The 56,954-nt window shown below is 43.4% G+C and carries 64 protein-coding genes (1 of these 64 running past the window's edge); 20 read left to right on the forward strand and 44 right to left on the reverse strand.

The window, feature by feature from the left end; translation table 11 throughout:
- The first annotated feature begins 510 nt into the window (after nt 1-510).
- Nucleotides 511-1,125: an LbetaH domain-containing protein gene (locus RG963_RS04155; RefSeq protein ID WP_310575021.1), complete on the forward strand. Its 615-nt coding sequence runs from the start codon at nt 511-513 to the stop codon at nt 1,123-1,125.
- A 24-nt stretch (nt 1,126-1,149) separates the two neighbouring features.
- Here RG963_RS04155 and RG963_RS04160 read toward each other — a convergent pair whose 3' ends face one another.
- From RG963_RS04160 to rpl3p, 26 genes are all read right to left on the reverse strand, one after another.
- Entirely contained in the window at nt 1,150-1,428 is a 279-nt protein-coding gene (locus RG963_RS04160) for a winged helix-turn-helix transcriptional regulator (protein WP_310575022.1), read from the reverse strand.
- 180 nt (nt 1,429-1,608) lie between these two features.
- Complete coding sequence (locus tag RG963_RS04165) at nt 1,609-2,256, reverse strand: adenylate kinase (protein WP_310575023.1); 648 nt, start codon at nt 2,254-2,256, stop codon at nt 1,609-1,611.
- Between the two features lie 81 nt (nt 2,257-2,337).
- A complete protein-coding gene (gene secY, locus RG963_RS04170; protein WP_310575024.1) occupies nt 2,338-3,816 on the reverse strand; it encodes a preprotein translocase subunit SecY in 1,479 nt (492 codons plus the stop codon).
- 142 nt (nt 3,817-3,958) lie between these two features.
- Nucleotides 3,959-4,381, reverse strand: coding sequence for an uL15m family ribosomal protein (locus tag RG963_RS04175; RefSeq protein ID WP_310575025.1), 423 nt, complete (start codon nt 4,379-4,381; stop codon nt 3,959-3,961).
- Nucleotides 4,382-4,391: 10 nt separating this feature from the next.
- Nucleotides 4,392-4,853, reverse strand: a complete 462-nt coding sequence (locus RG963_RS04180; protein ID WP_310575026.1) for a 50S ribosomal protein L30 — start codon at nt 4,851-4,853, stop codon at nt 4,392-4,394.
- 1 nt (nt 4,854) lies between these two features.
- Nucleotides 4,855-5,484, reverse strand: coding sequence for a 30S ribosomal protein S5 (locus RG963_RS04185; RefSeq protein WP_310575027.1), 630 nt, complete (start codon nt 5,482-5,484; stop codon nt 4,855-4,857).
- 9 nt (nt 5,485-5,493) lie between these two features.
- On the reverse strand, nt 5,494-6,018 hold the full coding sequence (locus tag RG963_RS04190) for a 50S ribosomal protein L18 (protein WP_310575028.1): 525 nt from the start codon (nt 6,016-6,018) through the stop codon (nt 5,494-5,496).
- Nucleotides 6,019-6,034: 16 nt separating this feature from the next.
- Entirely contained in the window at nt 6,035-6,490 is a 456-nt protein-coding gene (locus RG963_RS04195; RefSeq protein WP_310575029.1) for a 50S ribosomal protein L19e, read from the reverse strand.
- Between the two features lie 2 nt (nt 6,491-6,492).
- Nucleotides 6,493-6,933 (reverse strand): 50S ribosomal protein L32e, encoded by a 441-nt coding sequence (locus tag RG963_RS04200; RefSeq protein ID WP_310575087.1) that lies wholly within the window; start codon nt 6,931-6,933, stop codon nt 6,493-6,495.
- A gap of 10 nt (nt 6,934-6,943) precedes the next feature.
- Nucleotides 6,944-7,474, reverse strand: coding sequence for a 50S ribosomal protein L6 (locus RG963_RS04205; protein WP_310575030.1), 531 nt, complete (start codon nt 7,472-7,474; stop codon nt 6,944-6,946).
- Between the two features lie 14 nt (nt 7,475-7,488).
- A complete protein-coding gene (locus RG963_RS04210) occupies nt 7,489-7,881 on the reverse strand; it encodes a 30S ribosomal protein S8 (protein WP_310575031.1) in 393 nt (130 codons plus the stop codon).
- A 10-nt stretch (nt 7,882-7,891) separates the two neighbouring features.
- Nucleotides 7,892-8,044 (reverse strand): 30S ribosomal protein S14, encoded by a 153-nt coding sequence (locus RG963_RS04215; protein WP_310575032.1) that lies wholly within the window; start codon nt 8,042-8,044, stop codon nt 7,892-7,894.
- The gene (locus RG963_RS04220) at nt 8,045-8,542 is read right to left on the reverse strand and encodes a 50S ribosomal protein L5 (protein WP_310575088.1); all 498 of its coding nucleotides are present in this window, start codon (nt 8,540-8,542) and stop codon (nt 8,045-8,047) included. It abuts the gene before it with no gap.
- A gap of 4 nt (nt 8,543-8,546) precedes the next feature.
- Nucleotides 8,547-9,254: a 30S ribosomal protein S4e gene (locus RG963_RS04225; RefSeq protein ID WP_310575033.1), complete on the reverse strand. Its 708-nt coding sequence runs from the start codon at nt 9,252-9,254 to the stop codon at nt 8,547-8,549.
- Between the two features lie 13 nt (nt 9,255-9,267).
- The gene (gene rplX, locus RG963_RS04230) at nt 9,268-9,618 is read right to left on the reverse strand and encodes a 50S ribosomal protein L24 (protein WP_310575034.1); all 351 of its coding nucleotides are present in this window, start codon (nt 9,616-9,618) and stop codon (nt 9,268-9,270) included.
- 10 nt (nt 9,619-9,628) lie between these two features.
- Complete coding sequence (gene rpl14p / locus RG963_RS04235; protein ID WP_310575035.1) at nt 9,629-10,027, reverse strand: 50S ribosomal protein L14; 399 nt, start codon at nt 10,025-10,027, stop codon at nt 9,629-9,631.
- A complete protein-coding gene (locus RG963_RS04240) occupies nt 10,024-10,353 on the reverse strand; it encodes a 30S ribosomal protein S17 (RefSeq protein ID WP_048138486.1) in 330 nt (109 codons plus the stop codon). The genes rpl14p and RG963_RS04240 overlap by 4 nt, the downstream gene beginning before the upstream one ends.
- Before the next feature lie 4 nt (nt 10,354-10,357).
- On the reverse strand, nt 10,358-10,690 hold the full coding sequence (gene rnp1, locus RG963_RS04245; protein WP_310575036.1) for a ribonuclease P protein component 1: 333 nt from the start codon (nt 10,688-10,690) through the stop codon (nt 10,358-10,360).
- Complete coding sequence (gene rpmC / locus RG963_RS04250; RefSeq protein ID WP_310575037.1) at nt 10,680-10,883, reverse strand: 50S ribosomal protein L29; 204 nt, start codon at nt 10,881-10,883, stop codon at nt 10,680-10,682. The genes rnp1 and rpmC overlap by 11 nt, the downstream gene beginning before the upstream one ends.
- Entirely contained in the window at nt 10,883-11,812 is a 930-nt protein-coding gene (locus RG963_RS04255) for a 30S ribosomal protein S3 (protein WP_310575038.1), read from the reverse strand. Before RG963_RS04255 ends, rpmC begins: the two co-directional genes overlap by 1 nt.
- Nucleotides 11,813-12,268, reverse strand: a complete 456-nt coding sequence (locus tag RG963_RS04260; protein WP_310575039.1) for a 50S ribosomal protein L22 — start codon at nt 12,266-12,268, stop codon at nt 11,813-11,815.
- An 11-nt stretch (nt 12,269-12,279) separates the two neighbouring features.
- On the reverse strand, nt 12,280-12,690 hold the full coding sequence (locus tag RG963_RS04265; protein WP_310575040.1) for a 30S ribosomal protein S19: 411 nt from the start codon (nt 12,688-12,690) through the stop codon (nt 12,280-12,282).
- A 15-nt stretch (nt 12,691-12,705) separates the two neighbouring features.
- Nucleotides 12,706-13,422, reverse strand: coding sequence for a 50S ribosomal protein L2 (locus tag RG963_RS04270; RefSeq protein ID WP_310575041.1), 717 nt, complete (start codon nt 13,420-13,422; stop codon nt 12,706-12,708).
- A gap of 10 nt (nt 13,423-13,432) precedes the next feature.
- The gene (locus RG963_RS04275) at nt 13,433-13,681 is read right to left on the reverse strand and encodes a 50S ribosomal protein L23 (RefSeq protein WP_310575042.1); all 249 of its coding nucleotides are present in this window, start codon (nt 13,679-13,681) and stop codon (nt 13,433-13,435) included.
- Nucleotides 13,678-14,439 carry a 50S ribosomal protein L4 gene (rpl4p, locus tag RG963_RS04280; RefSeq protein ID WP_310575043.1) on the reverse strand — a complete coding sequence of 254 codons (762 nt, stop codon included), beginning with the start codon at nt 14,437-14,439 and terminating at the stop codon, nt 13,678-13,680. Before rpl4p ends, RG963_RS04275 begins: the two co-directional genes overlap by 4 nt.
- Before the next feature lie 6 nt (nt 14,440-14,445).
- Nucleotides 14,446-15,459, reverse strand: a complete 1,014-nt coding sequence (rpl3p, locus tag RG963_RS04285; protein WP_310575044.1) for a 50S ribosomal protein L3 — start codon at nt 15,457-15,459, stop codon at nt 14,446-14,448.
- A 1,411-nt stretch (nt 15,460-16,870) separates the two neighbouring features.
- Here rpl3p and RG963_RS04290 point away from each other — a divergent pair.
- From RG963_RS04290 to RG963_RS04305, 4 genes are all read left to right on the forward strand, one after another.
- Complete coding sequence (locus tag RG963_RS04290; protein ID WP_310575045.1) at nt 16,871-17,665, forward strand: hypothetical protein; 795 nt, start codon at nt 16,871-16,873, stop codon at nt 17,663-17,665.
- Nucleotides 17,666-18,364: 699 nt separating this feature from the next.
- The gene (locus RG963_RS04295) at nt 18,365-19,762 is read left to right on the forward strand and encodes a TIGR04279 domain-containing protein (protein ID WP_310575046.1); all 1,398 of its coding nucleotides are present in this window, start codon (nt 18,365-18,367) and stop codon (nt 19,760-19,762) included.
- Between the two features lie 1,725 nt (nt 19,763-21,487).
- Nucleotides 21,488-22,438 carry a DUF1616 domain-containing protein gene (locus RG963_RS04300; RefSeq protein ID WP_310575047.1) on the forward strand — a complete coding sequence of 317 codons (951 nt, stop codon included), beginning with the start codon at nt 21,488-21,490 and terminating at the stop codon, nt 22,436-22,438.
- A gap of 336 nt (nt 22,439-22,774) precedes the next feature.
- Entirely contained in the window at nt 22,775-23,980 is a 1,206-nt protein-coding gene (locus RG963_RS04305) for a CPBP family intramembrane glutamic endopeptidase (protein ID WP_310575048.1), read from the forward strand.
- A 736-nt stretch (nt 23,981-24,716) separates the two neighbouring features.
- Here RG963_RS04305 and RG963_RS04310 read toward each other — a convergent pair.
- From RG963_RS04310 to RG963_RS04325, 4 genes are all read right to left on the reverse strand, one after another.
- Nucleotides 24,717-24,971: a hypothetical protein gene (locus tag RG963_RS04310; protein ID WP_310575049.1), complete on the reverse strand. Its 255-nt coding sequence runs from the start codon at nt 24,969-24,971 to the stop codon at nt 24,717-24,719.
- Between the two features lie 295 nt (nt 24,972-25,266).
- Nucleotides 25,267-25,866 (reverse strand): indolepyruvate oxidoreductase subunit beta, encoded by a 600-nt coding sequence (locus tag RG963_RS04315; RefSeq protein ID WP_310575050.1) that lies wholly within the window; start codon nt 25,864-25,866, stop codon nt 25,267-25,269.
- Nucleotides 25,863-27,665 carry an indolepyruvate ferredoxin oxidoreductase subunit alpha gene (iorA, locus tag RG963_RS04320; RefSeq protein WP_310575051.1) on the reverse strand — a complete coding sequence of 601 codons (1,803 nt, stop codon included), beginning with the start codon at nt 27,663-27,665 and terminating at the stop codon, nt 25,863-25,865. Before iorA ends, RG963_RS04315 begins: the two co-directional genes overlap by 4 nt.
- Before the next feature lie 412 nt (nt 27,666-28,077).
- Nucleotides 28,078-28,884 (reverse strand): ATP-binding protein, encoded by an 807-nt coding sequence (locus RG963_RS04325; RefSeq protein ID WP_310575052.1) that lies wholly within the window; start codon nt 28,882-28,884, stop codon nt 28,078-28,080.
- Here RG963_RS04325 and RG963_RS04330 point away from each other — a divergent pair.
- The 3 genes from RG963_RS04330 (at nt 28,769) to RG963_RS04340 (ending at nt 32,499) form a co-directional block, all read left to right on the forward strand.
- Nucleotides 28,769-29,179, forward strand: a complete 411-nt coding sequence (locus RG963_RS04330) for a hypothetical protein (RefSeq protein WP_310575090.1) — start codon at nt 28,769-28,771, stop codon at nt 29,177-29,179. The two genes, RG963_RS04325 and RG963_RS04330, sit on opposite strands and share 116 nt — an antisense overlap.
- 1,060 nt (nt 29,180-30,239) lie before the next feature.
- On the forward strand, nt 30,240-30,683 hold the full coding sequence (locus tag RG963_RS04335; protein ID WP_310575053.1) for a PadR family transcriptional regulator: 444 nt from the start codon (nt 30,240-30,242) through the stop codon (nt 30,681-30,683).
- A complete protein-coding gene (locus tag RG963_RS04340) occupies nt 30,667-32,499 on the forward strand; it encodes an MFS transporter (RefSeq protein ID WP_310575054.1) in 1,833 nt (610 codons plus the stop codon). The genes RG963_RS04335 and RG963_RS04340 overlap by 17 nt, the downstream gene beginning before the upstream one ends.
- A gap of 835 nt (nt 32,500-33,334) precedes the next feature.
- Here the strand turns inward: RG963_RS04340 and pyrF are convergent.
- A complete protein-coding gene (gene pyrF, locus RG963_RS04345) occupies nt 33,335-34,000 on the reverse strand; it encodes an orotidine-5'-phosphate decarboxylase (RefSeq protein WP_310575055.1) in 666 nt (221 codons plus the stop codon).
- 4 nt (nt 34,001-34,004) lie between these two features.
- Entirely contained in the window at nt 34,005-34,958 is a 954-nt protein-coding gene (locus tag RG963_RS04350; RefSeq protein ID WP_310575056.1) for a deoxyhypusine synthase, read from the reverse strand.
- Nucleotides 34,959-35,397: 439 nt separating this feature from the next.
- Between RG963_RS04350 and RG963_RS04355 the strand changes: the two genes are divergently transcribed.
- Nucleotides 35,398-35,520, forward strand: a complete 123-nt coding sequence (locus tag RG963_RS04355; RefSeq protein ID WP_310575057.1) for a hypothetical protein — start codon at nt 35,398-35,400, stop codon at nt 35,518-35,520.
- 62 nt (nt 35,521-35,582) lie between these two features.
- Here RG963_RS04355 and RG963_RS04360 read toward each other — a convergent pair whose 3' ends face one another.
- Nucleotides 35,583-35,975: a thioredoxin family protein gene (locus RG963_RS04360; protein WP_310575058.1), complete on the reverse strand. Its 393-nt coding sequence runs from the start codon at nt 35,973-35,975 to the stop codon at nt 35,583-35,585.
- A gap of 407 nt (nt 35,976-36,382) precedes the next feature.
- Nucleotides 36,383-36,817, reverse strand: a complete 435-nt coding sequence (locus RG963_RS04365) for a hypothetical protein (RefSeq protein WP_310575059.1) — start codon at nt 36,815-36,817, stop codon at nt 36,383-36,385.
- A 519-nt stretch (nt 36,818-37,336) separates the two neighbouring features.
- On the opposite strand from RG963_RS04365, the gene RG963_RS04370 reads away from it, so the two are divergent.
- The gene (locus tag RG963_RS04370) at nt 37,337-38,086 is read left to right on the forward strand and encodes an RNA ligase partner protein (RefSeq protein ID WP_310575060.1); all 750 of its coding nucleotides are present in this window, start codon (nt 37,337-37,339) and stop codon (nt 38,084-38,086) included.
- A gap of 192 nt (nt 38,087-38,278) precedes the next feature.
- Nucleotides 38,279-39,511, forward strand: a complete 1,233-nt coding sequence (locus RG963_RS04375; protein ID WP_310575061.1) for a methionine adenosyltransferase — start codon at nt 38,279-38,281, stop codon at nt 39,509-39,511.
- Between the two features lie 98 nt (nt 39,512-39,609).
- Here RG963_RS04375 and RG963_RS04380 read toward each other — a convergent pair whose 3' ends face one another.
- Nucleotides 39,610-40,479: a geranylgeranylglycerol-phosphate geranylgeranyltransferase gene (locus tag RG963_RS04380; RefSeq protein WP_310575062.1), complete on the reverse strand. Its 870-nt coding sequence runs from the start codon at nt 40,477-40,479 to the stop codon at nt 39,610-39,612.
- 124 nt (nt 40,480-40,603) lie between these two features.
- Between RG963_RS04380 and RG963_RS04385 the strand changes: the two genes are divergently transcribed.
- Together RG963_RS04385 and RG963_RS04390 are read left to right on the forward strand one after the other, a co-directional pair.
- Nucleotides 40,604-40,843: a hypothetical protein gene (locus RG963_RS04385; protein ID WP_310575063.1), complete on the forward strand. Its 240-nt coding sequence runs from the start codon at nt 40,604-40,606 to the stop codon at nt 40,841-40,843.
- A gap of 354 nt (nt 40,844-41,197) precedes the next feature.
- A complete protein-coding gene (locus tag RG963_RS04390) occupies nt 41,198-42,286 on the forward strand; it encodes a PGF-pre-PGF domain-containing protein (protein ID WP_310575064.1) in 1,089 nt (362 codons plus the stop codon).
- Nucleotides 42,287-42,462: 176 nt separating this feature from the next.
- Here the strand turns inward: RG963_RS04390 and RG963_RS04395 are convergent, their stop codons facing one another.
- Nucleotides 42,463-42,642, reverse strand: a complete 180-nt coding sequence (locus RG963_RS04395) for a hypothetical protein (RefSeq protein WP_310575065.1) — start codon at nt 42,640-42,642, stop codon at nt 42,463-42,465.
- Nucleotides 42,643-42,850: 208 nt separating this feature from the next.
- Nucleotides 42,851-43,675 (reverse strand): carboxylating nicotinate-nucleotide diphosphorylase, encoded by an 825-nt coding sequence (nadC, locus tag RG963_RS04400; RefSeq protein ID WP_310575066.1) that lies wholly within the window; start codon nt 43,673-43,675, stop codon nt 42,851-42,853.
- A 258-nt stretch (nt 43,676-43,933) separates the two neighbouring features.
- Here nadC and RG963_RS04405 point away from each other — a divergent pair, with 258 nt between their 5' ends.
- From RG963_RS04405 to RG963_RS04430, 6 genes are all read left to right on the forward strand, one after another.
- On the forward strand, nt 43,934-44,749 hold the full coding sequence (locus RG963_RS04405) for an aspartate dehydrogenase (protein ID WP_310575067.1): 816 nt from the start codon (nt 43,934-43,936) through the stop codon (nt 44,747-44,749).
- Between the two features lie 478 nt (nt 44,750-45,227).
- Complete coding sequence (gene nadA / locus RG963_RS04410) at nt 45,228-46,142, forward strand: quinolinate synthase NadA (protein WP_310575068.1); 915 nt, start codon at nt 45,228-45,230, stop codon at nt 46,140-46,142.
- 935 nt (nt 46,143-47,077) lie between these two features.
- The gene (locus RG963_RS04415) at nt 47,078-48,292 is read left to right on the forward strand and encodes an iron ABC transporter substrate-binding protein (protein WP_310575069.1); all 1,215 of its coding nucleotides are present in this window, start codon (nt 47,078-47,080) and stop codon (nt 48,290-48,292) included.
- An 18-nt stretch (nt 48,293-48,310) separates the two neighbouring features.
- Nucleotides 48,311-49,381 (forward strand): FecCD family ABC transporter permease, encoded by a 1,071-nt coding sequence (locus RG963_RS04420; protein ID WP_310575070.1) that lies wholly within the window; start codon nt 48,311-48,313, stop codon nt 49,379-49,381.
- Nucleotides 49,378-50,181 (forward strand): ABC transporter ATP-binding protein, encoded by an 804-nt coding sequence (locus RG963_RS04425; RefSeq protein ID WP_310575071.1) that lies wholly within the window; start codon nt 49,378-49,380, stop codon nt 50,179-50,181. Before RG963_RS04420 ends, RG963_RS04425 begins: the two co-directional genes overlap by 4 nt.
- A gap of 112 nt (nt 50,182-50,293) precedes the next feature.
- Nucleotides 50,294-50,425 carry a hypothetical protein gene (locus RG963_RS04430; RefSeq protein ID WP_310575072.1) on the forward strand — a complete coding sequence of 44 codons (132 nt, stop codon included), beginning with the start codon at nt 50,294-50,296 and terminating at the stop codon, nt 50,423-50,425.
- Between the two features lie 61 nt (nt 50,426-50,486).
- On the opposite strand, the gene RG963_RS04435 is transcribed toward RG963_RS04430, so the two are convergent.
- From RG963_RS04435 to RG963_RS04460, 6 genes are all read right to left on the reverse strand, one after another.
- Nucleotides 50,487-51,266 carry a sensor histidine kinase gene (locus tag RG963_RS04435; protein WP_310575089.1) on the reverse strand — a complete coding sequence of 260 codons (780 nt, stop codon included), beginning with the start codon at nt 51,264-51,266 and terminating at the stop codon, nt 50,487-50,489.
- 676 nt (nt 51,267-51,942) lie between these two features.
- Entirely contained in the window at nt 51,943-52,401 is a 459-nt protein-coding gene (locus tag RG963_RS04440; protein WP_310575073.1) for a 30S ribosomal protein S15, read from the reverse strand.
- A 282-nt stretch (nt 52,402-52,683) separates the two neighbouring features.
- Nucleotides 52,684-53,946: a hypothetical protein gene (locus RG963_RS04445; RefSeq protein ID WP_310575074.1), complete on the reverse strand. Its 1,263-nt coding sequence runs from the start codon at nt 53,944-53,946 to the stop codon at nt 52,684-52,686.
- Between the two features lie 319 nt (nt 53,947-54,265).
- Entirely contained in the window at nt 54,266-54,592 is a 327-nt protein-coding gene (locus tag RG963_RS04450; protein ID WP_310575075.1) for a calponin homology domain-containing protein, read from the reverse strand.
- Nucleotides 54,567-55,196: a hypothetical protein gene (locus RG963_RS04455; protein ID WP_310575076.1), complete on the reverse strand. Its 630-nt coding sequence runs from the start codon at nt 55,194-55,196 to the stop codon at nt 54,567-54,569. The genes RG963_RS04450 and RG963_RS04455 overlap by 26 nt, the downstream gene beginning before the upstream one ends.
- Before the next feature lie 45 nt (nt 55,197-55,241).
- Nucleotides 55,242-55,637: a hypothetical protein gene (locus RG963_RS04460; RefSeq protein ID WP_310575077.1), complete on the reverse strand. Its 396-nt coding sequence runs from the start codon at nt 55,635-55,637 to the stop codon at nt 55,242-55,244.
- A gap of 308 nt (nt 55,638-55,945) precedes the next feature.
- Here RG963_RS04460 and RG963_RS04465 point away from each other — a divergent pair, with 308 nt between their 5' ends.
- Nucleotides 55,946-56,098 (forward strand): hypothetical protein, encoded by a 153-nt coding sequence (locus tag RG963_RS04465; protein ID WP_310575078.1) that lies wholly within the window; start codon nt 55,946-55,948, stop codon nt 56,096-56,098.
- 420 nt (nt 56,099-56,518) lie between these two features.
- On the opposite strand, the gene RG963_RS04470 is transcribed toward RG963_RS04465, so the two are convergent.
- On the reverse strand, nt 56,519-56,954 hold the 3' portion of the coding sequence (locus RG963_RS04470) for a thioredoxin family protein (protein ID WP_310575079.1). 44 nt of this gene lie beyond the right edge of the window; only the last 436 of its 480 coding nucleotides appear in the window; its start codon lies beyond the right edge, outside the window; the stop codon is at nt 56,519-56,521.

Below are 56,954 nucleotides of genomic sequence, written 5' to 3' on the forward strand. Positions count from 1 at the left end.
ATTCGACTAAATTGAGGTTGGACCCGTCCCGGAACATATCGAAACCAGCGGTAGACAAAAGTAAGCATCTTATCATCCAGATTTCAGTAAGACTCCTAACTTACTACCCTTTAACCGGGGGACCTTCTTAAATGACATTATGCTCCTGGCCGATTATAAAGGTGCTTATAGCCAATACTAAATTTTCCTGACAAAATCACTCAAGGTTATGTAACCTGGATAACACTGACGCCGACTGAAAAACTGAAATTTTATAAAATAGTCCGCTTGAGCGAGCGAAGCGAGTGAAAACGGACCCCGTGCTCCCGAAGCAGAACTCGGGAAGGACCGCGTACTCCCGAGGCGCAATTCGGGCGAGGCGCAATTCGGGAAGTGTATCAAGGGGATCTTATGATAAAAAATGAGAAAATATATTTAAATATGTTATCATAATTTATCATAAAAATGTATTACGGCCTGAAAAGCCGGAAAAATGAACTTATATCTGCAGGCAACAGAGGAATTTAAAATATGCTTCTTCCAAATCCCAATGGACAGTTCCCTAAAATAAGCAACAAAGCCTGGGTTTTCGAGACTGCACTGATAATCGGAAATGTAACTATAGAGGAGAATGTATTTGTCGGGCCAAACGCTGTGCTCAGGGCAGACGAACCGGGCTCTTCAATAGTTATCCGCAGCGGCTGCAATGTGCAGGATAACGTAGTGGTTCACTCCCTTTCCGACTCGGAAGTAAGGATAGGAAATAACACTTCTCTTGCGCACGGGTGCATTGTGCATGGTCCCTGCAAGATAGGAGAAAGCTGTTTTATCGGATTCGGAACCGTAGTATTTGACTGCAATATAGGAAAAGATACGGTGGTCTTCCACAGGTCTATCGTTCGCGGAGTTGAAATCCTCCCGCATAAAGTGGTGCCTGACGGAGCCGCCATTACCAGCCAGAAAGCCGCAAGCGCCCTTGAAGATATCACGGCAGACCTTGCAGAATTTAAAAAATCCGTTGTCAGAGCAAATATTGACCTGGTGGAAGGATATAAAGACCTGCCGCATGAGGACGAAACCGCGCCTTTAAGTATATTGCAGGAAAGCGATACAGGAAAGGCTCAGGACCTTGAAAGTCCAGAGTAACAAAATTTTTTTAACTTCGTTTAATTAAAGAGATTTCCCATCTAGTTTATCCAGAATTTGCTTTCCTGCCTCTGTCAGAGTGTACTTTTTCCAGGTCGTTTTTTCAGGGGTTAAACAATGGATCAAGCCTTTGCTCTCTAGTTCCTTTAAAGCATGACTGATATTCTGCGTAGATCTGCTTACCTCATGAGCAATATCAGAAGCCCGGACAAAGGCATGCTTTTTCATGGATTCCATAAGAATCAAACGGCGGTCAACACTGATAACCCAGTTAAGCAGTTCATCGATTGAGCTTTCAGTCATATTAATTCAGATTCTCCGTCGTATAGTGCTTGATGACATAAACAGCCACATAATATTTAAATATTAATTGTTTGAATCAAATGAAAAAAAGAAGCCGAGACTTCCTACAAAATAATTGAGCGAAAATAGAAAAAAATCGAATGAAAAGTCATAAAAGAAAAGGAATAAAAAGGGAAGATTTCAGGCAAACTTTGCAAGAACTGCCTTGATATCTTCAAAAACCTCATCTATATCCTTCGTACCATCAAGAGTCATCAGGATACCCTGTTTTGCATAGTAATTGATGAGGGGTTGAGTCTGCTTTTTATAAACGTTGAGGCGGTTCTGAACTGCTTCTTCTTTGTCGTCAGCACGCTGAAAAACCTCACTTCCGCAAATGTCACAGACACCCTCTTTTTTCGGCGGGTTAAGAGTCCTGTGGTAGCTCGCACCGCACTTGCACATAAGGCGGCCGCTTATTCTTTCTACCAGCTCTTCGTCAGACACTTCGAGGTTGAGAACAACATCTATGGGCTTATCTATCTCATCCAGAATGACTGCAAGAGCATCGGCCTGAGGGACAGTCCTTGGATAACCGTCAAGGATGAAACCCTTTTTGCAGTCCTGTTCTTTCAGGCGGTTCTTAATGATCCCTATAAGCACATCATCAGGAACAAGATCTCCTTTGTCCATATAGGACTTGGCTGCAAGTCCCAGTTCGGTTCCTTCTCTGACATTTGCCCGCAGGATATCCCCTGTGGAGATCTGCGGGATTCCGTAGAAATCAACCATTTTTTTGGCCTGGGTGCCTTTCCCGGCACCTGGGGGCCCGAAGAGTATTATATTCATTCAAAGATCCCTGTTGTATCCTTTATTTTAATGTTTCCATTCTGTTAGATTCGATTCCTTTCTTCAGGTCAAAAGGAACCCTTACTGCTCCCCGAAGAAAGAACGGATCATCGGGTGCATCTCCATCATCTGCTCGGATGCGATATCCTCATACAGACGGTACACGATACTTACAGTCAGCAGCAGCCCTGTACCGCCAGCACTTCCGAGAGTACCGAGCAGGCTTGCGACCAGGGTAAGAATTCCTATGAAAGCTCCACCTATTACGGTAACTTTTGGAATATAGCGCTGCATGACTTTTTCAATGCTGCCAATGTTCCGCCTGAAACCCGGAATTTGCATTCCGGAATTGAAAATCTTCTGAGCTGTGGGTTTCGCACCCATGCCTGTAGTTTCTATCCAGAAGAGGGCAAAGACAATTCCGCCTACGATAAGCATAGTGGCATCTGTAAAGACGTGAAGCACGATCTGCCAGATAGCAGGCGCGGTAGCATTATAGCCTGCAAAGGACTCCCGCACCAGAGATGGAATCCAGTCATAGGGGCTGTGTATCGGAGCAAGGTAGTACATGATTCCGTTAAGAGGCGTTGATCCGCTGAACTCTCCAAGGAATGTAATTCCCCGGCTGGAGAGAATGATCCCTATCATCTGGATATTAGCCTGAAGAGCCCTGACAAGAATCATTGGCAGGACTGAGGAGTATATGAGCTTGACAGGGAAGCGGCCCCTTGCCCCTCTCACTGCACTGTGGGCAAGAGGGATTTCAATCCTCGTACTCTCCACGTATACCACAAGCAGGAAGATGACAACCGTACTTATCAGTGCCAGAATTCCTCCTCTGACCAGTAAAAACATCAGGCCCTCACCTGAGAAGAGGTAATCTGCCCCGACATTCTGGGCGATGTAAATCCACTTTGGAATCAGCCCGATCGGAAGCCCTCCTTCGTCAGGCACCCAGTTAAAGATCCCTGTAACGATCTGCTGCGAGATCCCCGCAACAATGAAAAGCCCGACTCCTGACCCGATACCCCATTTGGAAACTACTTCATCCATGAAAAGGACCAGTGCGCCTCCAATAAAGATCTGGATCAGGAGCAGGAAGGTGATTACTCCCAGGCCTACACCAAGAGCAGAAGCAAGTCCTGGATCCGGCTGGATATACCCACCAAGGAGCTGCGGCAAAGCCTCCAGTAAGATCATGACAAACACAAGGAACTTCTGAGCCCCCTGGAAGAATGCCTGATCTTTAGGATCCGACAGGTCCATTTTGATAATATCTGCCCCAACAAGAAGCTGCAAGACGATCGAAGCCGTGACAATTGGCCCGATACCTAGAAGAACCAGAGATCCCGATGCGCCCGCAAAGAAGGCACGGTAAGATTCAAAAAGGTCAACAGAGTCCTTGGACATCCCGAAGAGCGGTACATTCGCCAGAGCAAAGTACAGCACCAAAATTCCCAGAGTCCACCAGAGTTTATCCTTAAAGTGGACGTGTTTTTCCGGACTTGCTACTGCAGGTAACTTGTTAAAAAACGGTTCTAACGTATCCCTGAGAGTCATCGATTACACCATTCAAAATATAATATATTCACACTATATAAAATATTAGATTATGTTTTACCATAAGATATTGGTATATAGCACATCTAATATGAAAAAGTTACCAAAAGAATGAAAATAAGTAATGCCAGAATGGCACTACTTATTCGGCATCGATGCAACTTCCGCCGGCTGCCTCAATTTTTTCACGGGCAGATACGGAGAATTCTTCAGAAGTAACTACCAGGTTCTTCGTAACACGTCCACTTCCGAGTACCTTCTCGATTCCGATATTCTCCAGGTTAACATGGTATACTCCATCCCTGACTTCTGCAAGCCCTTCTTCAACAAGGTAAGGAGCAAGTTCGTCAAGTTCTCCCACATTTACTATGGAAACATCTCTAGAGACTGCGGCAGGGCGTTTGAAACCATGCTTCCCGTAGCTGTATCCTCTCAACATCGCTCTTACGAAGTGGTGTTTACAGCCACCGGCTTTTCCGCGACCTCCGCGGTTTCCGGCTCCACGCCTATTTTTATGGGTCCCGCCTCCGCAGGTCCTGGACCCTCTGAACTTCTTTGTATCCATTCCAACCACCTTATCTCATCTTATGCAGGAGCACGTTGATATCTTCATCGTGGTTTCCGAGCACGCCACCCTGCTGTACCGTCCTTTTAATCCCTGCATGTCCTTTTCTTGGAGGGTGAAGCCTGAAAACAGGCTTCAATTTGGGGACGTCCTTAAGGGAAGCTTTTTCTTCAATTACGGCTTCAGCAAGAGCCTCTATTGAATCATAGGCTGTGTTTTCCCGGATATATTCTTCTGTCAGGAGGGAGCCACCTTCGAGTCTTCCACGGTTTTCGAGGATTTCCGCAAGCGTCTTTGCGTCGACTTTCCCGTATGCAACGTAGTCCTTTACCTTCTGAACCATACCTTTGAAATGAGGATTCTCGGGTACAAGCACGCAATGATTGACCTTGTGCAGGCGGAGCATCTTCATGGTATCTTCAATGGTATACCGGACATTAACCTGGCCTCTCACTCTCACAATTGCATACATTTCAGGCTTCCTCCTTAGAGTAGTATATTGGCAGCCTCATGACGTTGACCTTGTTAAGGGCAACAAATGTTGCTTTTGCGAAGTTGAGGGTAGTCCTGGTAGTCCCTGAAGTCTTGGTCCATACGTCTTTGATCCCGGCTTTTTCAAGCACCTTGGTTGCAGTGCTTCCTGCTGCAATTCCAAGCCCTCTAGGAGCCGGAATAAGAGTAACACTTACACTGCCTGCCTTCCCGGTAACTTCATAAGGTACGGTGTGAGGCAGACCGCAGGCGCATTCCCAGGATCCGCAGCCTCTGCGGATGTAGCTGATATCGAGCTTTGCAGCATCAATTGCCTTGCGGATTGCAGGCCCTACCTGCACGTCCTTTGCCTGCCCGAGTCCTACATAGCCATTTCTGTTCCCTACGATGACGGTTGCTCTAAATTTGACACGGCGTCCGGAGTCAGTCATCCTCTGGACCATGTTAATATCGAGCACCTCATCTTCCAGGTCAGGAAGCAGCATATCAATTATCTGGGGTTCCCTTATAGGCAGGCCTGACCTGATTGCTTCTTCCATAGAAGCAACCTGTCCTTCAACGACTAATTTTCCAAGCCTGGTTTTCGGAACCCAATCTTGATCGAATGCCATTTAATCACCTTAACTAAACTCAGCAAAGATTTTCTCTTTGGTTGCTTCAAACTGCTCTGGCAGGTCTGAGCTCTCTTCTCTGTATTCAGCGATGTGCTCTCCCCGAATCCTCTCTTCCGAAGGGAAAACTTCAGGGCTGCAGGGAATTTCGAAACCTGAATCTACAACCCCTTTAAGGGCAGCATAGACTCTGGAACCTGCAGAGGAAGACTGGAGACCTATGTCCAGAATGCCTCCTTCATATCCCTTCTGCAAACTCTTCAGCCCAAACAAGAGCCCTGTAAGGTATGCAGCCGTTGTATTTCCGGTAGCCCCGGTGTAACCGAACTTTGCAAGCTCACTCGAAACGGCTGAGGAATAAGTAATATCCCCGTCGGGGGTTGGAGCTATTAACTGGATCTGAACGTTTCTTGCACTTTTCCTGACAACCACACGGTCCTGCCTTGAGAGCAGTAACTTGAGGCGTAGGTGATAATTAGTGCGTCCTTCTCTTCTTCTTCTAAAAGGAACCTTATATCTTGGTCCTGTTGCCATATCTAGCTCCTCCAGGTTATTCTTTTTTTAACAGTTTTTCGGACCCAAGGTGGGAATTGAGGTGGGAAACGCTTCTGTATTCGCCGCCTTTTGCCTTTCTGTAAAGCCTGCAGTACACGGACTTTTCAAGCGTCCCTTCTGCACGCAGTTCCTTGAGTCTTCTTCTAAGAGCCCGGATCTTTTTGATCCACTGTTCTTTCTTAGGAGTACGGGCTCCTTTCTTACCTTTTCTGGAACCATGACCCTTGCAGTGCCCATACTTACGCTTGGCAGCAAGAGCTCTGGCTCTGCCTCTGCTGACTCCCTTGATCGGCTTGGCTTTAATAGTGCCTTTCTCAATGAGTCCGCGAATATCTTCCCTGGTAATTGCGGAAGCGATTTCCTCGGAGGCTTCGGGGTTAAGCCATACCCTGTCAAGCCCGCATTCAAGAATCTTGGAAGCTAACCTTCTCTGATTGGCCAGGTCTGACATCCTTATTCACCTCTTCCAGGGTTCAGCACTTTAATCCCGAGTTCTTCAGCTTTTGCGAGAATAATGGCTTTCTTTCTTGCGCCCACTGTCGCTGCTATTCTGATAGCCTCATAAGAGGGATCAACAAGCTCAAGTTCAGTAATGCTAGAAATCAGCACATCCGAATAACCGGATGGGTGAAGGCCTTTTACTGCAACAGGGCTTCCGTATCCTACCTGGGCAAGAGCGCCCTTTGAGACATACTTTCGGCGCTGTTTGCCCTGAGAACCCCTCGGACGCCTCCAGTTAGTGTCGAGTCTCTTGAACTTGTGACTGCACGTTCTCTTGAACTGGGGTTTCTTTCCCTTCTGGACCTTTCTCACATTGAATAAGCGCCTGGATTCAGGATCCATGTCAAGGGTGGAAACTGAAGTACTTTCTACCTCATTGAATTCTTCTGCCATCATAACCACCTTAGGCCTTCTGCACGATGTAGATTCCATCCTGGAAAGTCCTCGGATCGAATCTCTTGATCTTGGTCTTCTGTTCAATGTTTGCGGCAGTCTGCCCGACATCTTCCTTGTTGATTCCGGAAATCGATACGTCGTTCCCAGTAACCTTAACCTTTGTCTCGCCAAGGATTTTTGCAACTCTTGGCTTCTTTTCTCCAAGGAAGTTCCCGATTATGAGGGTTTTGCCATCAACTTTTACCTGCATAGGGAAGTGAGCGTACACAATAGTCATTTTGTACTCAAAGCCTTCACTCACGCCTGTAACCAGGTTTTTGATGTGAGAGGTAAAAGTCCCTACCATGGCTTTCTGCTCTTTCCTGGAGGATTCTGCATCCACCAGTATTTCTTCTTCCCTGACTTCGATTTTGATTCCAGGGTACCAGAACTTTCTTTCAACAGTTCCCTTCGGACCCCTGGCTGTAAAAACATCCTGAGAGAGAGAGACGGAAACTCCTTCAGGAATCTTTATTGTTCTTGCAATCTCCTTAACCATTTCCTGTTCCCTCCTCAGTATACATAAGCAAGAAGCTGCCCACCAATCTTCTTCTCACGGGCTTCGTACTGAGAGATAACCCCGCTTGAAGTTGTTACGATAAGGGCGCCAAAGTTCTTTGCTGGCAGAAACTGCTTTTCCCAGCGTTCAAAGCTGTCAGTTCCTACTGAATACCGCGGCTTGATTGCACCGCATTTGTTAATTCTTCCCACAAGGGTAACACTGAAAATTCCGGCTTTTCCATCATCTATAAGCTCGAAATCTCCAATGTAACCAAGATCTTGCATAACCTTCAACACATTGCCAATGTTCTTTGAAGCAGGCCTGATAATACAGGAACTCTTCCCAATGACTTCTGCATTTTTAATTGTGGAAAGGGCGTTTGCAAGAGGATCAAGTAATACCATTTTAACCACCTTACGAATACTTTTCAAAACCCATCTCGTGGGCAATTTCCCTGAAACAGTGCCTGCAAAGGAAGATATCGTATTTGCGAACAAGGCCCTGCCTTCTCCCACACCGCTTGCATACGTTTACTCCTCTTCCGGACTTATCTATAGTCTCTGTCATTTACATGACCTCCACGCCATAGCTTTCGTTAAGGAAAGAAATCGCATCCTCGACTGTGACCCTGTGGCCAGTCGGGACCTTTCTTGTTGCGATTCTCCTCTTGCAGATTCTTTCTCCAGGGCGCTTGATCACAACTGTTACGTCCATTCCGAAAACCCCGATATTAGGATCATATCTCATACCAGGGAAGTCGGTGTGTTCTTCAATTCCGAAAGAGACGTTTCCAAGGGAATCGAACTGGGATCTGGCCAGGGCTTTTTCAACGATACCCAATGCGGTTTCAAGGAACGCCTGGGCTCTCTGGCCTCTGAGAGTTACCTTGCAGCCTATGGGTTCGCTCTTCTTGATCGCAAAAGCCGGGAGAGTTCTTTTGGCAAAGCACCTTACAACTCCCTGCCCGGTGATGGTCTTGAGGATTTCTTCAGCATTTACAAGGTGCTGACCACTTTCTCCAACACCCATGTGAACAATTACCTTCTCAACGACAGGAGTGCGCATAGAATTACTCACTAAGCTCACCACCCAGCCGAATCTCAGGTTTGTCCTCTCCAATCACAATAACGTAATCTTCAATTGTTTCGAAATCCTTTTCCCCGGAAATCGCAACCATATTGTGCCTGGAACTCTTAACTTCCCTGATCTCCGTGATCTTTCCAATTTCTCCTGAGTGCGGGCCGCCTACTATCATTGCCAGGTTGCCGACCTTGAACTGAAGGTGTTTTACGACCTGTTTATCAGGAATTGAGAGAATCAGAGAGTCCTTTGTCCCGTACTCGTGAGAACCAAGAATATTGGTTCCGTCGTTCAGGTTAAGCTGCACTTTTCCTCCCTTGAGGACAACCTTGTTGTTGATTCTACACAGCTTGTTCACCTGCATTTCATTCAATTTGTGGAGTGTCAGACGCCCCTTATCATCCTGGAGCATCCTGTATGCTTCGTTTACGAGCGGGAGTGTAATTACATCAAAGAGCCCCACCGGGAATCTCAGGTCTTTTCTGGGAATTCCATCCACAAGAACCTTACCTTCCGAGAGGATCCTTTTACCTTCCCTGCTGTTATTCACAAGCTTGAGAATGTCTCGGATTATGATTCCGAGAGGAAGACTGCGTGCCTGGCTGTGAGTTCCCGGGCGGGTGGTGGAGACCCACTTATAACCTTTTCTCCCGACCTTCCAGCTTTTTGGGATTGATAATCTTTTCTGGTGTGTCACAAAATCACCTGCCTCACTTCTTAATGCTTGATGCTCTGCGCCCGTCTTTTAGTTCCAGTTTTGTGATCATAACGTTGGAGGGATAGATGGGTCTTGGGACTTCGGTGCCGTCCACTTTGGTGGAAATTACTCCGTCCACGGAAATTGTGCTGTCCCGAAGAGAAACGGCCTGGACCTTTCCTTCAGTGCCCTTAAAATCTCCACGCATAACCTTCACGGTGTCTCCCGCGATGACTGCAGCGCTTCTTGTACCATACTCCTTGGAGAGTACTTCACTGAGCCTTGCACCCATGAATTTTTGTCTGATGTGCAGAGGCGCATTATATCTTGCTTTTCTCTGCTTTCTTGGCTGTTTTGATACCATAATCGCCACCTCAGACAATAATAGATGCCGTGGTCCCGATTTTGGGGAACCTCTCAGCTACTTCTCTTGCCACAGGACCTTTTATGTCCGTGCCTTTTGGAATTCCGTCTTCGTCGGTGATTACCATCGCATTGTCCTCAAAGGACACATGCAGCCCATCAGGACGGCGGAATTCCTGTTTCTGGCGAACCACCACTGCGAGGAGAACCTGTTTCCTCATTTCGGGTGTGCCTTTCTTTACTGAGACGACGCACATGTCGCCAATTCCTGCGCAGGGCATTCTGTTTTTGACTCCCCTGTACTTCTTGACAGAGATAATCTCAACGACCTTGGCCCCTGTGTTGTCTACACACTGAATCTTGGCGCCTGCGTTCAGAGCCCTTGGGATGCTGGAGCGTATGCCTTTCATTTGGGCACCTCCGCCTTGACTACCACATAGGACTTGGTCTTGCTTATACGCCTGCATTCTGCGATCGTGACAATATCACCGACTTTTGCGGAAATGCAAGGCGGGTTGTGTGCGTGAACCTTCGAGCGTCTCTTCTCGTATCTCTGGTATTTCGGCACCATTTTCATGTATTGCCTTTCAATAACTACCGTATTGTCCATCTTGCTGCTGACCACGGTACCCACAAGGATTTGACCTCTTACAGGAAGTGTTCCGTGGAAGGGACAGTATAAATCGTCACATTCTTCTGATGGCGCCGGTATATTCAATCCAATGTCTCTTGCCATGAGTTTAGCCCCATTTACGTAATTTTTTGATGTTCTTGATCCGATTCTCGGGTTGTGAGAGCAGCAGGTTTCCCTGAATTTTAACGAGCATATCGGATCTGCGGCCTTTTTCTGAGAGCTCAGCAGGGATCCGGAAGAGAATTTCCGAATCCGCCTTTGGAATCTTCAGTTCCCGCGACTTCGAGTTTTCTACGATTAACATATTTTTTGTTTCGTTTATCACTCGTCCACGGGTCCCTGTCAATGATGGATTAGTGGAACGAATCACCTTAATTTCTAGCCCTATCAATTCATGATAGATAAGGGTAGAAGGTATTATTTCCACTTTAGATTTCATTTAGCTCATGCTGAATTGTCTTTATCCGGGCAATGGTTCTCCTGATCTCGCCGATCCGACCCGGATTGTCAGGAGCCCCGCCTGCAGAGGTAAGAGCACGTTCCCTGATCAGCTCATTTTTCAGGGTATCGAGCTCGTCAGCCCTTTCCTCAAGTGACATGGTCCGGATTTCACTGGTTCTAAGGATTGCCATTATTCCTTAGCCTCCTTGTGAACCCGTGCCATCGGATGCCAGTAGTCGTAGCTCTCATGCTTGTGCTGCCAGACACCATTGACCTGTCTTCGGACTTCTTCCGAGCCCTCGACATAGATAAGTTCGGCTTCTTCAAAGTCTTCGGATGCCTCAGGCTGGGCTTCTTCCTCAGCTTCCTTAGGTTCCTCGACGACTTCGACTACCTCTACAACTTTCTCGGGTGCTACTGCAGGAGCTTTGGGTTTTGCCGCGCGTTCCTTTTTAGGGGCTTCAGCAGATTTCTCAACCGACTTTTCGGCAGGCTTTTCAGCGGGCTGCTCATCGACAATCTCGCTTGCTTCCTTCATCCTGAAGGAGTCAGGCAGGACAACGTCCGGCTGAATAATCCTGACTTTACACCCAAGGGTTCCGAGCTTTTTGATTGCTACTGCAAACCCTTCGTCTACGACCTCTTGTACAGGATGTCCGGAATGCTTTACGTGTCCATCAATGAATTTTTCAACTCTTGACCTGGAACCTGTAAGCTTGCCAGAGATTATGACTTCACAGCCGAGTGCGCCGGCACTCATGACTGCACGAATGGTGTTGTGTCCAGCCTTTCTGAAGTACCATCCTCTTTCAATTGAAGATGCAAGCCTGGACGCCATCATCTGGGCGTTAAGTTCAGGTCTCTTAACTTCCTGGGCGTCAATCTGCGGGTTTTCGAGGTTGTATTTGGTTGCAACGTCCCGGGTAAGCTTTCTGATGACCTTCCCGGCTTTCCCGATTACCATTCCCGGCTTTTCGGAATAGATAACAATCTGGGTGCCCATTGGGGTCCTGTTAAGTTCCATGCCGCCGTATCCAGCTCTGTTCAGCTGTTCTGCGAAATACTCGTCCATGGAGGCCTTGACATACCCATCATTGACGAACTTTCTCTCTATTGCCATTTAGCGCACCTCGGAAAGAATCATCTCGATATTTACAGTTTCCGTGTCTTTGGGAGTAGCCCGTCCTCTGGCTCTCGGCATAAACCCGTGAATTACCCTTCCGCGCTGAATAGCAACATGGGTAATATACATGTTTGCGGGTTCAAGGCCTTTATACTCGGCATTGCTTTCTGCGTTTTTCAGGACTTTGAGGATCTCCTTTGATGCATTGACAGGGTATCTGCCTGCAGCCATTGGACCTTTCCTGTGCCCTGTGCCTTCGTGGTGTCTCTTGAAGGGTACTGCCTTTTTAAGGGCAATTACGTCTTCCAGATACGACCTTGCTTCAGCAGCTTTCATGCCTTTGATTTTGCAACAGATCTCACGGGACTTTTTAGGGGAAATGTGAAGTTCAGAACCCATCGCCTTAGAGGTAATCTCAGGGTCTCCATTAACTGAATAATCAATTCTTGCCATTCCCATTCACCTCATTTCAGCGGCACGAACCTGCTTGAACGGGTTGCTCCCACGCCGGCACTGCCGTGTGAAACCTTTGATCTTGTGGGTGCAAATTCTCCGAAGCGGTGTCCGACCATTTCAGGCTGGAGTTCCACACTTATAAATTCTTTTCCGTTGTGGATTTCAATAGTCTGCCCGATCATTTCTGGAAGGATGATAAGATCTCTGTGGTGAGTCCTAACTTTCTTTCCTTCCTTGAACTCGTGCAGAACTTTTTTCTGCCCGTCTGTGAACCCGCGTTTGATGCTCCTGCGCTCTCTTGAAGGCAGAAGTTCTGCAAACTCTTCAATACTCAGTTCCTGAAGTTCTGAGACGGTTTTCCCGCGGTAGGTGAACTCACCCTTTCTCTTCGGTAACCTTGATGATGATTTTTTTACCATAACGAATACCCCTCATCAGCGCTTCATTCCGGTCCTTCTTGCTGCAATCAGTCCGACCTTTCTTCCGGGCGGGGCGTTTCTGCTAACAGTTGTGGGCTTTCCCGGGTGTTTCCAGGCACCTCCACCGAACGGATGGTCACGTGGGTTCATGGCAACACCTGAAACTCTGGGATACTTTGCAGCTCTTGTTTTCAGCTTGTGATACTTTTTCCCGGCTTTGAGCCATGGTCTGTCTACTCTGCCGCCCCCTGCAACAATACCTACAACTGCCCTGCACATTGGGTTAAGCCATTTGATAGAACCTGAAGGCATTGCTATTGCAGTCCTGGTTGGCTCATGAGTTACAACAGTTGCATATACCCCAGAGGAACGGACGAATTTACCGCCGTCATTTGGCTTTGATTCTATATTGCAGACAAAGAAACCTTCGGGCACGTTTCCGATAGGAACTATATTTCCTGGCTTAACCTCAGCATCGTCTCCGCACTCTATTATGTTTCCGACTGCAACACCCTCGGAAGCCAACAGGAAAAGTTCTTCCCCGTTTTCAAATGCAACTTTTGCAATTGGGGCTGAGCGGGCAGGGTCGTGCTCGATGTCTATAACTTTCCCTTGAAGGGAAGTATTTTCATCAACACGGGGATGCCTCAGATCTGCCTTGTACTTGTGAGAAGGAGCTCTGTAGGTCGGAGTACCTCTACCCCTATTTTGTGATATGATTCTTTTACCCATACATCACACCTCACATCAGTCCTATTCGGGTTGCAATCTCGTGTGCCGATTCAGGCTCTTCGAATGCCAGGATTGCTTTTTTCGTGCCCTTCATAGTTGTCATGGTCCGCACGGACTTTACTTTGAACCCGTACAGTTTTTCAACATCCTCTACGATCTGCTTTTTGTTTGACCTGGTATCCACGATAAACTGGAGCTTGTTTTCGTCAAGCAACATCATCGCTTTTTCAGTAACAAAAGGATATTTGATGGAATTCATTGGAATGCACCCTCCAGCTTCTCAATTGCAGATTCTGTCCAGATAGTAAGGCGCCCTGCATGAGTACCCGGTGCGAGCAGCTCGGCATTCAGTGAATTCACTGTTACGACGTCTACCCCGGACAGGTTTCTTGCAGCTTTCAGGATAGGAGCATTTTCCCCTGCGACAATCAGGATGCTCTTTTTGTGCTTGTATTTCCTGCCTCTGAGCTTACCGCGGCCGGCTCTGATGTGCCTTCCGTATTTTGCCCTGAGAACGTCTTCGTAGACTCCGACAGCCTGCAGGAAGTCTATTACCTGCTTTATTTTATTCAGGTCTTCAAGAGCGTTTTCTGTAACAATCGGAAGCTCGGCTTCAAAGATATGGCCTCTCAGGCTTACGAGAGTCGGGTCCCGGGTTGCTGCTATTGCAGAGCGAATTGCATAGCGACGTTCCTTAGTGTTGACTTTCTCGCTTCTGTCAGCTTCGGGTTTTGGCGGGTGGGCTCTTCTTCCGCCTCTTGCGTGCGGGACTCTTGCAGCTCTGCTGCTATTTATAAGCCTTGGAATCTGGGCAACACCCCTTCCGGATCCCCAGGATCGTGCAGAAGTATCCATTCCTGCGTAGAGACGGGGACCGTAGGGCTGAAGCCTGTTTGCCTGTGCCGCAAGCACTGCCTTTTTTATCAGGTCAGGGCGGTAATCCACATCAAACACGTCAGGAAGCTCAATTTCCCTGACAACCTTCCCTGTAAGGTCTATTGTTTTTGCTGTAGCCATTTAACTTCACCCCTGCTTGGATTCCCTGCTTATGTGAAGGATATTCGGTTCGCCAAGGTCAGCTTTCTTTGCCCTGATAGGGTCTCTGAGTCTGATAAGCCTCTTGGAAGGTCCGGGAACACTGCCTTTGATCAGCACATACTCCCCACGGACAAGGCCGTAGTTCAGGAAACCGCCGTCAGGAGTGATTTCTGCCCCGTCGGATCCGATCTTAAGGATGCGCTTGTTGAACTCGGTCCTCTGGTGATATCCCATCTGACCCATCTGGGGAACTCTCCAGGAAACATGAGCAGGATGCCAGGGACCAAGAGTACCGATCTGCCTGAGGCTGCCCTGCCTGGAGTGCTTGCCTTTCATCAGCTGGATACCCCAGCGCTTGACAGGACCCTGGGTACCTTTTCCGATGGTAATTGCGGCTGTGTCAACAAGTATTCCGGTCTTGAAAACGTCAGTAACTCTTACAAGGGTACCAAGAATCGACTTTGCGTACTCGAATTTGGTGTTGAGGTCCCTGGCGCTAATTCCGGATTCCATGATATCGGGCGTCTTTTTAGGGACACCGGTAAGACTCTTTGGCAGGGTATAGGTAACTGCCCTGATATCACTTACTTTGCCTTCGTCGATCAGTTTCCCAATCGTTTCAAGGGTTTCGGCCAGGTTCTCAGCTGCCGGTACATGGATCCTGCGTTTGAGTTCAGGATCGAGATCTGCTGCCCATACCTCTGCGATTGCCTTTTCCCCGGTGCTGTCTTCTGTGTAAGCCCGGATTGCTGCAACCCTTATTGCAGGAGTTTCGATGACAGTCACCGGCACGGAAATTTCCATACCCTGGGTAAGGCTGTACTTTATGTCATCAACCATGATCACGTGGGTCATCCCCACTTTGTACCCTGCAAAACTCTGTAACCTTGGTTCACCTGTAGCTTCCGGCCAGGCCCTGAACCGTGGAATGTGGCTCTTTGCCCTTTTGCGCGGACTGAATGCGAGGGAACCTCGTTTTGGTCGGTGTATGCTTGCCATATTTCTACTCCGTAAATTTCAATTGAAATACCAGCCCCTCCGGTCGGCACAACTTGAGTGGCAAAAGAAAAACGCACTGGATTCCCCGAACGCTACCAGGTGGGGGAGGGATGACTTTCAGACCTGCCTGGCAAGAATTGCCTCGAGCAGACCAGAGCTTTATGCTCCCGGTACCCTAATTCCTTCAGGCATCTGCAAATATCCGATCCTCTTCCTAGCTTGTCTAGCAGGAGCATACGCTTAAAGGACCGATTTCACGATCCTGGCAGACCCAAATCCAGGCATCCGGCCCTGATTTGAAACATTCAGTAATCTGATTTGAAACTTCAGTATTCAGTAACCTGATTTGAACTCAGTAACCTGATTGAAACTTCAGTATTCAGTGACTGCAACCGCGGCTCATCGAAAACCTGAACAGTTTCGTGCGATTTTAGGCGCCGTAACGGCGCCAAAAGCGGGCGTTTCAAAGCATTGGCCCTTTGACACTCATGTTGATCCGACTTTTCTCACTGGTTTATCTTCAATGCAGGAAATTCTACCGAATCAACGGCAGAAACCCCATCTTTCCTGGGAACTTCCAGGAAGTTAGCATTAAGCATCACATTGATATGATTAGATAATTTCAAGCAATAAAGTGCATGAAATCTCCATCTCGGATGTACTTTGCCTTTAAATAGCACATCTAATATATAAAGCCTTTGTAGGAAAAAAGGGGAATTTTGAAAGAAGAATCAGTCACAGGTGAGAAAAAAGTAGATAAATCACAAGTTTAGAGTTCAGAATTATTGGATCTAAGAATTGAAACATGGAATCCAGCCATAAAAATGCCAACCACAATTAATAACCAAATCGGGATTTAAAAGTCTGATTAGAAGATACAAGAATGGTATATTATACATAGCCATTTACAGAAAGAAACTTGAAAATATAGTTGCTGTAAAATTGAAAAATAAAAGCAGAATTGCAAGATTAAAAGAACTGCTAAGAAGTTGACTTCATATTAGGATTTGAAAGGTTTTCTTTTTAAAGATACAACACTGGACTGGACCTACTAACTTTTATCAACAACTTTATTCGTCTTTTGAGTGAAAGTGATATGTAATATCATAAGAAGTGAACTACCTCTCTAAAGACTTGAGGGTGAACGCTTCTTCCTGGAAATAACCTCTCCTAAAAAATTACTGGCATAATAGCCGGGATTTCGTGAAATGTTTTGCATTATAAATCCAGGAATATCAAAAAGCAAAACACATAAGTCATGATGATATATCTGCACATTATCCAGAAATTATGTAACCAGTAGAATGGTAGATAAAAACGCTGAAAAAGGAGATTAAAAAAATTGCTTTCTGATGGAGTTGCTCTCTTGAGATTCATTTTTACTTTTGTCCAGATGTTGAAGAATAGAAAAATGCTGAAATTTTTTTTCTGGCTTCCCGTGTTTCTGTGTCTGATCGCCTTTCCCGTAACTGCCGCAACTAATAATTGGGAACTTATCCCTGAAAACCCTGTCGTTGGGGATATTATAGAGATAAAGGGAACCGATTTTACGGGAGAGACAGCGGAAGTGCAGGTGACGTTTGAAAAAGATATCCCTGTCTCGGACGGCAGGTACGAATATTTGCTTGAAGGCGTAACAATCCCGGACTTTAACAACCGCTTTACTGTGAAGGCTACAGGAGCTGATGACCTGAACTTGAGGGTAAAGATGCTACTGTGGGTAACCAAAACTGGAGAGGCAAAGGACGGGGCCACCACCGTTTCTCAATCAAATGTCCCTCCAGGAACATACAAGATCAAGATCGACGGAAAAGCAAGTACCTCAAGCGTCAAAATTAAGATTACGGGGCTCCAGCAGGTCGAGGTGAATTCCGATGGGAGCTTTAGCTATGAATATGATAGTCAATCCATACCTGCAGGCAATTTTGAGGTAAAGGTTGGAGGCGTTGAAAAACAGATCAAACTGCAGCCTGGAGAAAGCCTGCCTTCGGAAATAGTGCCCTCTTCAGAGCAAAAAACTGATCCCGAAAAAGAGGAAACGAAAACAAACGAAACGAAAACAAATGAAACGAAAATAAATGGAACAGAAACTGGAGAAGTGAAAAAAGAAGATTTGCAGGGTTGGAAAGCCTCATATATGCCGATAGCAGGAATCCTGGCAGGAATTGTAGTGTTCCGGTTCTATTTGAGGACAAGGAAATATTAAAAGAAAAAAAGGTTTTTATAAGGCAAAAAAGTCTTTAAAAATATAAAGTTCTTAGAGCGTGTCTTAAAATTCAAACCATTTACACAATTGGATAATAAGCAACGTTAATTTCAAATTCAGATCATAAATTATTCCGAAATTCAGATACACATTGACTTTAAAGATAGTACTTTATCCCAAAGACTTACGCGCTTGATGTATAAAATCAATCACAAGAAACATCATCGTTAAAATTACATATTAGACATATAACAGGTTAATGCCCCCGTTATTCGGTTCGAATGCTTAAGTCTTATCCCAATTGTAGACTCAAATTTAATTTTAAGACAGGCTCGAAGAAATCCTGCAAAATATATTTAATAGGAAACAGATGTTTTAAATAAATACATGAATGTTGGATGGTATTAAATAGAATACTAATTGTATAATTCCTGCTTTATTTGAGAATAAGAAAACATTAAAAAGTACCAGTGGTTTTAGGGTAAAAGAGTCTTTAAAATCTAAAGATCCTTTAGAGATCCTGCAAAATATCTTTAATAGAACACATACTTTAAATAAATATATGAATGTTGAATGGTATTAAATAAAATACTAAATTAAAAGATATTAACAGCTAAAACCCTAAATAAGCAAAAATGTCAAACCGAAGCAGAAAAGCCTGGATAAAGCAGGAATGACAGTAATTAAGGGGTGTAGTAATTGAAGAAAATAACAGGAATGAATGGAATATATAGTAGAAAGTGGAGAGTAACCTGGACGGTTTTGATCCTTGTCTTTTCACTTATTTCAGTATCAGCAGCTTATTCGGTAAAAGATCCCTGGGTTGCATCCATTGAAAAAAATGGCGATAACGTTCTTTTCGCAGACCACAGTGAAAGCCTGACTGAAGGCGGCTGGATTCTTCTTAGCGGAGGAAAAGAAATCCAGCTCCCACAGCCATTTACTTTCACGTATTGCGGAACAGATAACCTGAAAAGCAAAGGAATAAACCTTGAACTAAAATCAGGGACACAGGAGAACAATACTGAGCTCACATTTACATACCCGTATTCCACTCATCCATTTTATACTGTAAATCAGAATGTGAAAATGGATTATAAAGGACCTGCGGTTTTCGGGCAGCAGAAAGTGAACGTTTACCTGATCAAGGGACTCGGCATATCTTCCTTTGGTAAGGCAGTTAAGGAAATCACGGATGAAAAAAACCTGAGTTTAAATTACACCGTGACATCTACAACTCTGGACAAAAACGGTGACCTGTCTGCTCCCTTGCAATTTAAATCTCTTCCTGCAGGCCATTATGGAATCGTAATAACACTTGCAGAAAACGAAAGTACGAAACCTGTCGGACTGGAGAAGAAAGTCCTTTCGGCAACCGGTTTTGAAGTACTGGAATACGATCTGAAAACAAAAGTTGCAAACACTCTGGAAGAAGGCAAAGACCTTGAAGTCAACCTGGATCTGAAAAAGAACACCGAGCCGGAAAACTCCAAATACGGTGCCGTGCTGATAAGTAAAGACGCCTACAGGGCACTGATAGAAGTCAACTCAAATGGCACGAGAGACGGGACTGAAATCTGCTTAAATGGGATTGACATTATCGAAGATTTCGGCATCAATTCCACAAACTTTGAGTCCAAACTCGACAAAGATGAGCTGACAAAGGAAATACAGACCGTTATTGGAGAATGTAATGGTACGATAACTATAGGAGAGAAGGGCCAGAGCACTCTTTCCCTGACAACCTTTGACCTGCCCGCAGGCGACTACTTCCTCTTTACAGGCGCCTATGAAAAAGGCAAAGGCATTACGGGTGTAGACCAGACAGAGCTGAGCATATGTGCTGTAGCAGACAGTTCACAGCCAATTGACTCTGACTCCAGCCTTTCGAATACCCTCCCAGTAGAAGACAAAGCTTCCACTCTTGAGGAAAGCTCCAACCTCAAAACTGCCAATGCAGCTGGAATCGTGGATGCTGGGTCTATTGCAGGAAAAGTAGCAGACATCGTGAAAAACCCTCCTAAAGCTACCTCGTTCTTAGTAGGATTTGCAGGGACGCTCGCAGCTGGGATGGTACTAATGAGAATTAAAAAATAAAACCCGAACAGAAAATCGAGAAATTTAAGATTTGAGGGCTGATTTTTTTACAATTACAGCCTTCAATTTCAAATTTATAATATTTTTGTATATAGATGCTAGGCTTCCTAGTGTATAGGAAATTTAGTTATGAGTCATCATAAGTAAGAAAGGGACTACGGATGAGATCTTTTTTAAATATTAATGCCCTATAATTAAGTTGCCAGGATACTAGTTTGGACGTAAATATTTACGCTTAACTTCTCATACTTTATAATAATGGAAAATCCGGCCAGCCAGAAAAAATGTAATTTTGTAAATAAATTATTTCCTTCAATTAGTCTTTTGGAGCTAGCGGACCCCGTGCTGTTGCGATTACATCTTAACTCCCAGAAAACCTCCGATTTCCTGTGATCCCGAAGTGGAACTCGGACGGCGCAACTAGGGCGGAACGACTCAGGTGAGACCCAATTCTGGAAAGAAAAGATACATCCGTGTTTTCTTTATTCCTTGTTCTTCGGCATCTTCCTGGTTTAGCTTTTATTTTGGGATTAGAAAGGGTAATCAGTCAGAAAATTGAGGCAAATAAATAAGTAATTCATTGATATGAAAATTTTATATTCCGTTACAGATATAGCTTTAAGATTATTTTCACATTATTTTTTTGTCCGCAGGATCATTCTACCTATTAAAATGCCTTCATTAAAAACCAGAAGTACCATTGTTATATTTTAAGGAACTATAACTTCAGCACGTTTTTTCCTTTCTTAGTTATGCACTGGTAGCCTTTACCCGTTCTAAGCTCGTTACCCATCTGTGTGATTTCCTTTCAAAAGCCATCGTACAAAAATTATTAGAGAAAGTTTTAAGGATGTAACCTCAAATTTTAAGAAATTCTGCTGATAAGTATAAGGATAGGCATAAATATAAAATAAATAAAAGTTTAGAATATAAATCTGTTAAATGTGAGTTTAGATTCGAGATGCAAATGCTAACATTTAAAATCGAAAGAACGCATTGACATAGTGCGGCATGTCACCATTCGGGCTCTTTAGAGGTTTAAGAAGAATTTTCTCCTAGAGGAAATATATGAAGATAATTATATAAATTTAGTGGATTCACATTATGATATAATGATGGAACTATAGGAAACAATTATATAAAGTTAGTGAATTTATATTGAGGCATGATAAAAAAATAATAATAATAATAATAATAATAATAATAATAATAATAATAATAATAATAATAATAATAATAATAATATCCAGGCTAGCTTTTGGTAAAACAAATATATAATTGTGTAATTGAACTGTGATTTTGAAAAAGCTATCCTGAAGATATAATAAAAAGCAAATCCAAAAAAGACATCATGCGGCTAAATAGTTTTCAAATCCGCTCCCGCATGCAGCTGTACATTCCCAAGAAAGTTCCAAAACGTCCTGCGTTTTCAGACTGCATCTATCCATATATTATACTACTTGCCGCATTTCTGGCAGGAAAAAAGAAAGTAAAGAACAGAATCTGGGAAAAAAGTCGTTCAACCTTCACCTGATTCAACTCAGAAAGAAATTATAAAATAGGAAATCAGGAAAAGAAGAGAAACTTATTTAATTTTGCAAAACAGTTTATATAAAGGAAAATCGAGCGAAAGGATAAAATGCATTAGAAAAAAGTACTTACTTCCCTTAAAGAGAGATATAGTCTTTGATTACAACCAGCTTTGATATAACCCGGATGACCTGTATGACTGGAAGAAAAGTTTCCTCAGATCTCTTGATTGTTATGGGGCTCGTGCTCCTTACAGATATCTTTGTGCTCACACCCGGACTAAGTGAAACTGTACTCCGGAACATACTTGGACTTCCCCTTGTGCTTTTTCTGCCGGGGTATGCTCTGATTGCAGCTCTATTTCCTGCAAAATCCGACCTTGACGGGATCGAAAGGACTGCTCTTTCCTTCGGGCTGAGTATTGCAGTCGTGCCCCTAATTGGACTTGGTCTTAACTATACTCCATGGGGGATCAGGCTCCTGCCAATTCTTATAAGCCTATCAGTTTTCACCTTTATGATGTGCGGGCTTGCATATCTCAGACGAGTAAAGCTCCCTGAAAATGAGGCTTTCAATGTTTCCTTCAAGGCAGCTGTATTTTCGCTCAAAGCTGAAGTTATGGAAAAATCGGAGTCAAAGCTGGATAAAGTACTTACTGTTTTCCTGATTCTGTCCATTCTCTTGTCTGTCGCAACCCTTGTGTATGTAGTAGTAACCCCAAAAGAAGGAGAACATTTCACCGAGTTTTATCTTCTCGGACAGGAAGGAAAGGCAGACAATTACCCCACAAATTATACGCTCGGGGATAATGGAACTGTAATTGTAGGAGTTGTGAACCACGAATACAGGCCAGTAAATTACACAATGCAGGTAAAGCTTGAAAACAGATCCCTGCCGGAAAATATGCAGCAGATAAAGCTTAATCATAATGAGACATGGGAAAACCCAATTACGCTCAATCCTCCAGTTGAGGGAAAGAACATGAAGCTTGAGTTCCTGCTTTTCAACGATACAGACAGCAGTGTACCCTACAGGGACCTCCATCTCTGGATAAATGTAAATGCAACAACAGAAACTAAAGGTTCAGAAGTCCAGACTGCGGAAGAAAAAACTGCACAGAATCAGACAGTTAAATCCACAGCTTGAAAACCTTTACATGCAAATTTAAGCTAAATACTCTGTAACCTTAGAATAAGCGAAACTCGGCAACGTAAACATGAAGACAAGAGAATAAAAACTTAATTAATTCCAGTTTTAAAACTTAATTCATTCCAGTTTTCCAAAGATTAACAAAACTTAACGCTTATCATCAAAAGCAGTTAACTACCAACAAAGCCTTATATAAAATTTACAATAAAGGCTTGTAAAGTATCAGGTCTGCGCAAAATTTCTAATGATCTATTGTAAGAATCGGTAAAAAACTTGTAATAAGAGGTACACAGTAGATCTGAACTTGTCCCGATTAAAAAAGGAGTAATTTCCGTGAAAAATTTAATTAATTTTCATAAAAGGCGAAAAGAACCGAATCTTCTGATAAGCGTCTTAGTTCTGATTCTGACTTTGCTGGTAATTTTTCCTGGAGTTGCATCCAGTAGTAATTTAGAGTCATCTTCTTCTCCACAGATAGGGCATGTTCAAGAGCAGATATCTACCAAAGCCCTGGAGGAATCCGGAGATTCCAGAGTTACTTCAGTCTCGTATGGAAATCTAGGACTTTTCCAAAAAATAGGACAATATATAGATATTGTATATACGCTTGAAGGAATTGTAGTAGCAATCCTGATCCTTATTTTGTATCGACGCATGACTATGGAAGAGCTAAAAAAATTCACAAAAAATCCTCTGAAAGGCCTCTATTCACGTCAAACCTGGGAAATAAGCAAAACTGAGGAAACTGACCAGGAAAAATCCGAGATGAGGAGAATCAGGCTTTTTACTGCAGTTCCAATTCTATTCATAGCCTTTGCTGAACTTCTTCTCTTTTCAGGCAGGAATGGGGCAGCTGTCTGGATTCACATTATAACTTTGATTGCACTTTCTCTTTCCAATTTATACATAAAAGATCCTAAAATACACAACATCTACCAGTCCCTGATGCTTCTCCCAGTCCTGAGGCTTGTAAACCTTTCAATGCCTGTCTTTTATGATAAAACCCTTTATACCTTCATTTTTGTCTACGGCCCCCTGGCGATCCCGGTGGCAGTTATAATAATGAATCAACGGAAGGTTTTAGAGCAGATTGGAATTTCCCGAAAGAATATTGGAGTCTATATGATTCTTTCGATTCCTCTGGGCTTTCTGGTTGGACTCGGAGAATACCTGACCATCCGCCCACAGTCCCTGATCCCTGACCTCACTTTTGAAAGTCTGCTTATACTCTCCATTATTATGATTTTTTTTGTGGGTCTTGTTGAGGAGCTTATTTTCAGGTCAATCATCCAGACCAGGCTCGAGCAAGCGCTCAGTGCCATTGAATCCATCTTAATTACAAGTTTCCTGTTCGGACTCATGCACTCAGGGTACGGCACCTTCTATGAAATTCTCTATACAGGCTTTGTAGGATTATTCATGGGTTTTGCCTTCTACAAAACAAGGAGCCTTCCCTTTGTTGCTGTACTGCACGGCTTAGTCAATGTTTTCCTTTTCGGGATCCTGCCCTATTATCTAAGCGGCTGGGCAGGATTCTGATTATTTATCAAAAATCATTTTGCAATATTAACTCTTAAATATTTTAAGGTTGCATTTTCTTGGCGCTATCCAAGTTTCTTTTAGTTATCACAGCTAATATATTATTTGTTTTATCTCAACATGTAGGTACAAAATCAGATACAGTACATGTTGACTGAAGTTTTCTTTATATAATTAAGCCATATTCGACAGATCGACATTAAGATATGGATATTTTCATGAGAGCGTTTTTCAGACATAATATAAATAATTAGTATATTTGAAAATGATTAACTTATGGCCCAAATCTCACTACTTACATAAGTAGCGAACCATTTTTGCAATAATGTTTAGTATAAGAGGTGATCAGTTTCCCTCAACACAGTCTCAGTAAAAATGCTCGGACAAAAATAAGTTACTTGCCGAATGTAGGATTAAGAGTCTAATGCTATTGATTTTTAGCTCAGTCGCATAAGTCATTCGCGTTTCATAATTTTTCAATTCCTTTTGATTCATAGCGCTCTCTGCCTGCCCAGAAGTCTGGGAAATAATAAACCTTAAGCGACTTACAGATGGGCTTGAGAATTAAAGAAAATTATGCAAAAAAGTTAAAAACCGCCATATAAAGAGTTGAATAAATAATTTAGAAAGAAGAACTGGACAGAAAATCTCAAGACAAATATCAAAAAATAAAGATATGATAATAGCTGATCTCTATAAAAATAGAAATTTATAGAAGAGATCCGGAAGCCCGGAATCAGATAATCATAGTAACTTTGAAGTAGAGAATCGCTACAAAACTGAAAAGCAAAGGCAGGATTGCCGCGTTAAATGAGCTACTTAGGTTTTTGCTCCACTTTCCAGACGCTGAAAGAATCACCTTTAAAGAAAGGAGAGCTATTAATCCAACAACAACTGCAGCCCCATATTGAGGAAGACCGGGGACTGTAATCATAGAAACTGCGCTCGAGGACGCGCTCGAAGAAACAATGGAGATACTGCTTAGCAACATAGAGACACCTTCTGAACTATAACCTACAAACAAATATTGTATAACCAGTGGAATAATAAATAACCATTGGAATGACAATACACCATTGAAGTAATAATACAATGTAGTATAAAAAATTATTCATTTAATAATGTGAAGAGACTTCTAACTCTAGACGAATTAAACAGTCTATCGATGATGATCAACTACGACAAACAGATATAAGAGGAATAGATGTGCAATCAACACAACTATTCAAATAGCACAACTTTCACAGGAAGTTATTTCTTCACCGCAAATTAGCAGGAAAAGAAATTTAACATTCCTCTACCTTTTTCCTTCCCATTTCAAAAGCCCTGAGGTTTACTTCAACTGTTTTTTGCGGCACAAGGGCTTTAACGCTTTCAAGCAGGGTTTCTTTTGGAATCGGCAGATAACCTGAAACTGCCCCCACCATCACTACATTCATTGCAAGCCTGCTCCCGGCTTCAAACGCCAGTTCATCGGCGTTGAATGCTTTGACTATGTATTTTTCAGAAAGGACGTCAAGTATATCCGAAACCTCAGGGTATTTTGCAAGGCCTGAAGTGACAGTAACAGAGAGTACGGTCTGAGTATTTACTATGACAACTCCCCCATCTTTCAGGAAATCCAGGTACCGGACTGCCTCCATGGGCTCAAAGGCAAGCATAAGGTCTGCACCTTTTTTCGGGATCATGGACCCGAAATCTTCCCCTATGCGGATGTGGTTTACAACCGAACCTCCACGCTGGGCCATTCCGTGGGTTTCCGCAGCCCTGATAGGCAACCCTGCAGCAACTGCGGCTTTTCCGATAATATCCGAAGCAAGGATTGCACCTTGCCCCCCGACTCCTGTGATAAGGAGGTCGAATTTCTTTTGCTCAACCAGACTCATTTCTTCACCTCCAGGATGGCTTCAAACTTACAGATCTGGGCGCAGACCCCGCACCCACTGCAAAGAGCAGTGACTACAGCGCGTTTGCTTTCCTCATCAAACTCAATTGCAGGGCATCCGAACTTTACACATTGCTTGCAGCCTTCGCATTTTTCAGGGTCAACGACATATGTCATCCGACATATGCCCGCTCTTTTTCCGGAGATCACACAGGGCTGCCTGGCAATAACCACGGCTGTGCCTTCAAAATTTTTTGCTGCCCTGAAAGCTTCCTGGGTTTCTTCAAGCTTGTAAGGGTCAACAACAGATACGGATTCTGCTCCCATGGCTTTGCAGAGTTCGGCAAGCGAGACCTGTACATTTGGCTCTCCTGTCACTGTAAAACCGACACCAGGGTTTGGTTGGTGCCCTGTCATGGCCGTAATGCGGTTGTCTAAAATCGTAACTGTGATATTTGCTTTATTGAAAATTGCGTTAAGAAACGAGTTCATGCCTGTGTGGAAAAAAGTTGAGTCCCCTATAGAACAGCAGATAGGGCGCTTTTCCCCGGCATGGTAAAGTCCTGAGGCAATACTGATGCTTGAGCCCATACAGAGCGTTGTCTCAACAGTCCCGCTCTGGATTCCCAGAGTATAACAGCCGATGTCGCTGGGATAAATAGCATCCTTTCCAAAGACCTTTTTCATGGAATAGAAGGTTGCCCTGTGAGAGCAACCTGCACAAAGGGCAGGCGGACGAGGGGCGAGCTCAAGAGTCGTGCCTGAAGGTTCAGGTTCTATGCTAAGGCCAAGGACTTTCCTGAGAGCCTCAAGGAAGGCATTTACGTCCAGTTCCCCTTCCCTGGAGACAAAACCGCCTGTTTTCCCTAGAATAGAGACGTTAAGACCTGCTTCCTGCGCAATCATCCTTACCTGTTCTTCCACAACAGGCTCAAGTTCCTCGAACACAAGGACAGTATCCACAGTTTTAAGCAACTCAAGAATCAACTTTCTCGGAACCGGATAAGCTCCGATCTTCAGGAAAGAAGCTTCAATCTCAAGTTCTGCAAGAGCTTCTTTTGCATATACCGAGGCAATACCTGCGCCTATTACCCCCAGTTTTGCGCCGGGTTTCACTTCCAGGGAATTCCAGGGAGATTCGGTAAGGGCATCTTCAATGGGTTGCTGGATAGAGAGGAGGTGGGTATGGCGTGTACGGGCATTTTTGGGCAGCATGACCCAGCGGTCGAGAAGTTTTTCAAAATAGGGAGCCGGTTTTTCTACGGGTATCTCCCCGAGTTCGATATCCGATTTCCCGTGCGAGATCCGAGTTGTAGGCCGAAAGACCACAGGAATTTCGAATTTTTCGGAAAACTCGAAGGCATAGGGAAGCATATCCTTGGCTTCCTGAGGGGTTGAGGGATCAAAACAGGGTACAAGGGCAAACTGGGCATAACGCCGTGTATCCTGCTCATTCTGAGAGGAATGGCACGAAGGATCGTCGGCTACGATTGCAATCAGCCCGCCTTTTGTCCCTGCATAGGCAAGAGTCATAAAAGGATCGGCTGCAACATTCAGCCCGACGTGCTTCATAGTCACTACAGAGCGGACCCCTGCCCAGGCGGCCCCGACTACAACCTCCATTGCGACCTTTTCGTTAACAGACCATTCAATATGGTAGTCCCGGTCTTCCCGGCATGCAAGCGTATCTATAATCTCCGAGGAAGGGGTTCCGGGATAGCCTGCAATAACCTGCACGCCTCCTTCGAGAAGCCCGCGGGCAATTGCCACGTTTCCAAGCATGTACTCACGCATTGTCATAATTATTGTCTCCAGAATTTAAACAGGGAAAATGGATCTATTATATAGTTTATTCGGATACTTGATTCCCTAAATTGTCAGAATATTTTATTCAGTACAATTCATTAAATTTATTGTTCCGTGAATAGTTATCGGAAAACAGGCAACAGTAACATAAAGGTAATGTTACCTTGATGAAGTTCCATATAATAACGTCTGCCGTTAGGCAAACTAAGTAAAACTTTGCATTATCCAAAGAACATGATTAATAATATACTTTCGGATTATGGGAGTCGGCGAAACATCTCAGATACAGTTCCTCTTTACAATTTCGACTCTGGCTCTCTAAGATTTACATATTCCGGACCAGTCATGAGTATCCCCGATTAAAATCACCTGAAAAAAGCCCGCTGAGAAAAATAAAAAGAGTGGATTAATACCTGACATGTTCCAGAAACTCTGCAAGCTTTGCAATTTCTTCCAGCTCAATGTCAAGTTCTTCGCCTTTAAGGGAAGCTTTAAAAAGTTCTCTTTTTGCCGGGATTTCAGCCACTACGTTTGCGCAGTTCACAGAATTCAGCATTTCTTCCCTGATATCAGGCTCAACTCTGTTAAGCACAAAATAGACGCTGCATCCGCACTGGCTGCCAAACTCATCAAACTTTTTCGAAAGCTTGAGGGACTCGTAGGAAGGGTCGACAACTACGAGAATCAGGTCAAAGTCCTTATCAACCCCGCGCCCGAAGTGCTCGGTGCCAGCTTCCGTATCCACAATTACCACATCATTTTTTCCAAGGTCGAGGTTTTCAAGAAACTCCCTGGTCAGGACACCCATTGGACAAGCACAACCCTCCCCAAAATCATGAATTTTACCAACAGCCATCAGCCGGATTCCTTCTTTTTCTTCCACAAACTCCGCCGGGAGGTCGGAAAAACCCCACCTGTTCTTAAAAAACCGGGACTGCTGCTGCGCTGGCTTCCCTGTTGAATTCTCATTGGCTGCAAGCCCCCAGAACTGAGTAGTCTTGGGAGATTTCTGCTTTTCTTTAAATCCCTTCTTCCCCCCAAAATACTCCATAAGATCCTGGGGAGCTACCATCCCCAGCTGGCTGTGCAGTCCATAATTGGACTCGTCAATATCAAGTACAAGCACGTTTTTCGTTTTTGCCATCTGCTTTGCCAGGAGAGCAGAAATCGTACTTTTTCCGCTTCCTCCTTTTCCACACACTGCTATTCTCATATTCAGTTCACCTACTCCAGTAATTAATTCTGCTGAATTAAAAACGCTTCCTTTAAACATTCGCCCAAAAGAAAGGAGAAGAAGGAAAAAGAAGGAAAAAGAAAGGAGAAAAAGAGAGAAAGAGGAAAAAGAAAGGGAGAAGAAAAGAGAAGAAAGGGAGAAGAAAAGAGAAGAAAGGGAGAAGAAAAGAGAAGAAAGGGAGAAGAAAAGAGAAGAAAGGGAGAAGAAAAGAGAAGAAAAGAGAAGAAAGGAAACAAAGGAGAAAGGAAACGAAGGAGTGAATATCAGATATTGAGAAAAAAGTTCCGTTTTTAAATGGAGATTAACATGTGATCGTGGGAGGGTAAACGATCCGATAAAAAATCATCTCTGTTTTTGGTATATGGGATGTAACTGGGGTGAGCGATTTCCCCATAAATAATTATGAACCTTTAGTATATAATTGCGCATGTTTTGATTCTTTTTGCAGTAATTCTGGTATCAGGTCGAGTATTTGAGCTCTAATTATAAACATAGAACCTATCCTAAAACTTCATCTAATCTCATAATTGCTGCTAACATTACAACTCCAATGTATGATATTTCTTTGATTTCATATCTTGGAAATACTTTCTTAAATGACTCTATCCAGCTAAAAAACCTCTCTACTGTACTTTTCTTTTTGTATTCTTCCTGATCTACCTCTATTAGTCTTCCTCTCTTCTTATTCTCCTGATTTCTCTTGTTTACTGGTATATTGGACTTTATTCCTCTTTTTCAGTTATATATTCTAATCTTAGCTGTATCATACATAGCTACAGAGAACGTCTTTCCACGTACAACCTGTCATAACGACGTACAAAATGCCGTTCATTAACTTTCGTATCTGCACGTGACCTTCCTGTATGTGGTTTTTGAGGAGGAAGATAAGGTTTTATAAATCCCATAGAACGTCACTGATTTCATAGAATACATAAAAAGAAAGGTATAATTTCAATATAATATTAGTTTCAGGATAGGGCTCATCAATAAACATAAGATCCGTGATTCTGATAAACCCACAGCTTTGACATGACTATCGTCCATCCCTCAACTGAGCCATACCGGGCTTTCGCCGCCGACAATTGACGAAGGCCGGTATCTATGTTTTACCCGAGTCTGCGGCTCCGCACGATTAGGCCCCACGTAAATCCAATTGTCTTTGTGATATTATAACCGGGCAAGTACGGCGTACTGACAAGTAAGAGTTATTGAAGGATACGCACCTAATGGTACGGCTTTTTACTACCGAGTTACTCAATTTTTTTGGAACCGATCGGTATAAATACTATGTCATCTACCGATATATCGATTGTCGATAAGTAGGGATACAAACCATGGAAGAAAAAATGTGTACAGAGATCAGGCGGTCTTTTCTCAAGTATATCGTGCTGAAAATTATTAAGGATAAGCCTACTCATGGCTATGACATCATCAAGAGAGTCGAGCTCCTCTCAAACGGGCGCTGGACTCCGAGTGCAGGTTCAATCTACCCAATCCTGGAGGGACTTGAGTCAAAAGGCTTTATTCAGAGCGAGGGGATCGAACGCAGGAAGGTATACACGATCACCCCCAAGGGAGTGGCTGGGCTAGATCGCATGACGCAGGAGAAACTGGAACTCCTGAATGAAATGTCTCGGATCATCAACAGTGTGACTGAAGATAATGATAATAGTGATACCGACGGGACGGGCGACAATATCCAGAGCGTTGTGCAGCAGTCTGAGGAGACGCATGACTGCGGTCCTAGGACTCTAAAAACAGATGAAGATAGAAGGTAATAAATTGAGTAAAAATAGCAATTTGATAGATAAAGTATCCACTGGAGGATCTGGGGACAATATTTCGTACAAGTGGATTGCATTGTTCAATGTGACCCTGTCATCGCTGATGGGCACGATAAACGGCAGCATTATCCTGGTCTCGCTGCCTGCGATATTCAACGGCATCCATATTAACCCGATGGCTCCGAATGCATTCCAGTACCTGTTGTGGATCCTGATGGGCTATGGTCTGGTAACGGCGACATTGCTTCTCAGTATTGGTCGGCTGGCTGACATTTATGGCCGGGTAAAGCTCTTCAGGCTAGGCTTTCTGATCTTTACCATCGGTTCAATCCTGCTCTACCTGACGCCTAGCACAGGCAATACTGGCGCGCTGGAGCTAATTATTTTCAGGCTCATACAGGCTGTTGGCGGAGCATTCACCATGGCGAACGGTGCAGCCATTATCACAGACGCATTCCCGGTCAGCGAGAGGGGCAAGGCACTAGGCATAAACATGGTCGCCATCATGTCGGGCCAATTCATCGGCTTGCTACTGGGTGGCATACTGGTTACGTACAACTGGCGCTATGTTTTCCTGGTCAATATTCCATTCGCCGTTCTCGGAACAGTATGGTCTTACTGGAAGATGAAGGAGGTTTCGTTCCAGGCGTCCAAGACAAGTATCGATGTTGTGGGCAACCTGGTCTTTGTCGGCGGGCTGACCTCGCTTCTGGTCGGCGTCACATATGGCTTGATGCCTTATGAACACAATGGCATCACCGATGCGATGGGCTGGAGCAGCCCCTGGGTGATAGCTGCAATCGTTGTCGGACTACTGCTGCTAATTAGTTTCCCATTTGTAGAGAGTAAGGTGAAGAACCCCGTATTCCGACTGGAGTTTTTCAGGATCCGGGCTTTTGCCTACGCGAATATCGCCAATTTCACTGCAGCTATTGCGCGAGGTGGTGTCATGTTTATGCTCATTCTACTGCTGCAGGGTATCTGGCTACCTCTCCACGGTTACCGCTTCGAGGACACGCCTTTATGGGCAGGTATCTACATGCTGCCCATGACCCTGGGCTTTGTAGTCATGGGGCCAATCTCCGGGATACTCTCGGATAAGTATGGGCCCCGATGGATTGCCACTGCTGGAATGGCTATCGTGACACTGGTCTTCATCGGGCTCGCGTTGCTTCCGTATAACTTTGACTACTGGGAGTTAGGAATACTGATCTTCTTCATGGGCATCGGCAATGGGATGTTCAGCTCTCCTAATAGCTCATCGATAATGAATTCCGTGCCACCTGAGGATCGGGGCGTCGCGTCGGGCATGATGTTCACACTGTCGAACTCGGCCAATACGTTGAGCATGGCCGTATTCTTCACTATCGTGATAGTGGGTATTCAGGAAACTTTTCCGGGCGCGATCCAAAGCTCGTTCGCCAGCTTTGGGTCTTTACAGATTACCTCTGCTGTGCAACAACTTGCGGATCATCTGGCCGCCATGTCACCAACCAACGCACTGTTCTCCGCCTTCCTGGGCTACAACCCTATGGATTCAATCCTCGGTGCAATAGACCCCAGCATCGTAAACTCGATACCGCAACAGATCGTGACCACGTTGAAGAGCAATTACTGGTTCCCGAAGACACTGCAGCAGGCATTCATGCCAGCGCTGCGGATTTCTTTCATAATCGGGGCTGTATTCTCAGGCATAGCTGCGGCGCTATCGGCGATGAGGGGAGAACGGTACGTGCACGAAACTAACTGCCCGGCCAACGATGTGAGCATAAGTGGTTTTCCGGGAGAAAAAGAGAGTACCCGGGACTGATAGTGACTAACCGGCGTCTGGAAAAGAGCGACTGTGGCAGCTTCAAATTGAAGAATATATTGAGGCTCGAATTGATGGTTGCATGAATGTCAAATCTCTCAAGGAACCGTATTTAGTCAATTACCCCTGAGCTAAAGACTCAGGGGCTTTCTAACAAGCTATAATTGACCAGATCCGTTTTAGAGCAAAAATAGAAACTAAAAAACTACTTAAACGTTTTAAAAAACGCTTTAATGAAGAAAACATCTATGAATACCGGAGACAGAGAGTGGACGAATAACCGATTGAATTAGTCAACTTCTCACGCTAAAGCATCGACGCTTGCGTTTCTAGGTCTGAGTTTTCCAAGCAGAACACAATAGGCAGGTTGACTACTGCCCTAAACATTATATTTTTTAAAGCGTTGAAATCAGCATTTTCAGTATGACCACCTTCAAGGCAGGAAAAAGAGGCTTTTGTTGGCAGTGTCACGAATTTGCTGTAAATTTGAAGTCAAGTTTTTGTGTACTATGGGGAAAATTGATCTTCTGATATGGAATAATCTACCCAATAACTTCTGGAGATTTGTGGTTTTACAGAAAAACCAGCCACTACCCCTGTGTTTCTCTGTTTTTCCTATCAGTATAACCACAAGCAGATTATAGTTAAACTAAACCTGCCCTGTCTGTATAAGTGTAGTTTTCTAACGCATAAAAGTATGAAGTACTCAATTTTAGTGCCTCAGAACTCATAGGGCTCATCATGAAATCAGCCAAATTTTTCATCACAGGCACTCGATTAATGTTCAGACAATATGCACGGTTAATATAAGAAATATGTTTCAGAAAAATATTATTCAGTTTTCGCCCCTGAGCTCGGCCTCGATCTCAGCAGCAATCTCGCAGGCAGCTTCTTTTGGAGATTCTGCCTTATAGATGCTTCTTCCCACAATCACCCAGTCTGCGCCTGCAGCAATCACATCTGAAGCTTTTCCTCCCTGGGCGCCCACTCCGGGCGAGATGATAGTAAGTTTGTCTCCGATAAGTTTTCTAATCCTCTTTACTCTTTCCGGTCTGGTCGCCGGGGCAACAAGGCCGAAAGCTCCTGCTTCAGCAGCCATCTTTGCAATCGCTTCTGCGACAGGCTGCATGAATTCGGCTCCGCCGGGGTGGCTCATTTCACTTACAACGAACACGTCTTTCCTGTACTCGGAAGCAACTTCAATGCAAGCATCAAGGCTGTCCCTTCCCGTGAAGCCCTGGACAATGACCGCATCGGCTCCTGCTTCAAAGACCTGCTCGCAGATAAGGCGATTGGTATTGGGAATATCGGCAACCTTGAAATCGGCTATGATAGGGGCAAATTCAGCAAGCTCCCTGATAATCCTGAGCCCTGTAGCGAGTATAAGAGGGTAGCCTACCTTTATAGCATCCACAAATTCCCGGACATCTTCTGCAATCCTAATCGCTTCTTTCCTGTCGGTTACGTCCAGAGCAAGAATCACACAGGTATTCCTTTCCATTAAATCACCTCTTTGAAAGACGCGTCCGCACAGCCGCAACCATCAGCGGAAGAGTAATAGTAGCATCTGCGTAGACAGTCACTGATTTTGCGTTTTCCCCAACCTTTCCCCAGGACTGGGCTTCATCAAGGGTTGCGCCGCTCAGGCCCCCTGTCTCAGGGCGATCCATGGTTAACTGGATTGCATAGTCAAAGGCCTTCGGAGTTACAAGCATGGACTGCAAAATATAGTTTTTGGGAACTCCACCCCCAAGCAGCAGGGCACCTGCACTTTCAGCCTCAAAGCAGATTTCCATGAACTCGTGCATATCAGCAAAGGCGTCTACATGCAAAGGATTTCCTTCTTTGTAAAGCCAGGCCTGAAGCCCTATTACCGAATCCTGCAGAGCAGGGCAATACACTGGCACACCCATTTCTGCTGCAGTTTTCAGGATCGAGGAGTCATCACTGAGGTTTTTCCCGATTTCTGTAAGGACCTGCCGGATAGAAAGCTTTTCCTGGGGAAGCCCGGAATAAACTCCCTGTAAAAATTCTTCAAGGTCTGTGAAGTGCTGGTCAGGAAGATAAACATCGTAAATCCTGTCAATACATTCATGTCTTAGCTGGATATCGTTTGCACAGTCCGTACCCTTATAATGGTGAAGGCCCAGAGCTTCAACAGTGTCGTGTACCATATTGGCTCCGGTTGTGACAAGGACATCGATATGACCGTCGCGAATCAAATCCGCAACAATGTTTCTCATGCCTGCCGGAGTCATTGCCCCTGCAAGCCCGAAAAATTTCGTAGTTTTCTCGGAAGCCAGCATCTCATAATAGATGTCCACAGCCTCAGCCAACCTACCTGCTCCAAAGGCACAGCCGCCGTATTCCCTTACAAGCTCATCTGCGGTCATATTCGCAACTATCTTTGCACCTTTGACTGGAGTTGAAAGTTTTTTGTTTGGAGTATTAAAATCCATTCCATTTCCCTCATGAAAAGGTATGATAGGACCATATCTTTGAAAACTATCAATTTTAGGTTATTTTTGAATCGATACTGGATTACCTGAAACACATAGTATATGATAAACGTTCTCTTTATACATCCCTGACGAAATGTGTATATGCAATAAGCGGGAGCATCAGGCTAGAATACAACCATGTAATATTAATACCCCACAAGATTAAGATATGAAGAATATGTTTGTTGAATAATTAGATAACGAACTGATTAAATACGAAAATATGGGGATTTCGTTTGATAATAGAAAGGTCCTTTTAGATTTCAACCTGAGCGTAAAGAAAAAGCAAAAAGTCCTCCTGCGAGGGAAATCCGGAGTCGAAAAATTACTCTTTTAAAAATACTGCTCGGCTTTATAAAACCTGCGGAAGGCACCCTCTATTTCCGTAACCGGGTAATTGATTCCAAAACATGACCTGAGATTCAGGACATCCTTTGATGAGTATGGTGACCTGAGATTCAGGACATCCTTTGATGAGTATGGACTCGTAAATAAGGAGCTGTACGGGAAAAATGCCTGAAAAAATTATGACTATGAAAGTGTAAAAGGTTGAGAATGCACCCTATTTCAGTTGGGGGTACTTCATGCGTACCCTGTGATATTCTGCCCTATTGGAGTGCTTTTTCGTATGCAGTCTTCTCCGTAATCGACTAGATTCTCAACTGCAGTTTTCAATATAGAAGGATAGAGCTGACCAACCTGTTCCCATACAGGCCTTCCGTGACAGAAAAACTTGAACGTAGGCGTGCCCTGGACTCCGTACCTTCCTACAGTCAATGGACTGGTGTCAATATTCATTCGGGCAAAAACTGCCGAGTTTTTGAATTCCTGTGCATAACTCATAAAATAAGGTTCCATCGCCTTGCAATAAGGGCAGGTCGAGCTGTAAAACATTACAATAACCGGTTTTAAAGAGTCCTCTACCAGCTGTTCCCAGGTCATATCCTCAATTTCAACTACATTGTTTTCATTCAATCAATTACCCCCGAATTATGGAATGAGTTAATAGGATCAAGTTAATAGGGTCAAGTTAGTAGAATTTTAAGCTTGGATAAATCAGTAATTCTGTTTATAAGATTAATATTTTGTGCTTTCATAAGACCAATATTTCTGCTTCATGAAATTAAAGTTCACTCATCTGCATAAATCCCTTGAAAAATGTTAGTGAAAAATTGCTTTTTAGAACGAAAAACTCTAGATAAATAAAGAAGAAAAGAGAATCGAGAAAAATTAGAAAAAAGCTGGTGAATAGAACTGGAAAAATCAGTTCTATCTTTCTCAGGTTATATCGAATCGTCTCGGACACTTGAGCCCGGTTTTTTGCCCATAGACCAAAAAGTTCAGGGTAGGAGAGAGAATAAAGTTTCACAGACAGGTTTTCTTCAGACTCTTTCATCTTTATCTTCAGGGGTCATCATCTCGCAAAAACATGTGCTGCAGATGTATTTATCGTCAAGGCATGTTTCTTTAAAGTCAAGTTTGGGGCCGCCCGGTTTTGTGGTTGCTTCCCTGAGTACATAGAACTTTTCGTTAAATTCGACTGGCTGCCCGCATCTTGAACATACGAAGGGTGGATTTTCAACCGAATCAATCGCACACTCAATGCATATAAGATCGGACTTATCTCCGTGAACATCTTTGAACTTTATTGGTTTCATATCCAGGCTGGTATCCACGACCAGCACGTCTTCCAGCAGTTTCCGACCACAAATATTACAATACTCTTTCATTGTGTCGCCTCCTGTGTTAAGAGGATTTCTCACCAAACCCTGTACTGAGCCTACAAAAGGTTTCAATGTCTCCGTGTTTGCACTCAATCTAATTCCCCATTTTCAGCTTGTTATCCATAATCGTACCGAACCGGGCTATATTAAGGTGTCCAATCCGGCCCAGTCTTTCATACCATTGAGCTGTGTTTCTCACTCTGCTGACATTTGACCTGCCAGCATTTCAGTCTTGAGAAGATAGGTCCAGAGCTGGAAAGGCAAACAATGAATATAATACACTTTTATACATTTTAATTTTTTTAAAAATGTTGTCTCCGAAATACTTTCCGCATTTGAATCGAAACAACATTAGAAAACACTTCATAAAAATACGTTTTAAACCGCTTTCTAGCCTCTGGTTTTAACTTCCCTATATAAAATATAGGGCCTAAAACTATATACAGTTATTGATTTTGATCAAAATTGGGTGAATGATAACACGAATAATGATGATAAAAATAGAAAAAGAATAAAAAGTTAGTAAACAAAGAGAATAAAACAAAGAATTTTATTGATCAAGGATTAATATATAAGACGGGTAAATGAGATTATTCAAAAGGGTTTGAAAAAATGCTTAAGCAGAGATTTGTGCTGGATACTACAGCATTAACGGATCTGCAGACACGTGAGGTCATGGGCTATGCTTCCCTCTGCGAAGGAATGAAAGCAATTCTTGACCTGATAGCTGATGCTCGTCTGCAGTTCGGGATAAGTTGTTACGTACCCTATCCGTCAGTATATAAAGAGATGCATGAATTTGCAAGTCGCAATGGCTGTGACAGGGAAGTTATGGCTAAAATAGATACCTGGCTTGTGAAAAAATCTCCTGACCGCTACAGAGTAAATGTAACTTCGCAGATCTTCCATGAATATGTAGCTTATATGCGGGAGAGGATTAACCGGGGGATGGGGGTTGCAGAGGATGCGATATGGGAAGCAGCCACTGAATGCCTTTTTATGGAAAATCCGCAAAACAAGAAAAAAGAGTACAAGGAAGAGGTTGAAAGAGAAGTAATCGGAGGGATCATTGGCAAATTCAGGAACAAATATCGAGCTGCCCTGAGGTATGGAATTCTTGACAGCGCTCCTGATATTGATGTCCTGATTCTTGCCAAGGAGCTTGATGCGGCAGTTATTGCAAGTGATTATGGGATTGAAAAATGGGCAGAACAGCTTGGAGTCCGCTTTGTGCCTGCAAATACTTTCCCTATGATGATTAAAGAGTATCTGAAGCATCTTCCGGAAAGTGAAAAAGAGCCCGAGCCTGGAAATGGGAACAAAAAGAAAAAAGGACCTTCGGAAGAACTGGAATTCATTTAACAGGTTCAATTTCGAAGCCAGAAGCGTAATAGAAGGCTTGAAATTAAATCCGGGGATTGTCTTCAACGGCCTGTTTCACTGAGATATAGCACATGCAATGCCTATCACAGCGTACATGCAAAACCTATCACACCTTAAGGGCATCATGCCTTTGAGGGGATTATGCTTTTAAGGGAATTTGGGGGTAAGAGTTTGAGAAATATAGTTATAGAAGAGTTGAAAGCATCTGAAGTTTACCGCCAGAAGGTTGAGGTTGTTGAAAGAAAAGGGCTGGGGCATCCGGACTACATCTGCGATGCGATTATGGAACAGATTTCAGTAAACCTGAGCCAGAAATACCTTGAAACTTTCGGGACCATACTGCACCATAATATAGACAAAGGTATGCTCGTTGCAGGCGAAGTGGAAGGAAAATTCGGAGGAGGCAGAATAGTAAGCCCTATGAGACTGATCATCGGGGACAGAGCTACCTTTGAAGCACAGGGTATTGAAATCGATGTTCCTGGTCTTGCAATCAGTACGGCACAGGAATGGCTCTTAGACAATCTCCGTTTTGTAGACCCTGAAAATCTATTTTACCAGGTAGAGCTAAAAAAAGGCTCTGCCGAATTGACTGATATTTTTTCGAGAGGTGGAGAAATACTCGGTGCAAACGATACCTCTGCAGCGGTTGGATATGCACCTCTCAGCCCGACTGAAAAGCTTGTTTTTGAATGCGAACGGCACCTGAATTCAAGGAAGTTCAAAAAAGAATATCCCGAATCCGGAGAAGACATAAAAGTTATGGGGCTCCGGCATAAGGAGGATATGCATTTGACAGTGGCAATGCCGCTTGTGGACATGTTTGTCGAATCTGAAGGAGACTATTTTAAAAAGAAGATAGAACTGCATGAGCAGATAGAAGAATTCGCCGCCGGGTTTGCAGAAAAAGAAAGAGCAGAATTTGAAGGCTGTATGTGTTTAAAGCCCACTGCTTCCCTGAATACGCTGGATGTTCCAGGGAGGGAACTGCAGGGAATTTATACTACTGTAACCGGTACATCCGCAGAAGATGCAGATTGCGGACAGGTAGGGCGCGGAAACCGTGTAAACGGAATAATTCCCTTAAACCGCCCTGTTAGCAGTGAAGCTGCGGCAGGAAAAAATCCTGTAAGCCACATCGGAAAGATCTATAATCTTCTTTCCCACAGAATTGCAGCTCGGATCTACCGGCAGGTGCCTGATGTCTCAGAAGTGTATGTCTGGCTTTTGAGTGAAATCGGGACTCCGATTGACCAGCCCCAGATTGCAACTGCCCAGCTCATACTGAAAAAAGGGTCTTTAAGCGAAGCAGAAAAAGAAGCAACTGAGATAATAGAAAAAGAGCTTGAGAACATACATGCCTTCTCAATGGAACTGGCTGCAGGAAAAATTTCTATCTGCTGAAAGTGTTTTGAAAGGTCCTCTATCAAAAAGCCTGAACCGGACGGAATTGCCCGGATGAGAATTATGAAGGAAGGATTAGAGATTTAGCAAGGAAGAGTTTACACTCCCGCAATGAAAGCTAGAAGAGCAAAAAACATTGCGATTTTGAACATTTTTGAAGATTTCGCAGGATTGTTGCGAGCAAGGATATGATAAATAGCTGCAAGGAAACCCAGGTCTGCCAGAAGGACAAGATAGAGATAACGCAGGCCGAGTACTGACATACGGTAAGGAAGAGGACTCAAAAACACAGCACAAAATCCTATAAGTACTGCAAGATAGCTTGCTTTTTTCGCTCCGATCCTGAGAGGCAGAGTATCTGCCCCTTCTATTTTATCCCCTTCCATGTCCTCGATGTCCTTGACGATTTCCCTGGCCGTAATCGCAAGGGCTGCAAGCAAGAAAAGTACGAAAAGAGCTTCAAGCCCTCCATATCCGAAAACAGAAGCTCCGAACAAAAAACTGGAACCTGTAAGGTAGCCTATGCTCAGGTTTCCTAAAAGAGGGGTACCTTTGAGAGTTTTTGCATAGAAGATAAGTAGCAGAGAGTTAAAAAGAGCAATAGACCCGCAAATCGGATTAATTGAAAAAGCAAGAAGAGTCCCAAGGACAAACAGTAAATAAGAAAAATAAAGTGCTTCCTTTAACTTAACCCTTCCGGAAGGGATAGGTCTCTCAGGGCGATTGATGGAGTCTATCCTGATATCAAAATAGTCATTAATGGCATTTCCCGCACCTGAAATCAGGAATACGGCCAGAAATACCAGGCCTGAATCAAAGAAAGGAAAATTATCAGGGCTGTAAGTACTCAGGGCATCGGATGCCAGGATGTTAAAAGCTATCAGTGTTCCAATTACGGCTGCGAAACCCGCCATAAGGCAGTTTCCGTATCTCATCAGTTCCAGGTATGTGCGTACGCCTGCAGACATCAGAAGAAAGCAGCGTTATAAAGTATTAAAATTATCGGATTAGTTATTACAGATGACTTGCACTACCTTTTATGTAACACACTTATCAAAAAGATAGTATTGGAGTAAGACAAAGTATTATATTTTGCCGTTCTATCTTTTGATACCTGGTAGGGCTGGCCAGTTTCAGCAGACAGCCAGACATAGCCAATGTGATCCCTTGATACCTGACCGCGGGACGCATGATCACCGCCGCGGAACCCAAATCAAATTGAATGCGACTACACCACCCCTAAAGGATGGGGGCTGCTGCCGGGCCGCACGCTCGGTTTTTCAGAAAATCATTGAGTCTCCTCTGCCCGATTTCCTTAATCTACACGATTGAAACTCTGCTTTCGGTTTCCTCTGCGATTACTTAATATAGTGTTTGATTGTGTAAGTTGTCACATTTCCAACTGACTGATAGAAATAGAGAAAAAAACAAAAATCGAAGAGAGTTTACCTCATCCCCGACTGAAGTAGGGGTATTCATGACTTCCGCATTCCCGAAGTAATAAGAGAATTCGGAACTACTATATGTGAGATAAAATATTAATGTCTTGGACCAACAATTTATGGAAAATCTACTCAAATAAAATCCTAAATTTTATTTTCGGTGACTTATATGATTAGTTATTAAATAACTTACTGATGTACCAGAGAGTCCTGTTTACGGACACACAGGCGGAGGCCGATAAAAATGAAAGCTGGTTTTTTTAGTTCTTTAATTTATATATTATTGATGATGCTAATAATCCCTGGAATGACTCCCGGCATGGCATCTGCTCTAGATGGAAATCTCGGAAATGATGGAAATTCAACTATTGGGAATTCAACTATTGAAAATCCAGACATCGGAAATTCAACTATTGAAAATCCAGACATCGGAAATTCAGATATAGTAAATTCAGATACAGGAAATTCAAGTAGCGAAAACTCAAGTAAAGGAAACTCAAGTAACGGAAATGTAAGTAACGGAAATGTAAGTAATGCAAATGTAAGTAATGCAAATGTAAGTAATGCAAATTCTAGTACAGAGGATTCAAGTACCGAAGAAAGCGGAGGAGGCGGAAGCTCCAGTTCCTCCAGCAGTAGTTCAGGAAGCGGTGTTGTTTCCAGAGAGCCAGCTACAAATATTTATGCCAAGGAGCTTGTCACCAGGAGTATTATGGGTGGTTATCCTGTCAGATTCGATTTCGTAGAAAATGTCACCATTACATATATCGAATTTGATCCAATAATGACATTTAAGAAAACGACAACGATTGCAGAAGTACTCAAGAATAGATCTGTTTTAGTCCCAAAATCCTCTCCTGGCAAAATATATAAATATGTGAATATCTGGGTAGGAAATAAAGGAGCAGGACTTCCTACTTCTCTAAAAAATGGATTTGTAGGGTTTAAAGTTGAAAAAGTATGGATTGAAGATAAGAATATCAATGAATCCCTGGTGACCCTTCAATTGTACGATAAAGGTTGGCAGCCTCTTCACACGGAAAAAGTTAGAGAAGACGAAAATTACGTTTATTTTAAAGCGGAAACGCCTGGTTACTCTTCCTTTGCAATAACGGAATATTCCGGACAGGAAGAAAAAGAGGAAATTAGGGGAGCAGAAAAAATACAGGAAATGCTGCTGGGAGACGAAGGAAAGGCAACTTTGAACGGAAGTGCAGGAAAAGGGAACAGTAGAATAAAGAATCCAATGGGAGTAGCTAGAATACTTATTGCAATTTCTCTGCCGCTGTTTATGATTGTTGTAGGATATTTTATGTTGAAGAAAAAAATCTGAGAAAGATTTGAAACTAGGTGAGACTTTGTTCCTCGCCTACTCCTCACTATTTTTCCCATAATTGGGATTCATATGGTTTTCAAAAATCAACTTTTAGAGCCGGCGATTCAGAAGAGGAAAGCCAGAAATTCAATATTCAGGATTTAATCCTTCAATCTGGGAAAAAATTTGTCCATTTAGGCTCCTTCTTCTACCCTGCTTATTTCCTTCTCCTGATGAATTGCCTGGACGGCTACGCTGTAGAGATTTTCCATTTCACGGGCTGACTCCAGAGTGAGTACGGACAGGACCTGAGGATACTTGCCAATGCGCATGATTATTCCCTTAAAGACATTCTCTACGGCCCTTGATAGCATTTATATTTCAGTTGAGATGTCATCTATGTTCAGGTATTTGTGGTCACCTTTGATAATGACCATTGCTCTACTAGCCTCTTTGTAGACATTTGTGGAAAAAAGAAGACCTATCGGAGAAAAGATATTCTGGATTGCGGTTTTAATAGATATTTCCTTGTCAGCTCTGAAAAAGCCTACTAAACTTTTTAGCTTTCTTAATTCATGATTTTCAATTGGTTATTTCCAGGCTGATGTCTATCCATCTGGATTTATGGATAAGGGAACCCATAGATATGATATCCACCCCTGTTTTTGCATAACCTTCAAGGTTTGCCTGAGAAATTCCTCCGGACGCTTCCACAATAACCAAATCTCTAAGCCCTTTTTCTTTAAGTATCTCCAGAGTTTCCCGGACTGCATCGGGCTTCATGTTATCTAGCATGATAATATCAGCTCCGAGTTTCGCAGCCATTACAGCGTCGTCTGCAGACTCGACCTCAACTTCTATTTTTCGGGTGAAGCCTGTTTTTTTCGCTGCCTCAATTGCGGCTTCGATTCCCATAAGTTTGATGTGGTTGTCTTTAATCATCACTGAGTCCGAAAGGTTGAACCTATGGGGATCTCCTCCGCCTGCAGCTACAGCCAGCTTTTCGAATTTCCTTATGCCTGGAGTGGTTTTTCGGGTGCATGCCACCCTCGTAGTTTCCGAATTCTGCCTTACTATATCCATGCAGGCCCGGGTAAGGGTCGCAATCCCGCTCAGGTGCCCGAGGAAATTCAGAGTAAGCCTTTCTGCCCTGAGAATGGAAACTGCCCCACCTTTTAGCCTGAAAATTACATCTCCTTCTTTGAGGCGGTCCCCATCTTTAAGGTTGGTTTCGGCCTGAATCCCAAGATAACAGAAGATTGATCCGGCTTCTTTAATCCCGGCAATGATACAGTTCTCTTTTGCGAAAATAACGGCTTCTGAAGGTTTGTCAGGCACAATAGTGCACGAAACATCATCGTACCCCAGATCCTCTTCTATAAAGCTTTCAATTTCTTTGATAAGCATGATTTTTACCCCGGTATGTTATGTTTCCCGAATTTATAAGATGTACGGTGTTTTTTACTTTCAGGTTTTGTATATTTATAAATGGATTATGAATGGATAGAGAGCAGGATACATTTTTTTGGAAAGAGCATAAATCCAACAGAAGATTTAAAGAGAGGGAACAGAATACAGTATCCCGGCCCTCAGGCTTATGAAGCCTGGTGCTAAGTAATGATATAAATAATGATCAAATTATTGACTATTTCTCAGGAGACTGGAATGCTGAAAATAGGAATTATTGGTTGCGGATTTATTGGCGGACAGATTTGCAGGGCTATTGACGACGGGACTATTAATGCTGAGCTATATGCTCTCTCGGACTCTTCTGAGAGCAAGGTCCTTGAACTTGCAGCTTCCCTGAAAAAGTGCAGTCCTGCCTGTATGAAGATCGAAGAATTGTTGCGTAGCGTGGATCTTGTTATAGAAAGTGCCTCTCAAAACGCTGTAAGGTTCATAGTACCGCAGGCCCTTGAAGAGGGGCGCGATGTGATGGTTCTCAGTGTAGGTGCTCTTGCGGACGAAGAGCTCAGAGAAAGGCTCTTTAGACTTGCAAAGCAAAATAACTGCAAGCTCTATTTCCCTTCAGGCGCAGTTGTTGGCATCGATGGAATAAATTCCGCGTCAGCAGCGGAAATCTCATCAGTTACCCTTACTACCAGAAAACCGCCTTCAGGGCTCATAGGGGCTCCACATGTTACAGCACTGGGAATCGAACTCGACAAGATCGAAAAAGAAACCCTGCTTTTCGAAGGTCCTGCCTCAGACGCAGTAAAAGCATTTCCTGCAAATGTAAACGTGGCAGCCACAATAAGCCTTGCAGGCATAGGCTTTGAGCGGACAAAAGTGAGAGTCATTGCCGACCCTGCCCTGTCCAGAAACGTACATGAGATTACTGTTGAAGGAAAATTCGGCAAATTTTTCACAAGGGTAGAAAATCTTCCCTCTCCGGAAAACCCTAAAACCAGTTACCTTGCAGCCCTTTCTGCAATTTCTACCCTCAATAAGATCCTGAGCCCTGTCCAGCTTGGAACCTAAAGTGGCAGGAAGACTGTGCGGCTAGCCTGCCGCCTTATTTTTTTCATTATAGATAAGACTTCAATGTTGTGACTAACTCATTTCATCTTCTATAACCACGGAAAGCATGTCAGACATGGAAAAGCTGTAACTTTGCAAATTTGTCCTCTCAAGTGCGGTAAGAAGGACCTCGTGCTGTTGCGATTACATCGCATCCCAGAAAATCTTCGATTTCCTCTGATCCCGAAGAGGAACGCGGGAGGCTCACAAATAATATATAGTGCGGGAGAGTTAAGCAGGTACGTTCTCAGGCGCAGATGGCATGTGTGCAAAAAGAGCGTTCTGGATGAGATTACCTTTGTTGCACTCTTTTTACGTTCAACGTGCCTTTGTGTTAAATTGTATTGAAATTCCTTTACGTTAGTCAGCTGAGCTAATCGCATTATCTTGATCTTATAATTTATATCCCGATCTTATTTCAAAAACTTACGGTGGTCCCATGAAGCAAGCAGAGCTTATAGAAAGGGTCAAAGAACTCAAGCTAAAACGGAATGCAGTTATTCTTGCTCATTATTATTCCCGTCCTGAAGTTCAGGACATTGCAGATTTTGTAGGAGACTCTCTCGGCCTAAGTCAGGAAGCTGTCCGTCAGAGTGCTGATGTTATTGTGTTTTGCGGTGTCCACTTTATGGGGGAAAGTGCTGCAATTCTCTGTCCTGACAAGACTGTCCTCCTGCCGGAAATCGATGCCACCTGTCCTATGGCTGACATGGTGAGTGTAGAAGGTCTTAAGAGAGAAAAAGAAAACCACCCTGATGCCTTGGTTGTCTGCTATGTGAACAGCTCGGCGGCTATCAAGGCCGAGTCTTATATCTGCTGTACATCCGCCAATGCTGTGGAGGTAGTAAATTCCCTGGAAGCAGACGAGATAATCTTTGTGCCCGACAAAAACCTGGCTGCTTATGTTGCAGCTCGGACTGACAAAAAAGTTATTCCCTGGGAAGGGCACTGCCCCACACATCACCAGATCCTGAGAGAAGATGTCCTGAAAATAAAGGAAAAGCACCCAAAAGCCAAATTTATTGCGCATCCCGAGTGCCGTCCCGAGGTTCTCGAACTCGCAGACTACATAGCAAGCACTCGAGGAATGATAACGTACGCAAAAAACTCCCCTGCAAACGAGTTCATTATAGGTACGGAATGCGGACTCATCCATGGGCTCCTTAAGGCAGCTCCTGAAAAAACATATTACTGTATATCAGAGTTTGCCTGTTGCCCGAGCATGAAAATGGTCAATCTTGAGAAAGTCCTGATTTCTCTTGATAAAATGCAGCATATAGTGACTGTTCCCCAAGATGTGAGAGCCAGGGCAAAAAAGGCGCTTGACCGAATGCTTGCAGTAAAAATCCGCTAAACACCCGAATGCTTTACACCTTGCTGCTTGCTGCGATTCGTTTCTCGAGTTGCACCAGCAGAGTTTAGGCTCCCGAATTGCGCCTCGCCCGAATTGCGCCTCGGGAGTACGCGGTCTATTTCACTCGCTTTGCTCGCTCAAGTAGACTATTCTCTTTAGAATATACTCCATTGATCATCAGTTAACGAATTTTATGCACAACTTCGTACCATGTATAGCGATTTTCCAACATAATGCTTTAACTATAGGATCCTCAAAAATGATCCGTTTTTTAAGGGTTATTGAATCTTATTTACCAGATTAAATGTGGTTTTAGTGCTTCCTCAATAGAAATACATGTTTTTAATAGTTTAGTTGTTATTAAAAGGAAATTAATCTGCTCATTTTTCAAATTAAAAGCTTATTAACCCTTATATTTAACATTGAATTTTTATGGAGGAAAATTGAATAAGATACCATGATTACAAATAAATAGGATTTGTCAAAAAATAAAGCTCATATCTCACTCAGTTATCACTTTTAATGCTTAATCTAGTTTATTTCTATAAAAATCGATTTTTGGGATGTACTTTTGTTGGGGAAAACTCTGAATATATGCCTATTACCTAAAATAAGCATTATAGATCCTTAGTTTACACATTTGTTTGGGAGGATCCTATTTAACTGATACTTTACCGGAGTAATTTTTGTGGGGGCCACTTTTTTGCAGGCATCAACTAATCAAAAAACAGCCGCAGGCATGTGGGATGTTCCGGTGGTTCAAAGAATAATGATTCCAGGTGTATACTGTTAATTTAGCTAATTTATTCTTAATTTGATTAAAAATCACAACTGCTCACACCATTTTCAGAAAACTGTTGAGATTTTAACAATAAACAGAAAATTTAGTTAACTTTATGTAAGACTTTTGCTCTATCAAATCAGAGGAAAGTAATATGAAAATAGATTATAGTAATAAAATAAATCAAAGTATTTTAATAGGAGTACTCATTGCTGCGCTGATAATAACCTCAGGCTGCAGTGACAAATCCACATCTGTTGAGGATTCGGCAGTTTCAGCCCCCGCCGAAGAGTCTTCAGAAATTGCAAATACCCATGCGACAGTAGAGCCGGCTGGGATCACGATTACAGATGGGTTCGGCAGAAATGTCACCATACCTGAAAATACCGAAAGAGTTGTCTGCTCAGGGGCAGGATGCTTGCGCTATCTTGTATACCTGCAGGCTCAAGACCGCGTAGTCGGAGTTGACAGTCTGGAAAAGAAAGAAGAAGATGTTGAAGGCCGCCCCTATGCCCTTGCAAACCCGCAACTTAAGAACTATCCCCTTATAGGAGAGTTCAGAGGCAAGGACGATCCCGAAAAGATAATTGCCATCGACCCCCAGGTTGTCCTGAAAACAGGCATAACTGGTCAGTCATCAGCAACCAATACCGCTGAGGCCGACATGCTTCAGAATAAAACCGACATACCGGTCGTCATGTTCCCTTATGGGTCTTTGACAAATGAAAAAGACAGAGCCGAAATGAATAGCTCCCTCAGGATAATGGGTGAAGTAACAGGTAAACAGGAAAGGGCAGAAGAAGTAATCGCTTATATCGACGTTACAATGCAAGATCTCGAAAACAGGACAGCAGACATTCCTGAATCCGAAAGAAAGACTGTTTATATTGGAGGGGTTAGCAGTGCAGGAGCTCATGGAATAATCTCAACAGAACCGGCTTATCCGCCATTCCTCTGGGTAAATGCAAATAATGTTGCAGCCGGAATGGGCACGGACCATGCGGATATTGCTAAAGAGGCACTTGTAGATTGGAACCCCGAGTACATATTTATCGATATAGGAACCCTCCAACTAGGCAATGAAGGAGCCATAGGAGAACTCAAGAATGACACCTCACTCACAGGGCTGTCAGCTGTAAAGAATAACAAGGTCTATGGAGTGATCCCCTACAACTTCTACAGCACCAACTATGAGTCAGTGCTCGCAAACGCTTATTTTGTAGGAAAAGTGCTTTATCCGGAGCGGTTTGAAGATGTCGACCCTGCAACCAAAGCCGACGAGATCTATACCTTTTTCCTTGGAAAACCGGTATTTTCTGACCTGAACGGACAGTATAAAGACCTGGGATTCAAGCAGATTCCACAATAAGACGGAGGGTATAAACAAGTGCATTTTGCCGATGGAGCAGTTCCCGAAGATTACCTCGTGTACGTGAGGAGAAAGTACGTCTGGATAATGGGGGGGCTTCTACTCCTTTTTATTATGCTAATCTACTCGATCTCTGTAGGAGCGGTAACAATACCTCCTGAGGAGGTATTGAAAACAATGTTGGGGCAGAGTGTCTCTACAAAATGGGATTCAATTATATGGAACATCCGCCTACCTCAAGCCCTGGCTGCGATAGTTGCAGGAGCCGGACTTTCAGTAGCAGGAGTAGTGATGCAGTCGATCCTGCGCAATCCACTTGGATCCCCGTTTACCCTTGGAATTTCAAATGCAGGCGCTTTCGGGGCTGCCTTCTCGGTTGTTATCCTAGGGAGTGGAAAGATGCAGTCCACGGTTGCAAACGCTGTCATAATCAACAATCCTTACCTAACAACGATGGTAGCGTTTGTTTTTTGCCTCCTGGCTACCGGAGTAATCCTGCTCATCTCCAGGATCCGGGGAGCTTTACCCGAGGTGATGGTGCTTGCAGGTGTTGCACTGTCTTCCCTTTTCACCGCCGGGACGATGTTCCTTCAGTACTTTGCTGACGATACCCAACTTGCAACAGTTGTCTTCTGGACTTTTGGAGATGTAGGGAGAGTTAACTGGCTGGAACTTGAGATAATGACAGGGGTTGTCCTGCTTGCAGTTATATTCTTCATTGCCAACTGCTGGAATTACAATGCCATAGATGCAGGAGATGAAACTGCAAAGAGCCTCGGTGTCAATGTCGAAAAGATAAGGTTAATCGGCATGGTAATTGCAGCCCTGGTCTCTGCAGTGATCGTTGCATTTCTTGGAGTTATAGGGTTCGTAGGGCTGATCTGTCCTCACATGGTCAGGCGGGTCATAGGGGACGACCAGAGATACCTGATACCTGGTTCTACCTTGCTTGGAGGAATTCTCCTTCTGGTTTCGGATACTGCAGCCAGGCTTATAGTGTCACCTTATGTACTACCTGTATCAGTCCTCACTGCTTTCATGGGGGCACCTACATTCATATATTTGCTTCTTAGGGGATACCGTAAATGATTCTTTCTGTAGAAGAACTCCAGTTTTTGTATCGTAACCGTGAAATCCTTCATAAAATCGCTTTCTCCATAGAGGACGGAGAGATTGTCGCAATCCTCGGGCCCAACGGAGTTGGAAAGACCACCCTGTTAAAATGCCTTAACAGGATTCTCCACCCAAAAGGAGGAGCAATCAATATTGATGGAGAAAATCTGTTCGACCTTGGAACAATGGAAATTGCACGCCTTATTGGCTATGTCCCCCAGCATGTGGAAACAGGAAGACTTACCGCTTTTGATGCAGTCCTGCTCGGAAGGCGGCCCCATATCAAATGGGATATTACCGAAAAAGACCTTCGAATAGTCGATTCGGTTTTCAGGTTACTTTCGATGGAAAAACTGCGCCTGTCTTGTATCGATGAAATAAGCGGGGGAGAACTCCAGAAGGTTGCAATCGCACGTTCACTAGTACAGGAACCAAAAGTCCTTCTCCTTGACGAACCGACAAGCAGCCTCGACCTGAAGAATCAGGTTGAAATCCTTGCCATTATCAGACAGATTGTTCTCGAGCACAGGATTGCAGCTGTGATGACAATGCACGACCTCAATCAGGCTCTCAGGTATGCGGACCGGTTTATCTTTCTGAAGGGAGGAAAAGTTCATGCTCATGGAGGAGTGGAAGTAATCACGTCTGAGATGATCGAAGAGGTGTATGGTCTGCCAGTAGTTATCGGAGAAATTGCAGGTATGAGGTGTGTGGTTCCCAGGAGTCCTGAATGGGACGGTATAGATGACCAGCTGAAAAAAGCGAGGCCAGTATAAAGAAAGTAGTATCGATTCCAAAATAAATGCATAATTCAGGAAAGAATTATAGTTTTGAACTCAAAAATTTACATTAAAGACACTCGGAGTTCTAAAATCATCTTCAAAACGGATGGACACGGAAAAAACTCTGCAGAAGCTTATTGAGGTATTTTCTCTTAATGAAGGGATACTTTTCCGCTATCCCAAAGAACTAAGAGCCTATCCGAAAAGTGTTGTTACCTACTGTAACTTTTACAATTGACAATATGTACAACCGGAAAGGATGCCGATATTATAGGCCTATCGTAACTTTTCAACATGCGTTAATGACTTTTCGGATAGGCTCTAAGATCGCTAAACCATATACTGAATTTAGTTCCTTTATTAGTTTCAATCTCAATGCAACCCTCAATTTGTTCAACAAGAAGATTTACAATTTGGAGTCCCAAAGAATTTGTGCTTTTGAAGTCTATTTCCTTTGGAAGGCCCATTCCATTATCCTTAATAATAAGTACATACTGGAAATGTTTTTCATTTTGGCACTTAGAGTCTGCCCGGAAACCCCAAAATTTTTTAAGATACTGGTTGTAATTTTCCGCTTCGCATAGATTTACAGAGATTTCTCCTTCACTCTTATTTGGAAAGGCATAATCTACAGAATTATGAATAAGTTCATTGAGTATAATTCCTAAAGGAATTGCAGTATCTATTCCTATGAAGATCTTTTCAACATTTAGTTTAAGGTTTATGTTTTTTTCCGGTCTATAAAAATCAAGGAGATACTTAATCATCCTTTCGAGATACGTTGAGAAATCAAGGGTAACCAGGTCTGGAGATCTATAAAGTTCTTCATGAACAAGAGCAATAGAAGTTATTCGTCCTTGAATTTCCTTTAAGGCTTTGACACACTCTGTGTCTTTTAATTTTTCCCTTTGCAGGCTGATAAGCGATGAAATAATCTGTAGATTATTTTTTACAATATGATGAATCTCTTTGATGCGTGCTTCCTCGATCTTTGCTTTGATTTCTCCAGAAATAGAATACCACCATTTCCCAGCTTGTATGTATGAATAGTATTGAGAAACATTTAAATTTATACATATTTATTTAATTATAACATAAACCAAAAAGTGAAAAGAAATACTATTCTCAATGAATAGGTTAAACTAAAACCTATGCGAAAATTCAATAATTTGAATGAAAACTATTCTTAAAACCTCAATTATTGGTCATCCATGGTTTTAGCACAAAAACTCTGTATCAGCAAAATAGAATTCATTGGTCATCGGTTAAGGAGTTTTCTTGCCTGAAGGCTATCGATTTTATGTCATAGGCCTCAAATTTTAGCCTATTTACTTAAAATCGATAGCCTGATCCAGTTCAACGTCTATTTGAATTTTTGACATATGTTAGACGAATGAATCCAATTTGCCATGATTCCTCACTTAACCAAGTCTGAGACGATCGAAGAGGTGTATGGTTTGCCAGTAGTTATTGGAGAAATTGAAGGTATGAGGTGTGTGGTCCCCAGGAACCCTGAATGGGACTGTATAGATGAAAAGCTGAAAAAAGCGAGGCCAGTATAAAGAAAGTACTATTTTAAAGAAAATAAGAAAGCATGGTTTATAAGAAAGCACAGTTTTGCAGAAAAAGTCACTGTGAAACTTACCTTTTTTGATTATTCCTTCAGTAAGGAAAGAGTAAAAGCAGCAAATTAAAAAATAGTTGAAGGTACGGTTTGCAGACGAGGCAAAACCGACCAAAAAGAAATTTCCAGGTTTACCTGGTAATCATCATTTCTGCAGTTTCAGGCTTGTAGAACCAGTCTCTCGGAAGTACTTTTTCCTGATGGTAGTACTTAACAAGTCTTCTGATCTTTGATTCTGTCAGGTTGAGGGAACGCTTGTTGTGGACGTCCTTCTTGTTAACAGAAAGATGCTTTCTGAGCTTCAGAGCCTTAACAATAAGGTTTGTAAGGTCTTCCGGAATGTTCGAAGCAACGTTGTTTTCCTTGAGGATGGCTGTGATCTTCTTGCCTGTGATAAGCTTGGCATCGGGAACTCCGTAGCGGTCCCTTAAAATCATCCCGATTTCGGCTGTCGAGACACCCTGTTTCCAGAGGTCAAGAGTGATTGAAACGACTTCTTCTGCGCTTATCTTGCACCACTCGGGCGGTTCGGTTCTGTTAGGCCTGGTGGAAGCAGACTTGCCTTTTCTTTTGGTATGCATTTTTGCCATAATAATTCTCCTGATATTAATTGATCGATGCCCGGAAGAAAGTTCTTCGGGCTGAAGTTATATCTTTACCGACTATAACGGACCAACACATCGATCGGGAGATTTAAATCCGCCACAGCAAACTGCTGCGGGCTTTTCAGGGATTCCTGCGAAAGCGTGAGTTTTTCGGTAAAAACATCACTAGAGAGCGCACCATAACATATATACTTTGTGTTGGGATGAAAAAGAAATTCAGCCCCTTCTCACATGGAAAGATCCAGCAGCAGGTACCGATTTTCAGGCTCATGGAGCAGGGTTCCAGAGGCTCAAAACTATTCGCGCCCCACCCGGATTTATTTGCCTGTAAATTGACTCGATGCGTGCATCTCGAAGGACCTGAGCTTCCGAGAGATTTTCAGCTTCAAGGATGGAAGAAACAGTTCCGTTAAGCTCACCTGAAAACTCAGCTTCAAGTTCTGTCCTGATTTCATCTTTTATATAGCCTGCCATTAGATCTTCAAGCAGAGGAAAATCGTCTGTTGATGCGTTTTCAGGGAAGGCTCCGGAATCAATCGGAAACCCGGCTTCAAGCATATCCGAAAAATATGCAGCAAAAATTTGTTCCGCAGAAGTTGAATTCTCCTCATCAGATTCTTCGGAAACCCCGTAAAGCAAGGTTTGGAGAGATTCGTCAGTTTCCTGCCCGAAAACCGACCCGAAATAATCCGATGGGAAAAGCAGTCCAAGAACTGCCTCTGTGCCTTCCAGGGCTGCAGCATCAAGAGAAGCATTAAAAGCCTCAATAAGTACCTTTCCGGTTTCTTCCTCTGAAGAGTTGAGAGAAGCTTCAAGCACGGAATCATTTACGCAGGCAAGGAGAACATCCCTGGAGGGAGTACTGGCATAAAGGGGCATGGAAAGCTTTGCACTTTGCCGAATTGCATTTGCGGGAGGTTCTTCCCCGATAATAAGTTTGCTTTCCATTGGAAAAGCTTCTACGGGATGCCAGTATGCTTCAAACCTGTAAGAAAACCTTTCTGCAGCTTTCTGGTCCAGATAGGCAGAAATAGCTTCTGCTTCCCGGAAAGAATAGTCTGCAGCAAGAGGGTTTAGAAGAATTGGAGAACCATTATTTGAATCGTTAATTGAATCATTACTTGAGATTGTAAGGTAAAGGGCAAGATATTCCGCTATCAGGTCAGCAAAAGTCCTGTGTTTCTGTTCTTTCCCGAAAAGGGTATTAGAAGGGTTTTTCACAACCGAGTTTTCAGGTATCGAAATATTAACTGCCGAAAAAGGGGAAATTTCATACTCAAAATCCTCAAGTTTACAGGAAAGAATCGACTCAAGCAGATAGATATCGAGCTCTGAAGAAGTGACGTATCCCGTTGCAGTGTACTGTTTTTCTGCTTGCATGGAAGGCATGAGCAGGACACCTGCAAGCGAAATAAGCACAAGCAAAAAAAGGGCATCGAAAACAGTGGAATAACCGGAGTTCTCAGTAACGAATATGCCTTTTTTCTCTCGGACTCCTTCAGGTATTTTAGGAAATTTCAAATAGATCACCTTGCTCTGTCCCGCAATTCTGAATTCCCAGTTTTCTTTTCTGACCTCTCCAGTTTTTTCACTCCATACCGCCTTCTTATTTCCATGCCGTTTTATAGAGCACTACAGTAAGGATTCCAGGGACTGATTCTGCTGGATTTAGTTCAATGACCACAGGCACAGAGGCTGCAACCTTTTCCCGGCCTTCCATTAAAGATTCGGGCTCAGCATTATCTGGCTCGATCCTCCAGTGCCACTGGCCGTCCCCTGTTCGGATTTCAACCAGAAACAGATAATTTCCGGAAAAAGCTGCAAAAAATCGTTCTCTTTCCCTGATTCCCTAAGGGCCCGAAAGTTCATCAAGAGCAGCTGCCGAAAGCAGGCTGGAAGTTTCCGCTTTCAAGACAGGGGCTTCTGCCAGGTTCTTTGCAAGAAGGGAAGCACTCTCATAATTTTCCAGAGCAAAAGAACGGTCTTCATACCCCAGATACGTCTGTGACATCAAGGCTGCAAGAACCATGAAACCTATAACCGCAAGGGCTACGGAGAGAAGATCGGCATGGGGTTCAAGAACTCCTCTTTCATCCCTGAACATTGACGTGCACACTGTTTTTACAAATTTTTTGACAGCTTCCAGCAGACTACTGATAAATAAGGATATAACCAAAAGCAGAAGCTCCCTCCTGATCCTTCACATAGATAAGTTCTTTATTTAAGGAGATATTCTTATCCGGGTCTAGAACTGCTTCTTTTGTCCCCAGCACCTGAAGAAAAGCCTCAACTTCCCGATAATCAGCTATAATGGGAGCTCTCCTGCTGCCTTCAGCCCCAAACCTTATGCGAAGGTTTTCCTGAAGTACGGATTCGTTAAAGGGCAGGACTCTGAAGGCAAAGGGCCTTACAGCACTGAATCTCTTTCCATTGGCTTCGGCCTCCAGATAGACATATTCTCCTGAAACCCGTATTTTTAGATCTTCTCTAAAAGGTGAATCCCTAAAAAGTTCGTTTTCTTCAAAACAATAAGAAGACTCCTGAAATTCACCTTGAAACTCCTGCTGAGATTCCTCCTGGAAGTTTCTTGCCCCTGTTTCATCTACTGCATTTTTGAAATCCCGAGCTAGAGAATCAAGCTGTTCCTGTGCCTCAAGATCCTCAAAACCTGCAACCAGATGAAAGAGCGCTGCAAACAGGATAATACTTGCAAGAATAAGAGCCGCTTTTGAGATCAGAAAATCGGCCCATGCTGAATCGTCGCGAGCAAAATATTTCATAGCAAATATTCTCCTTAACGTCAGATTTTCTTCAGAATCCCTTCTTCAGAACCCCTTTTCGGAAATGAGTACGAAAAGCCTTCCTGATTTCGATTCGATCTTTGTTGACAGAAGCAGTCTGTGCCTGCCTGAGCCAAAAGATACTGGCCCATTAAGTTCAGGATTTGAGAAAGAGGCATCCGAATAATAGAAGGTGGTCTTTTCTCCTGTGCGGATGCAGTAATCATTCGCATCCGCAGGCCATTTGTCCTGACGCCCGGGCAGACTTCCAAAATCCACCCTTGTTCCTTCGGGAATCCTGAGTTCCAGCATAACTTCACTTCCCTCTCCACGCATTGAGAGCTGTTCGGAAGCAGCCGTAAGCTTTGAAACCTCGTCCAGAGCTTCTTTTTCCTTTGCCCCGTCCAGGAAATCAAAAAGGGAAACAGAAGAGAGCAGCACAAGTACAGCAAAAAGGATGCCTGAAACCGTAAGCTTGAAAGGAAGCGAAGTAACTGCGGATTCGTCAGTTTCAATCGGACCGACTAAAATTGAAGTCTGATTAATCGTAAACTACTCCCCCGAGCATAGAAAGAATATGGAGACTTTAGATAATAAAATTAGTCTGTCTGTGTATAAAAAATTTTTTCCAGTTTAAAAAGAGAAATGTAGAAAAGTTGGGGTTAAAAAGTTTAAATAATAAAAATTGAAAAAAAACATGAGCAGCTTAATAAGTTGACAGCGCAGATTAACAAGATAGAATCGGAGAAATGATGATAAAAAGAAAAAGAGATAAAAGCAATTTGGTAAAAGATGGAATAAAATTAATAGTTCAATGCAAATACGGAGGGCTTTGTATTAAGCATCCCAGGACTATGGCAGATGTAATTTGCCTGGGATGCGAGAGAGAAATAATAATGTGAAACTACGTTTTTCAGAGCTGCATCAGACGTTCCGCAGATGTACACAGATGTAGAATTTATTTACCGATTTGTCCACTATTATTCATTAGAGGGGGGATTCGTTTTTAAGCTACGACCATATTGAGAAAATAAGTGGCATGTTTGTGGACTTCTGCTGAAAGTGGGCTGAATAAAATTGGCTTTCTCTTTTTGTGTGGATCGAACAAAAAAGTAGTAATCTTAATTTGACAGAAGCATACATTTCATAATGTGTAAATGGGCTTCATGCTTCTGTTTTCCATATACAATTAAAAGTTATTTCGTGCATTTTTGACATTTTTCATTTTTCATTTTCCTACAAGTACTCTGCCGATACGATGCGTTTTTTATACGAAAAAACAATTCGGACTCTAATAGGAACTGCGAGGATGATGCTTTTCTTCATTTGGATTCGTCCTTCCTCTGCTGAATAAGAGCAAGATCCAGAACTTTTTCAAACACTTTTTCATTACTTTCATTTAGTCCAACAAAACTGACTTCAGATCTGTCCATACTGACATTCCCATTCTCTTGCATGTAAACATATTTTCCATCATCAATACCCACGATCACGAATGAGTCCGGAATATATGTTACTCCGAAATATTCCGTAAGTTCACGATTTTTATTTACATCTATAGACGCGATTGTGGCATTTCCGTCGTATTCTGCTGCCAGTTTTTTAATGGTAGGTTGTAGAGACCGGCACCCTGAACACCATATAGATCCCATCTTCACAAAGACCGGGCCGTTTTGGAGTGAGGTATTTATTTGCTCCAAATTGGTTATCACTACAACCGGATTTTTTTCCTGAGTTTTTTCAGCACATCCTGCAGTA

The organism is Methanosarcina baikalica, from assembly GCF_031461075.1.
Taxonomy (GTDB): domain Archaea; phylum Halobacteriota; class Methanosarcinia; order Methanosarcinales; family Methanosarcinaceae; genus Methanosarcina; species Methanosarcina baikalica.

Excerpts from the sequence above, each read along its gene's own strand:
- RG963_RS04430 (WP_310575072.1), top strand. The coding sequence starts at position 50,294 with ATGGACACGGAAAAAACTCTGCAGAAGCTTATTGAGGTATTTTCTCTT.
- RG963_RS04210 (WP_310575031.1), bottom strand. The coding sequence starts at position 7,881 with ATGGTATTACTTGATCCTCTTGCAAACGCCCTTTCCACAATTAAAAAT.
- RG963_RS04335 (WP_310575053.1), top strand. The coding sequence starts at position 30,240 with ATGGAAGAAAAAATGTGTACAGAGATCAGGCGGTCTTTTCTCAAGTAT.
- nadC (WP_310575066.1), bottom strand. The coding sequence starts at position 43,675 with ATGCTTATCAAAGAAATTGAAAGCTTTATAGAAGAGGATCTGGGGTAC.
- RG963_RS04220 (WP_310575088.1), bottom strand. The coding sequence starts at position 8,542 with ATGCGCACTCCTGTCGTTGAGAAGGTAATTGTTCACATGGGTGTTGGA.
- RG963_RS04395 (WP_310575065.1), bottom strand. The coding sequence starts at position 42,642 with ATGCTATCAAGGGCCGTAGAGAATGTCTTTAAGGGAATAATCATGCGC.
- RG963_RS04215 (WP_310575032.1), bottom strand. The coding sequence starts at position 8,044 with ATGACAGAGACTATAGATAAGTCCGGAAGAGGAGTAAACGTATGCAAG.
- RG963_RS04455 (WP_310575076.1), bottom strand. The coding sequence starts at position 55,196 with ATGAAATATTTTGCTCGCGACGATTCAGCATGGGCCGATTTTCTGATC.
- RG963_RS04325 (WP_310575052.1), bottom strand. The coding sequence starts at position 28,884 with ATGAGAATAGCAGTGTGTGGAAAAGGAGGAAGCGGAAAAAGTACGATT.
- RG963_RS04200 (WP_310575087.1), bottom strand. The coding sequence starts at position 6,933 with ATGGCAGAAGAATTCAATGAGGTAGAAAGTACTTCAGTTTCCACCCTT.
- RG963_RS04465 (WP_310575078.1), top strand. The coding sequence starts at position 55,946 with ATGATGATAAAAAGAAAAAGAGATAAAAGCAATTTGGTAAAAGATGGA.
- RG963_RS04275 (WP_310575042.1), bottom strand. The coding sequence starts at position 13,681 with ATGAATTCCATCAAATATCCTTTTGTTACTGAAAAAGCGATGATGTTG.
- rnp1 (WP_310575036.1), bottom strand. The coding sequence starts at position 10,690 with ATGAAATCTAAAGTGGAAATAATACCTTCTACCCTTATCTATCATGAA.
- RG963_RS04310 (WP_310575049.1), bottom strand. The coding sequence starts at position 24,971 with ATGTTGCTAAGCAGTATCTCCATTGTTTCTTCGAGCGCGTCCTCGAGC.
- RG963_RS04260 (WP_310575039.1), bottom strand. The coding sequence starts at position 12,268 with ATGGCAAGAATTGATTATTCAGTTAATGGAGACCCTGAGATTACCTCT.
- RG963_RS04390 (WP_310575064.1), top strand. The coding sequence starts at position 41,198 with ATGAAAGCTGGTTTTTTTAGTTCTTTAATTTATATATTATTGATGATG.
- rpl14p (WP_310575035.1), bottom strand. The coding sequence starts at position 10,027 with ATGAAAGGCATACGCTCCAGCATCCCAAGGGCTCTGAACGCAGGCGCC.
- RG963_RS04340 (WP_310575054.1), top strand. The coding sequence starts at position 30,667 with ATGAAGATAGAAGGTAATAAATTGAGTAAAAATAGCAATTTGATAGAT.
- RG963_RS04370 (WP_310575060.1), top strand. The coding sequence starts at position 37,337 with ATGCTTAAGCAGAGATTTGTGCTGGATACTACAGCATTAACGGATCTG.
- RG963_RS04270 (WP_310575041.1), bottom strand. The coding sequence starts at position 13,422 with ATGGGTAAAAGAATCATATCACAAAATAGGGGTAGAGGTACTCCGACC.
- RG963_RS04180 (WP_310575026.1), bottom strand. The coding sequence starts at position 4,853 with ATGTATGCAATTGTGAGAGTGAGAGGCCAGGTTAATGTCCGGTATACC.
- RG963_RS04290 (WP_310575045.1), top strand. The coding sequence starts at position 16,871 with ATGCTGAAATTTTTTTTCTGGCTTCCCGTGTTTCTGTGTCTGATCGCC.
- RG963_RS04165 (WP_310575023.1), bottom strand. The coding sequence starts at position 2,256 with ATGAATATAATACTCTTCGGGCCCCCAGGTGCCGGGAAAGGCACCCAG.
- RG963_RS04415 (WP_310575069.1), top strand. The coding sequence starts at position 47,078 with ATGAAAATAGATTATAGTAATAAAATAAATCAAAGTATTTTAATAGGA.
- rpl4p (WP_310575043.1), bottom strand. The coding sequence starts at position 14,439 with ATGGCTACAGCAAAAACAATAGACCTTACAGGGAAGGTTGTCAGGGAA.
- RG963_RS04185 (WP_310575027.1), bottom strand. The coding sequence starts at position 5,484 with ATGGCATTCGATCAAGATTGGGTTCCGAAAACCAGGCTTGGAAAATTA.
- RG963_RS04255 (WP_310575038.1), bottom strand. The coding sequence starts at position 11,812 with ATGGCAATAGAGAGAAAGTTCGTCAATGATGGGTATGTCAAGGCCTCC.
- RG963_RS04350 (WP_310575056.1), bottom strand. The coding sequence starts at position 34,958 with ATGGATTTTAATACTCCAAACAAAAAACTTTCAACTCCAGTCAAAGGT.
- RG963_RS04440 (WP_310575073.1), bottom strand. The coding sequence starts at position 52,401 with ATGGCAAAAATGCATACCAAAAGAAAAGGCAAGTCTGCTTCCACCAGG.
- RG963_RS04240 (WP_048138486.1), bottom strand. The coding sequence starts at position 10,353 with ATGGCAAGAGACATTGGATTGAATATACCGGCGCCATCAGAAGAATGT.
- pyrF (WP_310575055.1), bottom strand. The coding sequence starts at position 34,000 with ATGGAAAGGAATACCTGTGTGATTCTTGCTCTGGACGTAACCGACAGG.
- RG963_RS04155 (WP_310575021.1), top strand. The coding sequence starts at position 511 with ATGCTTCTTCCAAATCCCAATGGACAGTTCCCTAAAATAAGCAACAAA.
- RG963_RS04315 (WP_310575050.1), bottom strand. The coding sequence starts at position 25,866 with ATGAGTCTGGTTGAGCAAAAGAAATTCGACCTCCTTATCACAGGAGTC.
- RG963_RS04175 (WP_310575025.1), bottom strand. The coding sequence starts at position 4,381 with ATGGATACAAAGAAGTTCAGAGGGTCCAGGACCTGCGGAGGCGGGACC.
- rpmC (WP_310575037.1), bottom strand. The coding sequence starts at position 10,883 with ATGGCAATCCTTAGAACCAGTGAAATCCGGACCATGTCACTTGAGGAA.
- RG963_RS04160 (WP_310575022.1), bottom strand. The coding sequence starts at position 1,428 with ATGACTGAAAGCTCAATCGATGAACTGCTTAACTGGGTTATCAGTGTT.
- RG963_RS04300 (WP_310575047.1), top strand. The coding sequence starts at position 21,488 with ATGACTGGAAGAAAAGTTTCCTCAGATCTCTTGATTGTTATGGGGCTC.
- rplX (WP_310575034.1), bottom strand. The coding sequence starts at position 9,618 with ATGGTATCAAAACAGCCAAGAAAGCAGAGAAAAGCAAGATATAATGCG.
- RG963_RS04190 (WP_310575028.1), bottom strand. The coding sequence starts at position 6,018 with ATGGCAACAGGACCAAGATATAAGGTTCCTTTTAGAAGAAGAAGAGAA.
- RG963_RS04380 (WP_310575062.1), bottom strand. The coding sequence starts at position 40,479 with ATGTCTGCAGGCGTACGCACATACCTGGAACTGATGAGATACGGAAAC.
- RG963_RS04195 (WP_310575029.1), bottom strand. The coding sequence starts at position 6,490 with ATGTCAGACCTGGCCAATCAGAGAAGGTTAGCTTCCAAGATTCTTGAA.
- iorA (WP_310575051.1), bottom strand. The coding sequence starts at position 27,665 with ATGACAATGCGTGAGTACATGCTTGGAAACGTGGCAATTGCCCGCGGG.
- RG963_RS04205 (WP_310575030.1), bottom strand. The coding sequence starts at position 7,474 with ATGGTTAAGGAGATTGCAAGAACAATAAAGATTCCTGAAGGAGTTTCC.
- secY (WP_310575024.1), bottom strand. The coding sequence starts at position 3,816 with ATGACTCTCAGGGATACGTTAGAACCGTTTTTTAACAAGTTACCTGCA.
- RG963_RS04405 (WP_310575067.1), top strand. The coding sequence starts at position 43,934 with ATGCTGAAAATAGGAATTATTGGTTGCGGATTTATTGGCGGACAGATT.
- rpl3p (WP_310575044.1), bottom strand. The coding sequence starts at position 15,459 with ATGGCAAGCATACACCGACCAAAACGAGGTTCCCTCGCATTCAGTCCG.
- RG963_RS04265 (WP_310575040.1), bottom strand. The coding sequence starts at position 12,690 with ATGGTAAAAAAATCATCATCAAGGTTACCGAAGAGAAAGGGTGAGTTC.
- nadA (WP_310575068.1), top strand. The coding sequence starts at position 45,228 with ATGAAGCAAGCAGAGCTTATAGAAAGGGTCAAAGAACTCAAGCTAAAA.
- RG963_RS04425 (WP_310575071.1), top strand. The coding sequence starts at position 49,378 with ATGATTCTTTCTGTAGAAGAACTCCAGTTTTTGTATCGTAACCGTGAA.